Raw genomic sequence first — 57671 nt, 5'->3', positions numbered from 1 at the left:
TTCCTCCCTTTTAAATAAGAATAGCAAGATATTGATTTAAAATCAAAGTAGTCCTTGGAAAACGTATCTAGACCAATTATTATAGAAACGATTTGTTAAAAGCTCTAAAAAAACTGGACTCCAATTGTTGGTAATATCCAACAAAGGGAGTCCAGTTGTGTACAAACTTTATGCTTCTTGTTTAACGTGGTCTTCTTCAGCTATAACATCTAATCTGCGTTGAATCTCTTCTTGAGTTAAGTTATGCTCTTTTACATATAGGTTTCGTGGGCTTACACGGCAATCGTGTGTACATCCACGCATATATTTATGCTCATTTTCTTCTGAGCAGAGAATTTGTTTATTACATTCAGGATTTGCACAATTTACATAGCGTTCACATGGTTGACCGTCGAAGTAGTCTTTTCCAACAACGACATGTTCTTTTTGGTTGACTGGAACAGAAAGACGCTCGTCAAACACGTAGCATTGTCCATCCCATAGTTCGCCTTGAACCTCAGGATCTTTACCATATGTCACAATACCGCCGTGAAGCTGTGCAACATCTTCAAAACCTTCTTTTATCATCCACCCAGTGAATTTTTCACAACGGATTCCACCAGTACAATACATAAGAACTTTTTTACCTTCAATTAAATGTTTATTTTCACGAACCCAATCGGGTAAATCACGAAACGTTTTGATATCAGGATTAATTGCACCACGGAAATGGCCTAATTCATATTCGTAATCGTTACGAGTATCAATAACAACCGTATCTTCACGTTGCATTGCTTCATACCATTCTTTTGGATTTAGCTTTTCACCAGTTAGTTCTTGTGGACTCACATCTTCTTCTTCATCCAAACGAAGAGTAACTAATTCTTTGCGAGGACGCACGTGCATTTTCTTGAATGCATGTCCATCATGTTCATCTACTTTGAATACAATACCATCAAAACGAGGATCATTTCTCATCGCTTCCATGTACTTGTTTGTGTTTTCTACTGTACCAGAAACGGTGCCATTGATCCCTTCTTTGGCAACAAGGATTCTTCCTTTTAGTTCCATGTCTTTGCAGAACTTAAGATGTTGATCAGCAAAAGTTTCCGGATCCTCGATGTCTGTGTAATGATAATACAGTAGTACTCTGTAATCTTTCTTTTCCATTTTATTACCACCTATCCATTCATATTTGCAAGATATAAATGTTTGGTAGTCGATATTCATTTTTATAATCTTGCAAGAGTATATTTTATCAAAAAAAACATGGGTTTTCAACATGTCAATAGTGATAACTTATAACTACATAATATTCATAAGAAATTAATTATTTTTTTATAAATTACAAAGTGATTTGCTTGCATTTTTTTTCATAAAAAGGTAAAGTTAAAAGTGCAAAAGGAAATTGAAATTTGTAATACTTTACGATCTCTTTAACAAGTGGTGTAAAAGTATTAATGATTCAATTATACTTTGCACGATATTTGTATAAGGAGGTCATTTTAATGACTGGTAAAGTAAAATGGTTTAACGCAGAAAAAGGTTTCGGTTTCATCGAGCGCGAAGACGGAGACGATGTATTCGTACATTTCTCAGCTATCAATGCAGAAGGTTTCAAAACTCTTGAAGAAGGTCAAGACGTAGAATTTGAAATCGTTGAAGGTAACCGCGGACCACAAGCAGCTAACGTAACTCGTCTATAATTAATAAATAATAAAATCGAAAGGCTTATCTCTTAGGGGGTAAGTCTTTTTTTGGCAGATAGGAGGCATAGACTTTCCTATTCTTTAATAAGTGGAACTAAGGCATTTACCATGATGGCATGGCAAATGCAAAGTTATGTAAGCTATAATAAATAAATCGAATAATGCTTAAGGGGAGATGACATGGCTAAGTTTGATTGGCATAGTGTCGCAAAGGAACAATGGGATCAACAAGCTCAGTTTTGGAATAAGCGCAGCACCAATATGTGGGACAACGGCAGCCGAAAAGATATTATACCGTTTGTTGAAAAGTATAATAAAAGTGGAAGTGACATATTAGATGTTGGGTGTGGAGATGGCTATGGTTCTTTTAAGCTTCAACAATTAGGATACAATGTCACCGGAGTTGATATCTCTTCAGAAATGATTTCAAAGGCAATGCAACGTACAAAAAATATTTCTTTTATACAAAGTGACATGAATGAATTACCTTTTGAATCTGGAAAGTTTGATGGAATTATGTGTATAAATGTATTAGAGTGGACAGAAGTTCCTGCAAACTCCTTGCAAGAGCTAAAACGTGTATTAAAAAATGATGGTTATGTATGTGTTGGTATACTCGGTCCAACTGCAGGTCCAAGGTCAAATGGATATCCGCGATTATATGGTAATGATACGATCAGTAACACTATGATGCCATGGGAGTTTGGTATGTTAGCAAAGGAAAAGGGTTTTACACATATTGATGGCTTTGGTGTATATAAGCAAGGGGTTACCGAAAGAAATTACCAGGATCTACCTGTAGAATTAAAACAAGCATTAACATTTATGTGGGTATTTATGTTACAGAAGGTTGGGGATTAATTTGGATAAAAAAGAGATGGAACAACGAGTAATTGAAAGTTATAAAAGTGATGAGAAAATAATGATTTTAGTTTATGCACAGTGGTGTATTAACAATAATATTGATCCAGTGAAATTATATGAAGAAGCGTATCCATCTCAGATGAAAAATCAAGCATTAGTGGATGCGATGGAATTAACCGTTCCCAAAAAAGAATCTGAAGAAATTCCTGATCAAACGGTATTAAATGTCTTGCAGCTTTTTGGGAACGATGATTTAGCTTTCCTTGTTCAGCATGAAATAGATAAGTGTAATTAATTCTCGAACAGCTTAATTAGTGCTTGAGTTCCGCTATCTTCTTCCCCTTTATCTGCTAATTCCTTATACAGTTCAAGGGAAAGGGATAGTCCAGGTGTAGATAATCCCATTTCTTGCGCTGATTCCAGGGCTATGGTCATGTCCTTAATAAAATGTTTTACATAAAATCCTGGTGTAAAATCACCTTGAATCATACGAGGACCAAGCTTTGATAAAGAGAAACTACCTGCTGCTCCTGTTGTTATACTCTCAAGTACCCGTTCTGGATTAAGTCCAGCTTTTTTTGCATACATAATGGCTTCACAAACGCCAATCATATTGGAGGCAATTGTAATTTGGTTACTTAGTTTTGTATGCTGACCGGCTCCGGCTGACCCTTGTAAAATAATATTTTCACCAAGGACATTAAAAACAGGTAATAAAGTATTAAATGCAGATTGATCCCCGCCTACCATAATAGCTAGCTTACCACTTTTGGCACCGATATCACCACCGGATACAGGAGCATCCAGAGCGAAGATGCCTTTAGATTTAGCTTGTTTGTAAATATCAATAGCCAAGGATGGTTTAGAAGTTGTCATATCAACAACAAATGATCCTTTTTTTGCATGTTCTAATATACCGTTGGCTCCAAAATATATTTCTTCAACATCAGTTGGGTAGCCGACGATTGTAATAATAACATCTGAGTCTTTTGCTACTTCAGCTACTGAGTCTTTCCATATTGTTCCATTCTTTATCAGATCTAATGCTTTAGACTTTGTTCGTGTGTATATATGGACCGTGTATCCAGCTGCCTGTAAGTTTTTAACCATACTCTTACCCATTACGCCAGTCCCGATAAAGCCTATTTTTGATTGTTTTGTTAACATATACGATCCCTCCATGAAAATAAATCACTATAATTTATTTCGACATTCGTTATATAATATCCTTCAAGGGAGTGAGTAAGATGGAATGGAACATAAAAGAATTCAATGAATTACCTAATGATGAATTATATGAACTGCTAAAGGCACGGATAGATGTATTTGTGGTTGAACAGAATTGTCCTTATCCTGAATTAGATAATTATGATCAGCAATCACTTCATTACTACTTAAAGGTGAATAATGAAATTGCAGCTATTGTTCGTTTGTTACCAAAAGGATTGAAATACAAGAATGCTGCTTCCATTGGACGAGTTATGGTAGTTAAAAAATTTCGCGGCAATGGATATGCAAAAGAATTGATGCTCAAAGCAATTGACTATATTTCGAATGAATGGGGAACAGATAAAATTAAAATCCAAGCCCAAGTTTACTTGAGGGAATTTTATGGTTCTTTAGGTTTTGAACAAATTTCAGAGGAATATTTAGAGGATGATATTCCACATATTGACATGCTTCGAATACGAAAATAGAGAATCATAACAGTGCTTTTACACATAGTATAATTAGCAACCTTTTTCAATCATGCATTTACGGTAGTTTGTTTTTAAGGGAGGCTAATTGATATGATTTCAAGGGAACAATTGAGTCAATTTAAACAAGCATTGTTAGCTCGGCAAAATGAATTAATCAATCATGTTCAGGATCATTTTGGATTAGATTTTGAATTGGTGAAGGAATCGATGAGTGAACTGTCCAATTATGATAACCATCCAGCAGATTTAGGTACGGAATTATACGAAAGAGAAAAAGATGTGGCTTTAAATGAACATGCTGAACAAGAACTTGAAGAAATAAACAAAGCACTACATGCGATCGAAGAAGGAACATATGGGATTTGTAGCAAGTGTGGGGCGGATATTCCTGTTGAACGGTTGGAAGCAGTACCTACAGCAGACCGATGTGTAGAGCATGCTAATGATGATACCTTTGAGAGCAATCGACCTGTTGAAGAAGGAGTTTTTAGTCCTAATATTAATCCTGACGAAGTTACGCAAGAGGAACAAGTTGGGTATGATGCAGAAGATGCTTATCAAGAGGTGAGCCAATATGGTACATCAGAAACGGCGGCTGACTTCTATGGTGATCAGGATCAATACAATGAAATGTATCCAAATGCTGATGAGATTGTAAGTAGTGCTGAAAATATTGAAGAATTTTTAGCAGCAGATGAACACGGAAATTTTACTGGTGTTACACCAAATCATAATAAGTATGAAGAAGAATATGATGAAGAGTTTGGTGAAACAGAATAAATTGATAGCAAAAAAGAATCCTTTCCATTCGAAAGGATTCTTTTTCTGTATGATCAAGCAAACAGGGTGAGTTAGAGAGAAGGCTTTTTATTATTAGGTTTGGGAGTACGAAAGAAAATAAATCCAACTAAAAGTTAGAGTACATTCTTCCAAAAAAGCAACAATCAAAAATCTCGTAAAAAAAGAAGGGAGTCCTCCCTTCCTAAATGGATTCTCTTTCTGTTAGCTTTAACTCGATATCATGTTTCTCACCATTTCTGTATATCTCTAATGTGACCGTATCACCAATAGTTGTTTGGGAATACATATATTTTCGTAATTCAAGAATAGAAGTGACTTCTTTATCATTAATTTTCGTAATAACATCAAATTGTTGTAGCCCCGCTTGATCTGCAGGTGAACCAGTCTCTACATCCGCAATAACCATGCCTTCTTCTATTTCTTCAGGTAGAACAATATTATGTCGATATTGTGGTGGTACCTGATTCAATGTAGTAGTACTAATTCCGATAAACGGTCGAGTAACTTCACCATTTGTTTCTAGTTGTTCCATTATTGGTAAAGCAGCATCAATGGGTATTGCAAATCCGATTCCTTCAACCTCATTTCTAGCAACCTTCATGGAATTAATTCCAATGACGTTTCCTTCAGCATCGACTAATGCCCCACCACTATTACCAGGATTGATAGCAGCATCAGTTTGGATAACCTCCGTTATCCAATCTGCAGCACCGTCACCATTAGTATCAACACTAACGGAACGGTCTTTGCCACTAATGATTCCTTTTGTAAGTGAGTTAGCAAACTCCATACCAAGTGGATTTCCGATAGCTAGAACTGTTTCACCAATTTTTATTTCTTCAGAGGAACCTAAATTGGCTACTTTGTTAATTTGGCTACCATCCACCTCTAATATTGCTAAATCAGTTAATTCGTCTGTTCCTAATACCTTTGCAGATAATCGTTCTTCACTCGTTAAAACTACTTCAACTTCTTCAGCTCCATCGACAACATGTTGGTTAGTAACAATATAGGCTTTGCCATCTTGTTTTTTATAGATAATACCGGAGCCTGCTCCAGCTTCTTCATTTGATGTCCAGATACTTTGTCGTCTTAAATTAATTACACCAACTACTGCTTCTGATACCTCTTCAATATTTGAGGAAACAATTTCTTCATTATCAACGGACATGGTTGCTACGATTTCCGGATCATTCTGTTCCTCTAGTGGTAGTGAATTTGGATCATTATCTGCATCGGTTGGAACAATATTATTAGTAAATAGGATAGCCACTGTTACTGCTGAAATAATCCCCCCTACTATACCTGAGAATATATTATTGTATGAAGAAGTCCTTTTCTTCTTTGGTTGACTTGAAGATGTTATTGCCTGACTATGACCTGGGTCATCTGTCTTCTCTTCTATGTGTGTAGGGTCTATTTGATTTTCTTCCATCGGTTTATTTTCATCATGCTCCATGATATTCACCCTTTCATACGTGTTAGTTTTAGTATAACCAGCGATATTGTGATACCTTTGGAAATTTTGTGGAATAAATGTGTAAAACAGCTAAATTATTGTCCAATTATCAATAGTTGTGTAAAAATAAAATTAACATGTTAGTAGAGAGTGAGGTGCAAGTATGAATTATCATATTGGCATTGTGGAAGATGATCCAAATATCCAAAATATCGTTTCTGCTTTTTTAAAAAAGGAAGGTTTTGAAGTAACCATTCTTAACTCGGCAGAAGAAGGCTTACAGCTTTGGTCGGAAAACCCACCAGATATGTGGATATTAGATATTATGCTTCCTGGTATGGATGGATATGAGTTCTGCAAGAAAATTCGTAATGAAAGTAATGTACCAATTATCATCATTTCTGCTAAAGATGAAGAGATTGATAAAATATTAGGTCTTGAATTGGGTGGGGATGATTACTTAACCAAACCTTTCAGTCCAAGGGAATTAGTTGCTCGTGTTAAACGATTATTTAAGCGAACAACACCTTCTATTACACCTCACGAAGATCAAGAAAAAGTAAAGGTTGGTCCATTAGTAATTTACAAAAATGACCGGCGATTATTTTGGGATGGTATGGAACAAGATGTGACAACAAAGGAATTTGATATGATTCTTTTGTTTGCAGAAAATGTAAATCGTGCTTTTTCACGAGAAGAATTATTAGTGAAAGTATGGGGAGAGGACTACTTTGGTAGTGATCGAGCTGTAGATGATTTAGTAAAACGAATTCGAAAAAAATTCGCAGAAATGCCACTTGAAACGGTATGGGGATATGGTTATCGACTGCGATTTAATGAGGAATAATTAGTATGAAACTTCAATATCAGTTAAATGCAGCTTTTACTGCTTTACTAATTGTTATTATGGCAGTAACAGGCTATGTCATTTACTCACTAATTTTAGATTTATTAATTGAGGATGAACGAAGACAACTAGAGCAAAAAGGCGAAATTATTGTAAATGTGCTGAATGAGACGTACAGAACTCAAGAGGATGTTCAACAATTTAATGATTTCTTACAGGATCAGGATCTCCAGTTGTTCTTATATGATCGCAGGCAAAATAAAGTCCTTTTGTCAACAATGTCTAATGAAGTTGTTAATGGTTTTTTTATGAATAATGATTTTTCAGATACTACTGAAGATCTTTGGGAGTATGGGAATGATAAGTTTGTAACATCACGGATTCTTTTCTATCCAGAAACGTTAGGAATGGAACTGATCCTTTTAACCCCATTGCGAGACATTCAAAATGTACAGCAAAATTTTATCCAACGTATGTTAATTGTATTTCTTGTAGGTTCATTAGTTATCGTTTCACTTAGTTATTTCTTAACCAATAAACTAGTCACGCCACTTACTCGTTTGAAGCAACAATTAAAGAAAATTGAAAAACGGAAATTCGAAGAGATTGAACCAATTAAAGCAACAGGTGAAATAAAAGAAGTTGCACAAAGTGTCTATGATATGGCAAATGAATTACAGCGATATATAAATTCGCAACAGACATTTTTTCAAAATGCAAGTCATGAATTAAAAACGCCACTAATGACAATTCAAGGATATGCAGAAGGGATAAAAGATCATATTTTTGATGAAAAGGACGAAGAAAAAGGTTTAGAGGTTATGGTGAAAGAAGTAAACAGATTGAAGAAAATAATAAATGAGATGATATTACTTGCTAAGTTAGAAAGTGAGCAGTCTGTTTACAATCCTACAAAAGTTAGCGCTAAAGTTCTTATTGAGGAAATTATTGATCGAATTTTACCGGTGGCAAATGAAAATGAGTTACAAATTAAACATAATGACGTAGAAGATATAACGTTACTTGTCGATGAGGAAAAAATGTTACAAGCATTATTAAATTTGAGCTTTAATGGAATTCGTCATGCTAAATCACAATTGCATATTACGGTCACTAGTCCATCGAAACAAACAGCCAATATCATAATAGAAGATGATGGTGAAGGGATTGCAGATGATTTAATCCCACATATTTTTCATCGTTTTGTGAAAGGTAAGAATGGAGAAACAGGTTTAGGATTAGCGATTGCTCGAGCAATTGTTGAGCAATCAGGTGGGAAGATTGAAGTTGGTAAGTCTCAGCTTGGTGGAGCGAAGTTTACGATACAATTATATGTATAAAATTGAAATATATAAGACAGTTTTAAAAGTATATGATATAATTGTATGGTTTGAACCATTTCGTGATGAAAGAGGAGCGTACTTTTATGCAATTAAGAGAAGATATTCGTAATATCGCAATAATCGCCCATGTAGACCATGGTAAAACAACCCTTGTTGACCAGTTATTAAAATACTCTGGTACTTTTCGTGAGAATGAACAAGTGGATGAGCGTGCGATGGACTCGGACGATATAGAACGTGAACGTGGTATAACTATTTTAGCTAAAAATACAGCAATTAACTATAATGATACAAGAATCAATATTTTAGATACACCAGGTCACGCCGATTTTGGCGGTGAAGTGGAACGTATCATGAAAATGGTTGATGGTGTTGCACTAGTGGTTGATGCTTATGAAGGAACGATGCCACAAACTCGTTTCGTGTTAAAGAAAGCATTGGAACAAAAATTAACACCAATCGTTATTTTAAATAAAATAGACCGTCCTAATGCTAGACCATCTGAAGTTATTGATGAAGTTTTAGACTTATTTATTGAACTTGGAGCAGATGATGATCAGTTAGAATTCCCTGTAGTTTATGCATCGGCATTAAACGGTACATCTGGACACGAGCCCCAAGAGCAGGAAGAAACGATGGATCCAGTATTTACTACCATTTTAGATCATATCCCTGCACCAGTTGATACAAGTAGTGAGCCATTACAATTCCAAATTACATTACTTGATTACAATGATTATGTAGGTCGAGTTGGTATTGGACGTGTCGTTCGTGGGTCGATTAAAGTTGGCCAACAAGTTGTAGTAATGAAAAAAGACGGATCAACAAAGGCTTTCCGAATTAGTAAATTATTTGGTTTCTTTGGCTTGAAGCGTGTGGAAATTGAAGAAGCGGTATCTGGTGATATTGTTGCTATTTCCGGATTAGATGATATTAATGTTGGAGAAACAATTTGCCCGGTGGAACATCCTGAGGCATTGCCAATTTTAAGAATTGATGAACCTACATTGCAAATGACTTTCTTAGTGAATAATAGTCCTTTTGCTGGAAAAGAAGGTAAATTCATTACTTCTCGTAAAATCGAAGAACGTTTGATGAAACAACTGGAAACAGATGTTAGTTTACGTGTAGATCCAACAGAATCACCAGATGCTTGGGTAGTATCTGGACGTGGAGAACTTCATTTGTCCATCTTAATTGAAAACATGCGTCGTGAAGGATATGAGTTGCAACTATCCAAACCTCAAGTTATTATAAAAGAAATTGATGGTGTTGCATGTGAACCAGTAGAACGAGTACAAGTAGATGTACCAGAAGAGTATACAGGATCAGTCATGGAATCACTTGGTGAACGAAAAGGTGAAATGCTTGATATGGTTAATCACGGAAATGGACAAGTTCGTTTAGAATTTAAAGTTCCATCTCGTGGACTTATTGGGTATTCTACTGAATTCATGTCACAAACACGTGGATATGGTATTATTAATCACACATTTGAAGCATATGAGCCTTTGATAAAAGGGCAAGTTGGTGGCCGTCGTCAAGGTGTGTTGGTAAGCTTAGAAAACGGAAAAGCCTCCACATATGGAATTATGCAGTTGGAGGATCGCGGGGTTATATTTGTGGAGCCTGGCACAGATGTATATGCTGGAATGATCGTAGGAGAGCATAATCGTGATAATGATTTAACAGTTAATATTACGAAAGAAAAGCACTTAACGAATGTTCGTTCAGCAACTAAAGATCAAACCGTTACGATTCGAAAATCAAGAAATATGTCGTTAGAGGAGGCACTTCAATACTTAAACGATGATGAGTATTGTGAAGTAACGCCAGAATCGATTCGTTTACGTAAGAAAATATTAAACAAGAGTGAACGTGAAAAAGCGGCAAAACGTACGAAACTTGGTTAATTAAATATTCTTTCATGAGAGTCAGTCTCCGGAGTAAGAAAGGGGCTGACTCTTTTATTATATTCCACTATGTGTAAATTTCATGTGAAGGTGGTTAGTACTATTCGATATATACTAGTAATTTTATTTAGTATCTTTATCATAGGCTGTTCGGTTCTTGAGGAAGATACTGAAGAAAAGAAGGAACCATCAGAAGAAACAGACTTACCAGTAGAAGATTTTGATGTAATTGCTACAGAACTTCAAGAGCCATGGGAAATTGTATTATATGATGATGTATTTTATATAAGTGAACGTGGTGGAGCGATTGTAACGGTTAAAGATGGTGAACAACATCGTAAAGCAGTCCAATTAGAAAGGGATCTATCCAATCAACCAGAAGCTGGTTTGTTAGGAATAGCTTTTCCAAATGACTTTAATGGTACAGCTTATGCATATTACTCCTATCACGACGGGGATGCATTCTATCAGCGTGTAGTGAAAATTAAGGAGTTAGATAATCAATGGGAAGAAGTGGAAACACTTATCGACCATATTCCTGGTGGTCAATATCACCAAGGTGGAAGAATCGAAATAGGACCTGATCAAAAGCTATATATAACAACAGGAGATGCATCAAATCCTGAATTATCACAAGATCTTACTAGTTTAGCGGGTAAAATCCTTCGTATGAATTTGGATGGTAGCATTCCGCGCGATAATCCATTTGAAGACTCATATGTATTTTCCTATGGACATCGTAACCCGCAAGGACTAGCTTGGATAGATAATGAGTTGTATGCTACAGAACATGGAGATAGCGCACATGATGAAATTAATCGAATTAAAGGTGGAAATAATTATGGCTGGCCTATTATTCAAGGAGATCAAGAACAGGATGGGATGGAAACCCCTGTTGTTCATGCTGGAGAAGATACATGGGCACCATCTGGGCTGGCTTTTTATAAGGGGAAACTTTATTTTGCTTCATTACGGGGAGAAGCATTGCGTAAACTAAACCTTGAAACGATGGAAGTAGATACCGTTATTTCAGATGTTGGTCGCGTGCGGGATGTATTAGCAACAGAAACCGGACTCTATCTGATTACGAATAATACAGATGGTCGGGGAGATCCTACAGAAGATGATGATCGATTACTGTTTATACAAGAAATAGAAAACTAAAATGCTAAGGGCATCTTTACATGCCTTTAGCATTTTTTTGTTATGACTCCTTGTTAACAGGGAAGTATAATACATAATTCAATATCATTAGATAAAATAGTTGCCTAAACTTGTATATACAAGATATACTTTATTAGTTAACTTATATATACAAGTTAAAATGAAATCGCTTTAAGGAGGTAGTCTAATCGTGAGTAACGAGGGAATAAATAATGAAATATTACTATATGCTCCCTTAACGGGTATTACGAAAGGGATAGAAGAAGTTCCAGATCCAACGTTTTCACAAAAAATGATGGGTGATGGGATAGCCATTGAACCAACTGAAGGAAAAGTGGTTTCACCAATAGATGGTGAGGTTCTACAAGTTTTCCCTACCAAACATGCAGTCGGATTAGTAGGTAAGTCTGGTATTGAGGTATTAATTCATATAGGTTTAGAAACAGTTGATTTAAAAGGTGAAGGCTTTGAATCACATGTGAAGCAAGGAGATAAAGTTAAAGCTGGGGATCCATTAATTACCTTTGATTTAGATTATATTAAAGAAAAAGCGAAAAGTCATATTACTCCAATAATTATTACGAACGGTGATCAATTTGAAACATTACAAAAAACAAAAGAGAAAGATGTAATTGCACTAGACTCAGTTCTTCTTGGAACTGCGGTAAAAGGAGATTCAAAATCAGATGAAAGCGGAAAGATGAAAACGAAAACAAGTGTAATGCAATATAGCCAAGAAGCATTAGATATTGTTTCAGCGGTTGGTGGAGTCGAAAATATTAGTGCTGCAACGCATTGTGTTACACGCCTTCGATTTGCGCTTTTAGATGAGGAAAAAGTGGATGAACAAGCTTTAGAGAAAATGAGCTTAGTTAAAGGCTCTTTTTCAGCAAATGGACAATTCCAAATCGTAATTGGACAAGGTACAGTGGATAAAGTCTATCAAGCGATGGTAACAGAAACAGGAATACAAGAAGCTTCAAAAGAAGATGTAAAAGCTGCAGGTGGAAAAAATCAAAATCCAATACAACGGGGGATTAAAGTATTAGCTGATATTTTCATTCCAATATTACCGGCCATTGTTACTGCTGGTTTATTAATGGGTATTAATAATATTTTAGCTAACCCAGGGATTTTTGGTAGAGATGCGCCACCATTAATCGAAACCTATCCACAATGGGCTGGAATTGCTGATATGATTAATATTATTGCAAATACAGCATTTGTTTTCTTACCGGCACTAATTGGTTGGTCAGCTGTTAAAAGGTTTGGTGGACATGAATTATTAGGTGTCGTACTAGGACTAATTTTAGTTCATCCGGATTTGATGAATGCATGGGGCTATGGTTCTGCATTAACGGAGGGTGAGATCCCAACATGGAACTTGTTCGGGTTGGATGTTCAGAAAGTAGGGTATCAAGGCCAAGTATTACCGGTTTTATTTGCATCTTGGGTATTAGCTAAAATTGAGATTTTTCTTCGTAAACGAGTTGTCGATTCCTTGCAACTATTAGTAGTAGCACCTGTTGCTTTGTTAGTTACTGGTTTCTTAGCATTTATTATTATTGGACCAATTACATTTACAATTGGTAATTGGATTACCGAAGGATTAGTAACAATTTTTGATACAGTACCGATTATTGGCGGACTTGTTTATGGTGCAATATACGCACCACTAGTTATTACAGGTATGCATCACACCTTCCTTGCGGTGGATTTGCAATTATTAGGAAGCACAGGAACCACATTCTTATGGCCGATCCTCGCGCTATCTAATATCGCACAAGGTGCAGCTGTATTTGCAATTATGTTAGCTACTAGAGATGAAAATCTAAAAGGGTTAGCTGGAACATCGGGGATTTCTGCCTGGTTAGGTATAACAGAGCCTGCGATGTTTGGTGTGAACTTGCGTTATCGTTATCCTTTCATAGCTGCCATTATTGGTACATCAATTGCAGGTGCATTTATTACACTTCAAGGAGTAAAAGCTAACTCTATTGGGGTAGGCGGTATTCCAGCACCACTATCAATCGTTGCATCGAATTGGATACCGTTCTTAATTGGCATGGCAATCGTAATTGTAGTTCCATTTATCATTACGTATCTAATTGCAAAAGAAAAATTAAAATAACATGTTTAGAACTACTAGGAGTGAAACGTAATAATGAGTGAAGCATGGTGGAAGAAAGCAACAGTATACCAGATATATCCTAAAAGCTTTAACGATACTACAGGCAATGGTATTGGAGATCTACAAGGGATCATACAAAAGCTAGACTATTTAAAAAAACTAGGTGTCGACGTTATTTGGTTGACACCTGTTTATAAATCTCCACAAAAAGATAACGGATATGATATAAGTGATTATTATTCTATTGAGCCAACATACGGTACGATGGATGATTTTCAAGAGTTATTGGATGAGACCCATAAACGTGGGATGAAACTGATTATGGATTTAGTAATTAATCATACATCTACAGAGCATGAGTGGTTTAAGCAAGCTGCTTTATCAAAAACAAACCCATATCGTAATTTTTACATTTGGAAGGACCCAGTTGAAGGTAGAGAACCAACTAATTGGGAATCTAAATTTGGGGGTACTGCATGGAAGTATGACGAGAACACTGGACAGTATTACTTACATTTATTTGATGTAACGCAAGCTGATCTTAACTGGGAGAACAGAGAAGTACGAGAAAACGTAGTAGAGATGATCAAATTTTGGGCTGAAAAAGGTATTGATGGATTTAGATTGGATGTCATCAATTTAATTTCCAAAGATCAGCGTTTTCCCAATGATGATACTGGTGATGGTCGGAAATTTTACACTGATGGTCCACGCGTACATGAGTATTTACATGAGATTAATCAATCTGCTTTCTCACCATATAACATGATGACAGTTGGAGAAATGTCATCAACTACGTTAGAAAATTGTGTTCTATATACAAAGCCGGAACGAAAAGAGTTAGATATGACATTTCAATTCCATCATTTGAAAGTGGATTATCCAAATGGTGATAAGTGGACAAAAGCACCATTTGATTTTGTGGAGTTGAAAAAAATATTATCTCATTGGCAGGTTGGCATGCATGAAGGAGAGGGTTGGAATGCGTTGTTCTGGTGTAATCATGATCAGCCTCGTGTCGTCTCTCGTTTTGGGGATGATTCAACTTACCATAAGAAATCGGCAAAAATGCTTGCAACAACCATCCATATGATGCAAGGAACGCCCTATATTTATCAGGGAGAAGAACTAGGAATGACGAATCCGAACTTTACTTCCATTGATCAATATCGGGATGTGGAGTCAATTAATGCTTTTGAGATGTTGAAACAAAAAGGTAAGTCAGAAGAAGAGATCATAGCAATTTTACAACAGAAATCTCGGGATAATGCTAGAACTCCAATGCAATGGTCAGCTGAAGAGAATGCAGGCTTTACGACAGGAATTCCTTGGATCGAATTAGCAGCAAATTATACTGATATTAATGCTGAAACGGTGTTGCAGGATCCGGATTCTATTTTTGGTCACTATCAAAAGTTAATTGAGCTACGTAAAAAGTATGATATTATTACGTATGGGGACTATAAACTGCTATTTGCAGAAGATCCTCAAATCTTTGCATATACACGTAGTTGGAAAGGTGAAAAATTAGTCGTGGTAAATAACTTCTATGCAACAGAAGCCACAGTAAAGCTGCCTCTTGAGGATAATCAACTTCCCCAACTATTAGTTTCAAACTATACGGATTCACCGGACGGGTTAGGAGAAATCACATTAAGACCGTACGAGTCTGTCGTGTATTATGTTAAATAATGAGGTATAGGTAATGCAGAAGAAATATTTAACCATCTACGATGACTTAGTCAAGAAGATTAAAGGAAAAGAAATACCTGTTAATACGATGTTGCCATCTGAGAACGAGCTCACGGTGCAGTATGAAACATCTCGTGAGACAATTCGGAAAGCATTGAATTTATTATCCCAAAATGGTTATATACAAAAAATCCGTGGAAAAGGATCGATTGTCATAGATGTGCATAAGTTTTCTTTTCCAGTCTCGGGTATTGTAAGCTATAAAGAGTTATCCAAACAGTTACATCTTTCAAGTAAAACAATCGTACAAGAATTGGGATTTATTAAAGAAGATGAGGAAATAGGAAAAGAATTAGATACTACTCTTGAACATGTATGGAAAGTAATCCGCACAAGAGAAATCAGTGGTGAAAAGATTATTTTAGATAAAGATTATTTTAATAATCAACAAGTTCCAATACTTACAAAAGACATATGCGAAAATTCGATTTATGAGTATATAGAAGGCCAACTAGGATTAACGATTGGGTTTGCTCAAAAAGAAATTGTAGTCGAAGAACCTACGGAAGAAGATAGACGATATTTAGATCTAGAAGGATTCTCGAATATTGTAGTTATAAAAAATCATGTGTATTTAGAAGATACAAGTTTATTTCAATACACCGAATCCAGACATAGACCAGATAAATTTCGTTTTATAGATTTTGCAAGAAGGATTCAAGGTTAAATTATTGGGGGAAAAAAGAATGTCTCGATTTGTAATGCGACTTGGATTTTTATTTCAGTTACGAAAATCAATACCATTCTTTAAGGATTTTTTCTTTGCAAAGGAAGTAAGCATTTTCAAGAAAGCTTTGTTCCTCTTTCTTATTATCGGATATATTATTTTTCCGTTAGACCTTATCCCAGACTTTTTACTTGGCTTTGGTGTGGTAGATGATATTACAATCGCAATACTCTTATTACAATTGATGGTGAAAGTTGCTCCGCATTCGTTAAAAGAGAAACATCAGTTATTTAAATGAAAAATCTAGGGAGAAATGATTAATCCCTAGATTTTTCTTTTTCCTTTCTATCTGGAATAAATTTTGTGCAATACGCTGCAAAAACGAGACAAATAAAGGTTAGCCCCCAAGTTACAGCACCTGTCCATTGTAGATCAAGGCGCAATCCGAAAAATAAGATCACTGCACTGACTAATAGAAAGATCAAGGTTAAATAACGCTTCAAGATAAACACCTCAATGGTATACTATACACTTCTGATTTTATTTATACCACAAATGTACCATAGGTTTTAAGTATATATACCTATTACTGACCAGCAACATCTCTTTTTGTAAAGAACACCCATGTTAATGCCATGAAAATAATATAGTAAACAAGTAGGACGGTGATGGAAAATCCCATTGTCATTCCTTCTATCCAAGGTGTATTTCCATCCGCATACTGTTTTAAGTCAGTATTTGCAAATAAAATATATTTGGCCCATTCCCGGTCTCCAAAAAAGCTAACAATTGAATTTCCTGCCATCATTAAGAAAATAGCGATCCCTATCGCAAGTGTGCTATTTCGGAAAACAGATGAAATCATAAATGCAAAGGTTGCCATCATTACTAAGTTCACGAGACTGTAGCCATATCCAGAAAAAATTTCACTAATGACAGATATATAAGCGAACCCTTCATTTTTTTCTGTCACAAAGTGGGGATCTATTCCTTCAAAACCAAAGAAGACTGTTCCAACAATTAGTGAGAATAAAAATACAAATACTAACGTAAAGAAAGCGAATAATAAAACGGAAATATATTTAGATAGCAATACAAGATTACGAGAAATTGGTCGTATAAGTAATAACTTAATGGTACCCCAACGGTATTCACTAGCTACGATACCTGCAGCAATAATAATCGTTAATAAGCTAACAACAGATAGTAATCCTCTGTTATCCATCGTGAACTGCCAAGCCCCATATTGCAATGGTTGAATATCATTTTCTAAGTAATAATTGTTCTTTTCGATGGTATCCATATTAAAACTAATATAGAAATCATCATCTTCTGCACCTGTATCCTCTTGGAACTCTTTATTTTCGTTTAATAATGCCTCGTTTTCATTCTGAAGCTCTTGTCGCCAATTGTCTTCGGTGTATTTGTTTGTGTCTTCAAAGGTGTTTGTTAATGCTGCAAAGCCAATAATAAGTATTGCTAATATGATATACATGGCCCATGTTGATTTTCGAATATATATTTTTAGTTGCTCGTTAATAAGTAGTTTAATAAATTTAACCAATTACATTCTCCCCAATCAAATCAAAGAATTTATCCTCTAGTGTAACTTTCGAAATCTCAACCTGATAAATATCGATTTCTTCTGAAACGAGAAATTGAATTAATTTTGGAATATCTGCTTTATTGTACTCGAATGAAATGGATTGATCGTTTACTTCAGCATCTATTTCATATTTCTCTTTTAGAAGGTTCATAGCATGATTGATTGGTGTAACTTCCAATTGAACTTGGCTAAGACTTTCCTGTTCTAATTCTTCTTGATCTTTGACAGATTGGATGGAAATCATTTCTCCATTTTTTATAATGCCAATACGATCACAAACCTGCTCAATTTCAGCCAATAAGTGGCTAGAGATGATGACTGCTACTTGTTGTTCCTTCGCTATTTTTCGTATGTATTCGCGGATTTCCCTAATTCCTGCGGGGTCTAATCCATTTGTTGGCTCATCTAAAATTAAAATAGATGGGTTATGTAACAATGCTTGCGCAATCCCTAACCGTTGACGCATACCTAATGAATATCGGCCCACTTTTTCTTTAATTACTTTTTCCAGGCCAACTAAGGAAATAACTTCTTTCACTCTTCCCTTTGAGATTCCAGGTATCATGCGTGAATAATGCATTAGGTTTTGCCAACCAGACATAAATGGATACATTTCAGGATTTTCAACGATTGCCCCTACCTCACGTACAGCTTCCTTATAATTAGACTTTATACTGTTCCCTAGGATCTTCACATCTCCATCAGTTAGTTTCATTAATCCAACCATCATACGAATGGTTGTGGTTTTACCAGCACCGTTAGGGCCGATAAAACCAAACACTTCACCTTTTTGAATGGAAAATGATAAACCTTTAATAATTTCCTTTTTACCAATTGATTTTTTTACATTTACTAACTCCATTGCTACATTAGACATTTCTTCATCCCCTAAATGGTAATACTTACTCTTCAATTAATTGCTTTGGCTTACGAACAAGACACATGATTCCAGCTATTAAATACAGGATTCCTGCAAAGATACCTCCGCCAAATGTTATAACTGTAAAAATAACAGAAGTCGCAATGAAAATAATACCTGCAACTTTTGGTTTTTTATTTCCTCGAAGTAGAACCATTGCAACAACCCCTAAAATAATTGCAATAACAGAAGATACTACTAAGAAAACACCGCCACTACCCATCGTAGCTGCTAGCTCGCTTGCAGATATACCAAGGTCTTCAGGACTTTGATCTAGTGCTTCTTGTACCAGATCTGGGTTGTTTTTTAACCAAATCGCTGATCCACCAATAACTGCCAAAAATGCATAAAATGCTGCACCGATAATCCCTAAAATAACTTCTCCTGTTCTTTTCATATAATGCCCTCCAGTTTTTTATTCATATAGTAGTACGATTTTGAAATAATAAAGATTCAAAAATGTACTATTATGTTAAAATAGTAACATTTTTTAATCCTTTAATTAAAATTTTAAACGAGTTATAATGAAGAAAAAGAATTTTCTAAAAACGGGGTGAGTATATGCGTGAAGTTGTTATTGTGGAAGGCTGTCGTACTGCAGTTGGGAGGAGAAAGGGAAGTTTTACAAATTATCGTGCAGATGAATTAGCGGCTATAGTATTAGAAGAATTAGTAACTCGTTCATCTATTAATAAAGAAGCGGTTGAGGATGTTATTCTTGGCTGTGTCACTCAAGTAAATGAGCAAGGCGGTAATATTGCTAGAACAGCAGCACTTATAGCTGGGTTTCCGATCCATGTTCCAGGTGTCACGATCGATCGTCAATGTGGATCTAGTCAGCAAGCGATTCATTTCGCCGCACAGGCGATTGCATCGGGTGATATGGATATCGTCATTGCTGGTGGGGTGGAAAGTATGACTCGATCCCCGATGTTTTCCAATATGGGGACTACGAAGCCAAGCGGGAAGCTTACGGATAAATATGAAATTGTTAATCAAGGAATCTCTGCCGAAAAAATTGCGAATCAATGGGGGTTATCTAGGGAACAGTTGGATGCGTTTTCACTAAGAAGTCATAAGAAAGCATTGGAAGCGATTCGTCGAGGAAAATTTGAAAAAGAGATTGTTCCAGTTGAGGTAGAAGGAGAAGATGGAAAATTACGTATGATGGTTGTGGATGAAGGTCCACGTGAGTCCACTTCTATGGATGCATTGGCACAATTAAAGCCAGTTTTTCAGGAAGAAGGGAGGATTACAGCTGGGAATTCAAGTCAAATGAGTGATGGAGCAAGTGCAGTTCTTCTCATGTCAGGAGATAAGGCAAAAGCTTTAGGGTTAAAACCTTGGGCTCGAATTATTGCTCGGACGGTTGTCGGTTCGGATCCAACATTGATGTTAACAGGTCCAATAGAAGCAACGAATAGAGTTTTAGACAAAGCTGGTTTAACGATTGATGATATGGATCGTTATGAAGTTAATGAGGCATTTGCTTCGGTTCCTTTAGCATGGTTACAGGAAACAAAAGCAGATCCAGAAAAGCTTAATGTAAATGGGGGAGCAATTGCTTTGGGACACCCATTGGGGGCAACTGGAACGAAGTTGATGACAACGTTAATTCATGAATTAGATCGAATAAATGGAAGGTATGGTTTATTAGCTATCTGTGAGGGTATGGGAATGGCTAATGCTACGGTCATTGAAAGGTTATCCCATATATAAAGTGAATGAAGGAAGCAAGCAGTCCCCACTGATTGAATCTGAATTTGTCAATAGGAGGGAAAATGTTGGGAGGATATCGTTTCGAGACGGAGGAGCATGAACTGTTTAGAAAATCACTTCGGAAATATTTAAACAAAGAAGTAGTACCGTTCTATGATCAATGGGAGCAGGAGCGAATAATTCCGAGAGACTTATGGATAAAGCTTGGAAGGATGGGGGTTCTTTGTCCACATGTTGAGGAAGAATATGGGGGACTAGAGCTTGATTTTAGTTTTTCTGTTATCATTTTGGAGGAGCTTGAACGGATTGGTACTAGTTTAATAGGAATCGGACTTCACTCGGATATTGTTGTTCCATATATTTCTTCCTATGGAAGCCGAAAACAAAAAGAAAAGTGGCTTCCAGGATGTGTTAGTGGAGATCTAATCACAGCAATTGCCATGACAGAGCCTGGAGCTGGGTCGGATTTAGCTAATATTAAAACAACAGCAGTTCGGGATGGAGACCATTATATTGTCAATGGCCAAAAAACGTTTATCACAAATGGTATACATGCGGATCTAGTACTAGTTGCTGTGAAAACCGATCCCAAAGCTAAGCATAGCGGGATTAGCTTACTAGTGGTAGAAAAGGGAACATTTGGATTCTCACGGGGAAAAAAGCTAGATAAAGTTGGATTACATGCACAGGATACGGCTGAATTATTTTTTGAAGATTGCCGAGTTCCAATTGAAAATCGAATTGGTGAAGAAGGAAACGGTTTTACATATTTAATGGAGAAACTACAACAAGAACGTTTAGTTGTTGCAATTGGCGCCCAAGTAGCATCAGAAGAAATGGTGCAGATGACGCTTGATTATGTAAAATCACGAAAAGCGTTTGGAACATCGATCAGTACATTTCAAAATACAAAATTTAAACTAGCAGAGATGGCGACACAAGTTGAGTTAGGTCATTCTTTTTTGGAATCATTAATCGAAGAACATATGGCAGGGGAAAATATTGTAACAAAGGTTTCGATGGCGAAATACTGGTTAACAGAAACGGCACGAACGATAGCCTCAGAATGTATGCAATTACATGGTGGCTATGGGTATATGGAAGACTATAAAATTGCTAGAAGGTATCGAGACACTCCAGTAGCAACTATTTATGCAGGGACGAATGAAATTATGAAAAGTATTATTGCAAAAAATATTGGGCTTTAGAATGGAAAGTTTTTGATTAGGTATACTAAAGGTATAATAGCTCAAAAAATAGCTAATCAGCTCATAAAATGTCAGTTTGTGTGTTATGATGTTGACAAGAGTGTAAAGGAGAGGCTATTTATGAAAAAGGTTAAGACTGTATTAATTATGTTTTTGTGCATGTTGTTAGTAGCCTGTTCAGGTAGTTATGCAAATAACCAAGAGCCCAAAACTGTTAGTAATCATAATGGAAAACTAGTAAATAATGATAAAACGAAAGAACCGATTTCTGTAATACAAGAAATTACGTTCTCTGCAATCGGTGATATGTTAATCCATAGCCCTGTTTATAATGATGCAAAAACAGCAGAAGGCTATGATTTTACTCCAATGCTAAAAAAAGTGAAGCCTTATATAGAAGATTCCACCATTTCTTTCGCTAATCAAGAAACGATGATTGGTGGGGAAGGATTAGGCCTATCCTCTTACCCAGCTTTTAATAGTCCTACTGAAGTAGGTGATGCATTAAAATGGGCAGGAGTTAATGTCGTTTCCATTGCGAATAACCATACATTAGATCGTGGAGAAGAGGCCATACAAGAAGCCATTAAGCATTGGGAAAAAATAGATATGATGTATACTGGCGCTTATAAGGATAAAGCAGACCAATCAAATCTAAGAGTTTATGAAACGGACGAAGGTATATCGGTTGCTTTTTTATCCTACACATATGGAACCAATGGAATCCCAGTACCTGATGGAAAGGATTATCTGGTTAATTTAATTGATCGTGAACGAATGGCCATGGAAATAGAGGAAGCAAAAGAACAAGCCGATGTGATTGCTTTAAGTCTCCACTTCGGTAATGAGTATGAACGGATGCCGAATCAGGAGCAAAAGGATCTTGTTCAATATGCTGCTGATCAAGGTGTTCATGTCGTAATTGGACACCACCCACATGTCCTACAACCGTTAGAATGGGTAACAGGGGAAAGTGGCAACAAAACGCTTGTTGCGTATTCATTAGGTAATTTTTTATCAGGTCAGGATGAATTTTACCGGCAAATTGGTGGAATCCTGAAATTTTCAATTACCAAATCTCTGAAAGGAAATGAAAAAGACATCGAGATTCATACCCCACAGTTTGTTCCGACCTATGTAAAATATGAAAATTGGGGAGATTATGAAGTCATTCCTATGTATCAGTTGACAGAAAATGATCTTAAAGATGCACATAGGCATTACGAGGAAATAAAGGCACATGTTTCTCAGTGGATGCCAGAATTAAAGTTTATAGAGGGGTAAAATAATGAGGTGCTCATTCCCAGAATGAACACCTCTTCTTACTTTGTGATGTGAACTTTTTTGTTTACTATGAATGTTCCAATGTACAGGGCTCCACCAATTAAACCGATACTAAGTATAGGGACGGTTATGGTTGTTCCAAGTGTAGGAATTATTTTAGGCGTAACATAATATAAACCAAAGTATAGGGTGCAAAAAATCCATAGTTGAAGAAATTCTAGCCATTTCTTTCTCTTTTTAAATATACTATTCTGAATCCACTTCATAACCACTTTGATAAACAGATATAGTAGTAGTAGATAAATAGCAATGATGATTATTCCGGAAATAAGCGAAAATGTAAAGCCACCTGAACCTATTTCGAAAAAGTAATGTAAACCAAAACCTATAAATCCTGTGACAAAACTAATGATCGCTATATACTGGAGGGCGAGAAAGACACCAAAACCTATCTTCTTTTTTTGTTTTTCTCCTGGGATTTCTTGAATAATTTCATCACAATACGCTTTTATATTAGCTCCGAAGATCTCTATTGCAGATTTCCCCTCATTTTGGGCATGTATTAGATGTTCTAGCAATTCTAGCAATACTTCTTCGGTTTGTTGTTCAGACTTATTTGAACTAGCCCTAATGTAAACAACCATATCCTCATAAATACGCTTATTTTCATCTGTTAATTCTTCTCGTTTTTTATTGTTCCATTCGATAATCTCATTCACTTTCATCAATCATTCCCCCTTTTTCAATTATTTTTTCTACCGGTGGTTTGATGGAGTTCCAATGTTGAATAAATTCCTGTAGTGCTTTTTGTCCTTCATTTGTTAAATGATAGTACTTTCGCTTTGGTCCAGCTTCGGATTTAATTAATGTCCCTGATATTAATTGTTCTTTTTGTAGGCGAAGTAAGATTGGATAAATCGAACCTTCACTAACATCTGTTAATCCAAAGCCTTGAAGCTTTACAGAAAGCTCATATCCATACGTTGGTTGTTGTTTAATAATTGCAAGGATACAACCTTCTAATATACCTTTTAACAATTGACTGCGTAATGACATAATTCTAACCTACCTTGTATTACAAGATACTAGCTTTAATGTTAGCTACCTTGCATAACAAAGTAGCATATTTTTATTATAAATATTTTTCTATAAAATGCAAGTCTTTTTTGATAAGATATAAAGTATTAGTGGATTGAAAAAGGAGACCGATTGGATGGAATGGAAGAATATTTATCGAGGAATGATGATGGGAGCTAGTGATGTTATTCCAGGTGTAAGCGGTGGTACAATTGCAGTTTTACTTGGAATATATGATCGGTTAATTGCAGCTATCAATGGATTAATGAGTAAAGAATGGAAAAAACATTTAGGTTTTTTAATTCCTTTAGGATTAGGAATCGTTACAGCTATTTTTTCATTAGCAAAATTAATTGAGTGGTTGTTTGAACATTATCCGGGACCAATGCAGTTTTTCTTCCTTGGATTAATTATAGGTATTTTGCCAAATCTATTGCAAAAAGCAGATGCGAAGAAGACATTTAAGCTAAAACATATTGTACTCTTACTTATTGGAGCTGTGTTAGTTGGATCGATGGGATTTATGCAGGAAGCTGAGGAAGCGGTAATCGAAAATTTAACAATTTCTACATATGTTTTGTTATTCTTTTCCGGATTCATTGCTAGTGCTGCTATGGTTTTACCTGGTATTAGCGGATCATTTATATTAATGGTTATTGGTGTATATTATACAATCATCAGTGCAATTAGTAATTTACAGCTTGATGTAATTGCTGTGGTGGGGATTGGAATTGTAATTGGGATCGTAACCATGAGTAAAATTGTCAACTATTTCTTAACGAATTTTCATACAGCCACATTTGCATTGATAATAGGACTAGTTATTGGCTCTATTGTTGTCGTTTTTCCAGGTTGGCCAACAACAGGTGGACTAGTAGGAATTAGTATAGTAACTTTTGCTACAGGTCTTTTTGTAGCCTATATTCTAGGGAGAGTAGAATACAAAGAATAAGCAAACTATAAGACAAACTTTTATAAAAACCTTACAATAGGCTATAGTAAGCAAAAGGGGTGACGATGATGGAACATATTCAAACAGAAGAGAAATTTAATGAAATAATTGAAAGTGAAGAACCGGTGATTGTGAAATTCTATGCAGATTGGTGTCCAGATTGTAAGCGAATGGACATGTTCATCGATGGAATTTTAGAAGAATTTAATAACTACAAATGGTACGAAGTAAACAGCGATGAAATAGAAGGAATCGCTCAGAAATATGAAGTAATGGGAATTCCTAGTATCTTAATTTTCCAAAATGGAGAGAAAAAAGCACATCAGCATAGTGCATATACCAAAACTCCAGAATCAGTAACTGAATTTCTACATCAGCAATTAGGATAGATTTAATAATGATCACTCTTCTGTATAGAAGGGTGATTTTTTTAATGGTGGATTGATTTGAACTGGTTGAAGGAGGAGAGTCATCGGACGGATGAGCAGGAGTATCGGACACGAGAGAGGAAACATCGGACGCAGGAGGGGAAACATCGGACACGAGAGGGGAAACATCGGACACGAGAGCGGGAACATCGGACACGAGAGGGGAAACATCGGACACGTGAGGGGGAGTATCGGACACAGGAGGGGAAATATCGGACACGAGAGCGGAAACATCGGACACGAGAGCGGAAACATCGGACACGAGAGCGGGAACATCGGACACAGGAGGGGGAACATCGGACACGAGAGCGGAAACATCGGACGGATGAGTAGGAGTATCGGACACAGAAGGGGGAACATCGGACACAGGAGGGGGAGTATCGGACACGAGAGCGGGAACATCGGACACAGGAGCGGGAACATCGGACACGAGAGCGGAAACATCGGACACGAGAGGGGAAACATCGGACACGAGAGGGGAAACATCGGACACAGGAGGGGAAATATCGGACACGAGAGCGGAAACAACGGACACAGGAGCAGGAGTATCGGACACGAGAGCGGGAACATCGGACACAGAAGCAGAATCACGCATCCTACAATCCTACATCAAACAGATTAAAAAGGAGGATGCGACCCTGTCACATCCTCTTTTAACACTATGCTAAATCAAAGCTAAGCTTTCTTTCATCACTAAAAAGGATCTTTGCATTTTGTAGTGTGAATTGATTTTTTAATAATCGTTTTGGTTTAAGTTGATAAATCTGTTCAAAACGCTCTTTATCAATTCCCCCAAAATAAATATTCAAAATTGCTTGTGGGTTAGATAAGCTTTTAATAGAAGGGCCACCAGAGTCTGAACCCCATTCAATCAAGAAAGGGAGCATTTCTTTTGTATGGTCATATGCTGGAAATAGCATTCTCCAGGTTAAATTAGAGCCATCTGGTCTTTTTCGTTGTCCGAAAAAAGGACCGTGATATGGAATGTTATTATCTTTAAAGTGTTCAACGTAATGATCCATATTATTGGTTCGAAGAGCGAATTGAAATGGAGCTAGTACATGATTATCTATTTCGTACACTAGATGTTGAATTAGTGGATTAGCACTATTTTTTGCTTTTTCTATATCTTGAATACCTAACCATTCAAGATAGCTTTCATTGGAAAAATAGGCTAAGTAATTATAAGTCCCCCATTCATCATGTTCGCCGCCTTTAATTGCTTTAATTGCAAACTTTCGTCCATAATTAGTACTATCTTCTTCAATGTTTTTACCAGCAAGGACAATATGATCCAATGCTAACATTTCATTCACTCCCTCAAGTTTCTTCCGTCCATGTTACTATTATCTACTTTTTTTCATCTTATTTGCAAAATGTTTGATTATGATTTTATTTTTGATTACATTTCTTACGAGTTTTGTTATATTACAACAAAGAGGTGGGGAAAAAATGAGTCAATTGTCCATTCTAATTGTTGAGGATGAAAAGAAACTTAGTCGAGTATTAGAGCTAGAGCTACAATATGAAAATTATCATACACAAGTTGCATCTAATGGAAAAGAAGCATTGCAATTAATTGAAGATCGTAAATGGGACTTAGTTCTTCTTGATATCATGCTTCCTGAGTTAAGCGGTATGGAGGTATTACGTCGCGTTCGAAAAACCGATAAGATAACACCGATCATTTTACTAACCGCTAGAGATCAGGTACATGATAAGGTTAGTGGTCTTGATTTGGGAGCTAATGATTATATTACGAAACCATTTCAGTTAGAAGAATTACTTGCGCGAATCCGTGTGCATTTACGAAAACCAACTCAAGAAAATCCAATTAGAGAGCAACTTTCAGTCGGAGATTTACATGTGGACTTAGATGGGCGGGAAGTAAGAAGAGGTGATCAGGTCATTGAACTTACTCCGAGAGAATATGACTTACTCGTTTGCTTGTTAAAAAATAAAAATATCGTACTCACTAGAGAAAAGTTAATTGAAAATGTATGGGGTTATGATTATTTTGGTGAAACAAATGTGGTAGATGTGTATGTAAGATACCTCAGGCAAAAAGTAGATAAAGGATATGATGATGCTTATATTCAAACCGTTCGTGGGGTTGGATATACCATAAAGGACAGGGAGCAATGAAGTTAAAAACGAAAATACAACTTTTTTCTAGTTTATTTATGCTCGTATTGATCCTAATCATAAATACATCTATTTATTTTTTATTTTATAAACTGTCTGCAGATAATGAATTAGAGGAATTAGCTTCCCACACAAATACGATCATTACCTCATTAAATTCTAATCCAGAAATAGCAAAGAATGACTTGTTAAAAGCATTCTTACCAATGGATGGAATGATTCGAGTCATTCCAAAAGAAGGTGAACCATTAGCCCATACGAAAGACAGAGATTATTTTAATTTGCCGGGGGAATATTCCGTAGCAGAGTCACAGACTATCATTAACCAGCAAGGGGAATGGTTTGCAGTCATCTCTAAGCCAATAATCTGGGGTGATGGAGAAATTCTCACGTTACAAGTTTCCAAGCATCTTATCAATCTTACCGAAACGATGAAGGTTTTGTTATATGTGTTAGTTGTGGCATCTATAATCATATTAATTCCAACGGTGATTGCTGGTAATGTATTGAGCCGATTCCTGTTAAGTCCAATTAAAGCATTTATACAAACAATGAACGCAAATGCGAAGCATGCAGAATGGGAAAAGATTGATAGAAATAGCAAATCAAAGGATGAGCTATACGAAATGACAAAGGCGTATAATGATATGATCGATAAACTAAAAGAAGCCTATGAGAAACAAGAAATTTTTGTTTCTGATGCTTCTCATGAATTAAAAACTCCAATATCGATTGTTAAAAGTTATGCTCAATTGATGGAAAAGCGTGGACTTGCGAATCCAGAGCTATTCAAAGAATCTGTGGAAGCGATTAATTCCGAGGCAGATCGAATGCAAAAGTTGGTAGAGCAGATGCTAGCCCTTGCTAAAAATAAAGGAGAACATCACAACGAACAAGTAGATATAGTGTCCAAATGTAAAGAGGCAGTTGCATCATTTATAGGTGCATATAACAGGGAAATTGACTTAGATTACACGGATGATGCAGTATACGTAAAGGGAAATGCTGATCAGCTTCAACAGATTATGTATATATTAATTGATAATGCCTTGAAATATAGCGAAGATAAGGTCCATGTGCGAATAAGAAAAGAGGAAGGGAATACAATTCTTTCCGTTACCGATTATGGACAGGGGATTCCTGTTCATGAACAATCTCGTATCTTTGACAGATTTTATCGTGTAGATAAGGCGAGAAGTCGTGATACTGGTGGAACAGGTCTTGGACTATCTATAGCCAGGACGATTGCATTATCTCATAAAGGAACTTTAACTCTGAAAAGCAAGGTAGGGGAAGGATCAACATTCACTTTAAAACTTCCATTATGAAAGAATACTAATTCGATTCTCATCAAATTTTAATCTTTCTCACATTGTTCTTTCATTCTTCGTGTGTATGCTGTAAGTAACAAATAGCTAAGGAGGTTTCACAATATGAAGAGGAAAGTCGCAATTACCGTTGGTGCAATAGCATTAACAACAGTATTAGGCTTAGGAATTTATCATTCAGACGCAGCAAATGCTGAACCAGCACTTTCTGAAGCGGATATTCGTGTAATGGTTGAGTCTCAATACCCGGGTGAAATTACAGAAATCGAGCTAGAAAAGGATAGAAATAAAGCAGTTTATGAAGTTGAAGTTGAAGGTAATGGGAAAAAGTATGAAATAAAATTTGACGGAGACACTGGGGAAGTTCTTAAGCTGGAAGAAAAAACTTATACTGCTAAAGGAGAAGTGGATGTAGAAAGTGATGATGATACAGAGGGTTCTAGCAGTTTAACGGTTACCGAAAAAGATGATGACAATAACTCTAATAAAACGGATCAAACGGACGATAAAAATGAATCTTCTGATCAGAATGATGATTCAACGAAGGAAAATGAGCGTTCAGATGACCGAGATGACAAAAATGACCAAAATGAATCTAAACAGAAAGACGGCAATAATAAGTCATCCAAGAAAGCAACCATTGACATTGAAGCAGCAAAAAAGATAGCACTAAAAGAATTTCCTGGAACAGTTACAGAATTAGAACTAGATGAAGATGATGGCCGTTTAATTTATGAAATTGAAATTGAAACAGCAACTGGAGAAGCGGAATTTGAAATTGATGCATATACTGGTGAAATCCTAGTTATCTCTATTGACTCTGATTTTGATGATGATGAAGATGATGATTAATATTTCATAGTAAACGAAGAAAACGGAAGCTACCCTTGTAGCTTCCGTTTATTCCGTATATAACAAACAGTCTGGCCCCACTTCCACCTACGAGGTGATCTCAAGGAGGTTAAGTGAGAGGCTGCTGTTCATAACACTTTATCCTGTTACTTGGTAATTTTCTATTACATTAGGCTCTATCGTTTTGTATTTCTCAAAATGAGCATGGATGAGCTCAACAGCATCCTTTTGTATTTCTTTTACCACTGGTTTATGTTTAAACATGTCATAATTACCGCCCCCACTTGCGCGATAATTATTTAGTACAACGTGGTAGGTTTGATTATGCTGAAGGGCCTCTCCTTTGTAGCTTACATTTTCAATTCGTGATCCAAATGGATTGGAAACATTAATTGTGTACTCGATTCCTTCCCACATGTCGTAATTATAATGTTGAGGTTTCGGTTCAATATAAGTTGGATTTACTGCTATTTCACCATTGTTGTTCATGACAAAGTATTCCGCGCTCTTTTCTAAGGCAGCAATAATATCGGAACCAGTTAATTCAAGAACAACAAGTGTATTTGGATACATATAATTTGAAACAATATCTCTCATTGTCACAGTAGAATCAAAGCCTCGAGAATCGTTATTTAAAAGAGAAGTAACAGATATATCTACACCACTGGCTTCCATTTGAACATTTTGAATCAGTTGGATAAATGGATGTTTATGGATTCTAGCCTGCAATGGATCAGTTATAATCATATCACCTTTTATTTGACCTATAGGTTGGTCTAACCATTTTTGCGTAGATTCTTCAATATTTTCCATATACTGCATGATAGTAGGATTGGGTTTTTCTCCTTCCACGCTCTTAATCTCTGCATGTTTATCTACAATTACCCAATTTTCTTCTTTTTTCAGTATAATGTCTATTTCTCCGTACATTTTTCCATTGTTACCTGGTTGTGTAACGAGTACATTATTAATTTTTCCTGTTAATGTTCTATGCTGATGGCCAGTTAATAAAACATCAATTCCATCGATCTGTTCACACATTTCATAGCCCTGGTTTTCTCCCGTTAATTCTTCGGTCGGTTCACCCGTTTCTAGATCTCTCTCTAAACCGCCATGATAAGAAGCTATTAGAATATCTGGATGATCGTTATTATGAATATATTCGACCCATGATTTTAGAGTTGCAAAAGCATCTTTAAACTCTAATCCTTTAATATGCTCAGGGGATTCCCAATTTGGGATGTAGTGCGTAGTCACCCCAACTATAGCCACTTTGATGCCGTTCTCTAAAGTTTTTATCAAGTACGGAGGGCCAAAGAAAGGTTCACCGGTAGTTTTATCAATAATATTTGCGGATAACCATGGGTATTCGGATTGTTCCACAGCATCAGATAAGATTTGCTTACCAAAATTAAATTCGTGATTACCGATTACGCCTGCATCAATATTTATTTTATTCATAACCCCAACCATAGGGTTTTGTTTTTCCATATGTTCTTTAACATAATGTGTCATCATAGGAGTCCCTTGAATTAAGTCACCATTATCAATGACAATGATGTGTTTATGTGTCTTTCGTGCTTCGTTTATAACCGTTGCGTATTTCGCAAGTCCTAACTCAGCTTCTTCATTTGTCCCATACAATATAGGGATGGCGTTTCCATGTACATCACTCGTATAATATATTTTCACTGTTGTCCTATCCAATTGTTCGTACATCCTTTCATCTTTATGTAAGAAAGAAACGAAATTAAAGATATATACTTTAATTTCGTTTCATATGGTTTTATTATACAATTTTACGTCTAATTCTTGCAGAAGCAAAGTCAATAACGGTTACGACAATAATAATCGCGAGTAAAATCATTCCCATTTCATTCCAGTTACGGTTACTTGATGCGAATACGATCATCGTACCAATACCGCCTGCACCTACAATACCTAGGATAGAAGATGCACGAATATCTACTTCAAAACGATAGATTGCATAAGATAGAAATTCTGGTGTAATTTGCGGGATAACACCATAGAACAATATCTGAATCTTATTAGCACCATTTGCTTCCATTGCTTGTACAACATCCATATCAATAGATTCAATGATTTCCGAGAACATTTTTCCGAGCATACCAGTTGATCCAATTGCGATGGCTAAAACCCCAGCAAAGGCATTCGGTCCCACGGCAACTACGAATAGAATTGCTAAAATAAGATCTGGAAATGCTCGGATTGCGGATAGAATCCACTTTCCAATCGTAGAAACTACTTTACCACCCATCATATTTTGTGCAGCTAAGAAAGAAAGTGGAACAGCTAAAACTGCTGCCATTAGAGATCCAGCAAATGCAATAAATACGGTTTCTAGCATTGCTAGACCAACATCACCCGCTGCAGCCCAATCGGGACTGAATAATTTAGGAACAACACGGTGGAAATTGCTAATAGATCGTTCAATAGCTCTTCCCCAATCGATATCTATACCAACAAAGGTCCAAACGTACATCGCGATAACTAGTAGCGTGATAAAAATTGCTCTAATCTTCTTGAATAATGACTTTTCAGGTTTTGGAGGTAATTGAAGGTTTTCCATTAGATCAATGCCTCCCTTATTTTATTACTAATATATTCTATAATTAGTACCACAGCGAAAATAACTAGGATAACCGTCATTGCATTCGGATAGTTATAGAATTTTAACTGTTGATTCAATACTAGTCCAATACCACCTGCTCCAACTAACCCTAATACAACAGAAGCACGGATATTAATCTCGAATACATATAGTACTAATGATGTAAATTGCGGAAGAACTTGGGGTACTAAAGCGTACCAGATAACTTGAAAAACGTTTCCACCAGAAGCTCGCATTGCTTCTAATGGATTCATATCAACAGATTCAATTGTTTCACTGATTAATTTTGCTAATATTCCTAGTGAGAAAATCGTCAGTGCTAAAATACCAGGAAATACACCGACACCAAATAGTCCTACAAAGATTACTGCTAATACTAGATCTGGAATAGTACGTAATAAGTTTAAAAAAGTCCTAGTTAAGACATACAACGGTTTAAAGGTTGTAATATTTTGTGCGGATAATACCGCTAAAGGGACGGTTAAGATAGCAGCTACTGTTGTAGCGATGATCGCCATTTGTATGGTTTGCATCATTGCGTTCCAGATAGCTGGTAATATGGAAAGGTTCGGTGGGAAAAACTTTTCAATAACAACATACATGTTTCCTAGTGCTCCACCAAATCCATTTACCATTTCTTTTTGTGTCCAGAACATACTAAAGGCATAGATTCCAAGGACTACAAAGAAAATTATTGTAACTTGCATTTTAGTCTTCGCCGGGTAAAGAGGCACCGACTTTTGAACTAATGATTGGTTTTCATTTGTCACGATTCATCTGCCCCCCCACGCAAGTCATCCTCACGAATGGAACGGCCATAGATTTCTTCGAATGTTTTTTCAGTTACTTCAGAAGCAGGACCATCAAATACTACTTCACCTGCTCGCATTCCGATAATACGGTCAGCATATTCCATTGCCATATCAATAAAGTGTAAATTTACGATCGTTGTAATCTTATCTTCTTTATTAATCTTTTTTAAATAGGTCATTACTTGATGTGATGTTGGAGGATCAAGTGATGCCACAGGCTCGTCTGCTAAAATATACTTCGGTTTTTGAGTTAAAACGCGGGCAATACTAACACGTTGCTGCTGACCACCACTTAATTCATCAGCACGATTATAAAGTTTTTCTGCAATATTTACACGGTTTAAACTTTCATAAGCAAGTGATTTATCCTCTTTTGAATAAAGGTTTAAAATGGAGCGCAATGTACCTGTATGCCCTAAACGACCGGCCAACACATTTTTAAATACATTGGAACGTTTTACTAGATTATAATTTTGGAAAATCATCCCGACTTTCGTGCGGAGTTTACGAAGGTTACCGCTGTGATAGTTTAATATATCTTCACCATCTACTAGAAGGGAACCAGAAGTAGGGGTTACTAATCGATTGATACTACGGATGAAAGTTGATTTACCTGCACCTGAGAGTCCGACAATAACAACAAACTCACCTTCATTAATTTTAACGTTAATATTTTTTAAACCTTCTGTACCATTAGGATAGACAAGGCCTACATCTTTAAATTCTATCATTTTAAATCCTCCATTATAGGCATTTAGTTTTCTATATTGTAACATGAAAACTAGTAATTATTACATAATAAAAGGGAAGTTAAGTACCCTTCCCTTTTGTATATTATCAATTTTCAGAAATAACTCGTTTGAAATATTTAATTAGTCAAGACCAACAGTATCTTTGAATTTATTATAAGTGTCTTTAACTACTTGATATTCTTCGTCAGATGCGTCATCAATGGCATCCCAGTTATAAACGTCATTCATAATTTGAATCATTTCATCGTCATCATTAAATGCTAAGAAAGTATCTTTAATTTTTTGGACGAATTCTTTATCAAGTTCTTTTGTTACAGAGATTGTATCGTTTGGAATTTCTTCTGTATAATCTAATACAGTTAGTACTTCCATAACATCAGGGTATTCTTCTTCAAGTTCAGTACGAACATCATCAAAAGTAGTTGCTACATCAGCATCTCCTTCATAAACCATGATAGCTGAATTATCGTGTCCACCTGATTGACGTGTACCACTGAAGAATTCTGTTTCTAATTCAGCAGCACTTTCTAGTCCGAATTCTTCCATTAATTGGTTAGCAGGGAATAAGTATCCAGAAGTTGAACCTTGGTCACCGTATGCCCAAACTTTACCTTCTAAATCTGCAAGACTTTCAATACCGGAATCAGCGCGTACAACGTATTGTGCTTTGTATGTACCTGATCCGTAACGGATAGATTTTAAGATTACTTCTACATCGTATTGCTCATTTGCTAAAACATATCCAAATGCAGGAATGAATCCAACATGTACTTGGTTTGCTCCCATTGCTTCTACTAAAGCGTTATAGTCAGTCATAACTTGACTTTTAACTTCAATATCTAGCTCTTCACCTAAACGATCTGCTAATGGTGCAACAGTATCAGCGATTGTGTCTGAATCTTGTGAAGGTACAAAACCGATTACTAGAGTATCTGGGATCATTCCTTCGCTTTCTTCTGCGTTTCCTTCTCCGTCTCCATTGTTTGAATCAGAGTCACTATCAGATCCTCCACATGCTGCAAGTACAAGCGCTAATGCTAACATTAGCAATAAACCGTATAATTTCTTCATCTTGACCCTCCTAAGAATATAAAGAATTAATAATCTTTCTATCTTATTAAATAACATTTTTGTAAAAAATGCTAGACTAATTTACAAATTTTACGGTTTTTTTACAAAAAATATTATCGAAAACGATTGCAATCGTATATTACGTTCGGATTTTAGGTTATTATTGTAATTAAATGTAATTTATAAGTGTTTCTTAATGATGTTTACTAAGAGGTTAGGATTTTATAGTATAATAGTTTTATCGATCAATTAATCTCTGGTTGAAGTAGAATTGAGATGATCGAAAGCTCTAGTTTAAAAAACTGGGAACTGTAAAAGCCGAACATTGAAATATTTTAATTACTTACTAGATGGGTTTTATACCAGTAATTAATATGAGAGGTAATATATTTCTTTATTTATAAGGGGGATATGATGTGACATATGTCACTGCTATATGGAGATATAGATGTTAATCTAAAGAAGAGATATGGGATGTCTCTGCTTTCACGATAAAAGTGTTATACTTGTTTGTCGGTATACTAGTATAACGCCCCAGACTTAGAAAAGAGTAACTGAAAAAAAGTTACTCTTTTCTTTTTGGTTGATAAGAAATCTTTCCCCCTTCCAGTTTAATGTATGACGACATCAAACCAAGGAACACCGTAAAAATTTCTAAGTGTAATAGAAAACAGTTTGTAAATAACTCATACAGGGTAACTGTTAAATGGGACAAATTGAGGAGGATTCATTCATGGATTTACAGATAACAGTTTATATAAGTGACAATTGTAAATATTGTCAGCGAGTACTGGATATGTTGAACGAATCGAATGTCCGGTATGAAGTGAAAAATGTTACGCAAGAAAAAAATTTTATGAAAGAATTACAGGGACAAGGAATATTTGGAACACCAGCAACCTATATTCATCGAAATGATCATTTTATCTTAGGTCTACAAACAGAAAAGTTAAAGAAGGTGCTAAATATAAAATAAGGACACTCACATCAAATGGATGCCTGCATAAATTATTAGTAATAAAGTAGTTTAAAGGATGTGGTGTTATGAATCAAAGGCCATTTTATCATCATCCTCCATCCTATCGACAAAGCTATACGAATAATCCATATCCATCAAACCAGCAACCGTACAGTCCGTATTATCAACAAAATGAGCCACTTCAAACACAAACTCCATTTGAATATTTTTCCAAGCCGAAGCAACCTCCAAACTGGTATCAGTATACACAACAACAAAACCCTAATTCCTTTGAGCAACAGTATGCTCCAGCACCTAAAGGGATACTATCGCAATTTCAGGATGAAAATGGACAAATAAACCTTGATAAGATGTTATCTACCGTTGGACAAATGGCGAACACATATCATCAAGTCCAACCGATTATTAAGCAATTTGGAGATTTGATTAAAACGTTTCGATAAATTATGGTTAAAGTGAGATACTATAGAAGTTATAGAGCTGAATTTAGTACATTTTCAGCTCTTTTGTCAGTGGGGATATGGAGCGAAGTATGATTTCGTGTGAAGTAGGGCAAAAGAAGGAGAGAACTTTTGTAAGGAGAATGAACGATGATAGGTTGTTTAATTATACACGGATTTACTGGTGGTCCATATGAGTTAGAACCACTAACTAACTACCTGAAAGAGAATACAAATTGGGATATTTTAGTACCAACCTTACCAGGACATGGCAAGCAACTAGCGCTAGAAAATGTTACACATAAAAATTGGATAAACACTGCTGAAAAATCACTACTGCAACTAAAGGAAAAATATGAGGAAATTTATGTTATCGGTTTTTCGATGGGAGGAATGATTGCGGCATATTTAGCTGCAAAATACAAGGTGGATAAACTTGTGTTGCTGGCAACTGCAAGAAAATATTTATCCGTAAAACAAATGGGGGTAGACCTTGGTGATGTGATCAAGGATAGTTTCCAAGGGAATTTAAGTCAAAATAAATTGTATCTAAATTACAAAAGGAAATTAGGTACTGTACCATTAAAGGCAAACATTGAATTTCTAAAACTTGTTCGATTTACAAGAAAATACCTAAAAAATATAAAATCACCTGTCCTCATTGCACAAGGGCAAATGGACAGCATGGTCCCGTATAAAACTGCGTATTACCTAGACAAAGAGATTCCTTCATCCAAAAAAGAAGTTGTTTTTTTTGAACGGTCTAGACATTTAATTTGTTTAGGTGATGATAAAGATACGTTAAATCGAATGGTTTATCAATTTTTGGATAAGAAGAAGGAAGATAAAAAAGAAACGGTTTCTTTAACTGACTCTACAATATAGGAAGAGGTCGGCAACTAATTGCCGATCTCTTCTTTATCCTGCTTTAGTTTTCTAATCCTTAAAGAAGGAAATAACTAATGCACCTTGTCCACCATATGTTGAGATTAACGGACCTGTTTCCGTTAAAAACGAATCCTTAAATGGATAGTTATCTGTCATATCTTTAAGAACCTTCATTGCACGATCTTCTGCATTGCAATGTGTCATCATAATCACTTTATCTTCTACGTTCTTGGTATATTCTCCAATTTGCTCGACAAATCGGCGGATCGACTTTTTATCTCCACGTACCTTTTCGGATACTTCAATTGTTCCTTCATCACTAGCTTTCATTAGTAATTTAATGTTTAAGGTTTTTGCTAATGTGCCTTTTACTCTATCTAGACGACCACCAAGTACTAAGTTTTCGAGTGTTTTTAAAACGAAAAGTGTTGTTGTTTGTTCTGTTCTCTCGTTTAAGTGGATTACGAGTTCTTCAAAAGAAAGACCTTCTTTTATTTTTTGAGTTGCTTCATGTAATAATAAAGCTTGCCCACAGGAAGCAGTTTTCGTATTAATAACTTCAATTTTACGCTCGGGCTCTTCTTCTAATAACATGTTTTTACCGGTTACGGCATTTTCATATGTACTGCTTAATCCTTTTGATAAGCTGAGCATTATAATTGGTCTTCTTGGGTCAACTTGTTTATATGCCTCATAGAAATCATTCGGACTTGGAGCTGAGGAACGAGGTAATTCCTTTGTTTCCTCAATCTTCTTATAATAAGTGGGAATATCAATAGTTACTCCAGTTTGATATTGTTCATCCTTAAAATGTAAATAAAGTGGAACAACAATGATGTCAACAGTTTCTGTTAAACGTTTTGGAATATCTGCACCACCATCGGTCATTAATTGAAAGTCCATTCCTTCACCTACTTCTATTTAATTAATGTTAGTATACCAGTTTATAGCTAGAGTTTATATAGCTTTGTTGAAAATCAGCTTTTATGTGAAATGGTTACGTTTGCTTTACGAGTTGTACTTAAAACAAATAAGAATAAACCAAATACAACAATGGTGCCTCCGAGCCATTGTGACCAGGTAATTTTCTCACCTAATATGAAATAGGCTAAAATAGAGGCACCTATGGGTTCTAATATAACTCCCATAGATATTGTAGAGGTACTTAACCATTTTAATGCCCAGTTAAATAAAGTATGTCCCAAAAATGTCGGAATAATTGCTAGTGCTAAGAATAGTAACCAATGGTTACTTGAGTATCCGGTAAATGGATTTTGTAGCACAATATTATAAAAAATCAGAGTCAAACTACTAATCCCATAAACCACAAACGTATATGTCATTAAAGATAGACGCTTTCGAACAGATTGTCCCATAAGAAAGTAAGCAGTAACCATAATAGCTCCTAAAAGAGCTAAAATATCACCGAAAAGTGCAACCCCACTTATTTGAAAGTCGCCCCAACTTATAATGAAACTGCCTAGTAAAGCAATAATCATACTAATAATTGCTCCAGGTGAAAACCGCTCCTTAAAAAACAGATAGGTCCCTAGAAACGCGAAAATTGGTTGTAGGCTAACTAGAACCACAGAACTTGCGACAGATGTATAATTTAATGATTCAAACCAGAAAATAAAATGAAATGCTAAGAAGATACCAGCAAATGTAGAAAGGATCCAGTCCCTTTTTTGGATCATCCGAAATTCATGCCGGTATTTCAACAGGATTACTGGTGTCATTAGTAATACGGCAAAAAGTAAGCGGTAATTAGCAATGATTGCAGCGGGTGCATTTTCAGCTAATTTTACGAAGATAGCTGATGTAGAAATAGATATTACACCAATAACTACAGCAAAATATGGATTAACGGGAGGTAGCCTCATTATAAATTCTCCTTTTGGTTTGCAGTAGTGAAATGTTCCTTTTTTACGGGAAGAAATTCATTCACTAACGGAAGGCTAGTTTTATACTACATTTTATCATGCAAGGTATGAAAAATCATATTGTAACTAGTGGCTATTGTAATATGGATTGTGTTATGATGAAATAACGATTAGTATGCCACGGTGCTAAATACCCGAAAAAATCCACTTTATAAAAGAATATAAATAACGGATTCGGTATAAAAATAACGGAAAAGCAACATTTTTATTAACCTCCATTTAAAGGGGACGAAAGAAATTAGGGAGCTTCTTTCCATAATTGATTGAGCTTTTTTAATGTAGTCTTGGAAGTAAATATTAGTTTATTCCTACGTTTTTTAAATTGAGCATATATAGCTAAACGATTTTAGCATCACGGCAAGATGAAGCGCTAAGGCGAATAATTATACACAAAGGAGTAGTAAAAGCGTGACAACATTTAGCGAATTAGGAATTTCAGATCCTATTATGAAATCATTGGAAAAAATGGGTTTTGAAGAAGCAACGCCTATACAGGCGGAAACCATTCCACTAGCAATTAAGGGGAATGATGTTATTGGACAGGCTCAAACGGGTACAGGTAAGACTGCTGCGTTTGGGATCCCTATGATCCAGAAAATTGATCCAAAGCAACGAAAAGTTCAAGGGCTAGTCGTTGCCCCGACTAGAGAACTTGCGATTCAAGTAGCGGAAGAATTAAATCGTCTCGGTAGAATTAAAGGGGTACGTGCATTACCAGTTTATGGTGGACAACATATGGATCGCCAAATTCGTTCTCTAAAGGATGGGCCACAAATTGTGGTGGCTACACCTGGTCGTTTACTTGACCATTTCAGAAGAAGAACGATTCGAACAGATTTAGTTCAAACTGCAGTTTTAGATGAAGCGGATGAAATGCTAAACATGGGATTCATTGATGATATTCGTGAAATTCTAAAAGGTATTCCCGAGGAAAGACAGACGTTACTCTTCTCAGCAACAATGCCTAAAGAAATTCGTGATATTGCAACGAACCTTATGAAAGAACCTAAAGAGGTTAAAGTAAAAGCTAAAGAAATGACTGTTGAAAATATTGAACAGCATTTTGTAGAGATTCCAGAAAAATTTAAGTTCGATACATTAACCAACCATTTAGATATTAACAATCCAGAATTAGCGATTGTGTTTAGTAGAACAAAAAAACGTGTAGATGAAATAACGGAAGGTTTACAAGCTAGAGGGTTCCGTGCGGAAGGTATTCATGGGGATTTAACTCAAGGAAAGCGCATGTCTGTATTAAATAAATTTAAACACGGACGTGTTGATGTTCTAGTTGCTACTGATGTTGCGGCACGTGGATTAGATATTTCTGGGGTTACACATGTATATAACTTTGATATTCCTCAGGATCCAGAAAGCTATGTACACCGTATTGGGCGTACAGGTAGAGCTGGGAGAACAGGAGAAGCAATATCCTTTGTTACTCCAAGAGAGATTGCTCATCTACGTCTAATTGAGAAGGTTACGAAAAGTAAAATGAAACGTATGGTTCCACCTTCTAATAAGGAAGCTCGACGTGGTCAACAACAAATAACAGTAGAAAGAATTTTAAAAACGATTGATAATAAAGATCTTGAATCTTATCATGAAACGGCAAATGAGCTTTTACAAGAGCATGACTCTATTACGGTAGTTGCTGCGGCACTGAAAATGTTAACAAAAGAAAGAAGAGATGTACCAGTACAAATATCTTCTGTAGCACCAATCAGTGTTAAGAAAGCACAAAATATGAAAAAAGATAATAATCGTCGCTCTAATAACAAAAGATTCTTCGGAAAACGCGGTCAAGGTGGTCGCAACCAAGGTGGCCGAAATCAAGGTGGCGGACGTAACCGCAAAGGAAATTTCCAAAAACGGAGAAATCGTGACTAAGATCATACAAACATGAACAAAAGCTCCTACATAAAAAGGGGCTTTTTTCTATTAGTTTCATGAATCTTAATTATATACTTATACGTAAATAGTATTGGATTGGAGGTTATTAATGATGAGACAGCCACCTAGTAATACAATAGCAAAGGATGCAATAAAAGCGTGGAGGATCACCGCTTTACTAGGAGAAGGAATTGTATGGTTGGTTACAATATCGCTAGGAGTACTATATTTTGTTTTTGATTGGTCCGTATGGATTGTGTTGATTGCATTCATTGTAAGTGTTTTAAGTACCGTGTTTTTTGTGGTGATTTTGCCAAAACTCAGGTGGAGAAGATGGCGATATGAGGTTTTTGAACAGGAAATTTATATTCAACATGGTATTCTTATTGTTTCGAGAACACTCGTCCCGATGATTCGTGTTCAGCATGTAGATACTAAACAAGGGCCGATCTTAAAAAGATATAATTTGGCTAGTGTTACCATTTCAACAGCTGCTACAACACATGAGATACCAGCATTATTAGAAGAGGATGCTTCCGAACTTAGGGATAGGATTTCTGCTTTGGCAAGGGTGGATGAAGATGATGTCTAAACCGCATAGATTACATCCAGCTACCATTTTATTTAATTTTATTCGAACAATTAGAGAGTCGATTTTTCTAATCATATTAGGTTTTATTACGTTTAAAGGAGAATCATTTTTATATTTTAGCTTAGTTTTATCTGCTTTAGTCGTTTTGTTTATCACGATAAGTGTTTTATCATGGTATCGCTTTACATATAGAATTGTTGAGGATGAGCTTCGAATTGAGTATGGAATTTTTATTCGAAAGAAAAGGTTTATATCGAAAAATCGTATTCAATCGATTGATTTAACAGCTGGAGTTATTCACCGGTTATTTAAGCTAGTGAAGGTTCAAATTGAAACTGCCGGAAGTGGAATGAATGCAGAGGCTTCTTTGAAGGCGGTAACTTTACAGGATGGTGAACAGATCCGTCGGGAATTAAAATCTGTACGTTCAACTTCTATAGAAGAATCAGAAATAGAAGAGTATCCATCACAGAAGATATCAAAGAAGCGTTTATTTATAGCAGGTTCTACCTCAGGGAGTATTGGGGTAATGTTAGCTATAGCAGCATTTGGTTTTTCAGAGCTGGAGCAATTTATACCTGATGATTTCTATAACAATACATATGAATGGGTAATAGGGCTTGGTTTAGCTATTATCGTATTTTTAGTAATGGTTATACTCCTCATGCTGTGGCTGTTAGGAATAGCTGGAACAATGATTAAATATGGAAATTTTACAATCACTAAACATGAAGATGAATTATTTATTACTCGTGGTTTATTAGAAAAAAAGCAAATTACAATTCCATTAAAACGAATTCAAGCGGTTGGAATGCAAGAAAGTGTAATTAGACAACCATTAGGGTTTGTTACAGTCTATGCGGAGGTTGCTGGAGGTTCATTAGATCAAGGTGAGGAATTTTCAACAGTACTTTTCCCAATTTTAAAGGCGAATGAAGTAGAGGGGTTTTTAGAGAAGTTCTTGCCAACACATAAGCCGACTAATAAACAACTACAACCATTACCGAAGCGAGCGCGAAAGTTCTATGTGCTTCGGTCAATTGTACCGTTTGTTATATTAGCTGGAGTAGCCATTTACTTTTATCCCCAATTTAGTTGGGTTCCTATTGTTTTATTAGTAGGGAGCTTATATTTAGGTTTGTTACGATATAAGGATGGTGGAATATTAACAGAGGATAAACGGTTAACGGTACGGTTCCGGGTTCTTAATAAAAATACCGTTATCATCTTTCATAAACGTATTCAAGCCTTTGAGAAGAAACAACATAAAATACAGAAGTTCAACCGATTGGCAACCATTAGTTTATCAATCGTTGGAAAATTAGGTGTTGGAAAGCACTATAAACTGAAGGATCTTGATGAATCAAATACAGATGTATTAGCTGATTGGTATTCCTATCGAAAATAAGCGGATGAGAGAATAGTATTTTAGTTAAGGAAAAGCCGGACTATGATTCAATACGAATTAGATCGGCTTTTTCATTTGAGCTGTTTTTTATACTTTGTTGCCAATTTTGTATAAACTGCGAAGTAACTTTCGTATGGATTTACTTTCTCCCGCTTCTTTGAAACGACTGCTATAACATCGCTACGGCAGAATACTTCGCTTTCACTTCCAGTACAAGGGCGACATCTGTTCAATCTCCTTGCAGTCACTTTCACAGTGTCTACTTTGCATCGGGCACGGCCCAAGCTTCCTCTGAAGAAAAATCACCTTCCTGCGGGATCTTCGGACACGGGAGGTGAGATCCCGCAGTGCGAAAGCACGAGGAAGCTCACCAGCCGCCCGCGGAAAGCGAAATCTATTTTCGGAGCGATGTCGAGACCAGTACATTACTTCTTAAATTTATCCTAGTTTCATACCATTAGTTACTGCGCTTTTTTACATCAACTACGAACTAAGATCTAGCTGAAAAAATAACATTCTATGCTTACTGCCCCTGCAACATTCGCTTTGAAATGGGGTGATCTTGTTTTGTAACAGTCTCTTTAATCTAATAAAAAATACCTAACCGACTTAGTAGTCCTAGTAGAACAAGAACGGCTATTATAATCCACAGGAAGTTCTTCTTGAATTTTTTAGGAAATCTTTTTTTATTCCACCGGTTTGGATCGAATTGAATCTCACTATCATCACGAAAGCGTTGGTTTCTCCATGGAGAATAGGGTTTTGCATTAATTAGAACAACAGATGCCAGTATAAAGCCCCCAATGAACCCAAAAATATGACCATAAATATTAATGTTAGGCTGGATAAATGTCATAACTAGCCCAATGATAAAGATAGTGGTAATGATTTGCGAGTTTCCAGTATCAATTAAATGCTTTCGAAAAGCTACCATAAAAATATAAATTCCAAAGATTCCATAGATAGCCCCAGATGCACCAACATGTGTATAAAACTCCGGTCCAAATAGGTATGAACCTAGATTTCCGATTATACCTGCTCCTAGATAAGCGAAAATAAATTTAAATTTCCCTAGCATTTGTTCTAATGCAGGACCGAATAATACGAGTGCAAAGGAGTTAAAAAGAGTGTGCATCAAATCGACGTGAAGAAAGATTGGTGTGATGAGGCGCCAATATTCTCCCATCGTGATAAAGAAATTGTTTCCAGCACCCCATTGATATAGTTGGATTCCAAAAGGTAACTGCAAAAAATGAATGAGAATCCATAAAGCAAGGTGAATAATCACCAGTGTGGAAACAATAGGATAAAATTGCATAAATTCTTTTAAACTTCGTTCGGTTCTAATAAACATAAATGTCCCCCTCTCGTGAAAAATATATTTTTAAAAGGAATTCGATTGTTTGTACAATAGATTTTGTAGGTTATGATAAGAATAGTATTACCACTCTAAGATTACTAAAATACAGTGGTTAAATACAAATATATGCTTTTATAAGAAGTAAAATGATAGGAGTATACATATGATTAAAGGAATCGGAATTGATATTATTGAACTAATAAGGATTAAGGAAAGTATTCAGAAAAACAATCGATTTGCAGATCGGATTCTTACAAATAGAGAAAAAGAATATTTTATGACTTTAAATAGTGAATCGAGAAAAGTAGAATTTCTAGCTGGAAGATTTGCTGGAAAAGAAGCATTTGCGAAGGCAACTGGAACCGGGATAGGTAGGTTAAGTTTTGCGGATATTGAAATTCTTCCAAATGAACAAGGTGCCCCAACAATTACAGTGAGTGGATATGACGCTGAACAAATTTTTATATCCATTAGCCATAGTAAAGAGTATGTTGTTGCACAAGTAATAATAGAAGATTAATCTAATAGGTTCTGCATAATTAAAAGGGTTGTCTCATATATTTTAGTGCGGGTAGGAGGGAACAAAGTGTTTATTGTCACCGCAAAAGAAATGTACGATATTGACCATTACACCATTAGTGAGATCGGTTTAGAAGGAAAGTTATTAATGGAGAATGCCGGAAGGGCTATTTATGAGAAAGTAGTTCGTAAAGTAGGTGAAAAAGATCGAATAAAAGTAATTGTTGGTTCGGGGAATAATGGGGGAGACGGTTTTGTTATTGCTAGAACGCTACAAAATAATCAGTATCACGTTTCCGTAGTACAAGTCGTACCTGATGAAAAGATTAAAGGGGATGCACTCGTCCACAAACAAATCTATATAAAGTTTGGTGGAAAAGTTAATACGGTAAGTAACCATGCGGATCTATCTAAACATTTGGCGGATACAGATGTAATTATTGATGCTATGTTTGGTATCGGAATAACAGGAAAACTACGTGAACCTTTTGCAACAATGGTTTCCATGATTAACAACATAGAAGCATACGTTATTTCTGTTGATATCCCGTCTGGGCTTCCAGCAGATGAGGGATTAAAAGACTTTGTTTCGGTACAAGCCGATTATACGGTTGTTATCGAAGCTCCAAAAATAAGTGCTTTTCTACAGCATACTTCTAGTTACTATGGTGAGTGGGAGGTCGTAACGATCGGTATTCCATTACAGGCATTTCAGACAAATGTCCGTAGAGTTTTATCCACGGAGAGAGCATTTGTGGAATCCTTGCCTAAGAGAAAACCGTTTGCCCATAAAGGAAACCATGGTAGAGGATTAGTAGTAGGTGGAAACAGTGAAATGCCTGGAGCGGTCGGAATGTCTGCTAAGGCTGCATTAAGAGCTGGTGCAGGTCTTATATCCATTGGTACTTCCAAGGATGTGGCAAGCATTATCGCATCTCAATGCTTTGAAGCAACCTTTCAATTTTTGGCTGAAACAAATGGCTTTTTAACGGATGAAACAGAAATCCCTTTCCACAATTTTGATGCCATTGCAATCGGAGTAGGATTAGGACGAGAGCCTCAAACGAGAAAGCTTGTAAAGCGAATTGTACATGATGCGCAATGCCCGTTAATTATTGACGCAGATGGATTGTATCATATTAAAAATGAACTTTCCGTACTAAAACAAAGAACAAAACCTACGATCTTAACGCCTCATCCAGGCGAAATGGCAAGACTACTTGATATTACGGTATCTGATCTATTAGTAAATCCTTTCCGATATTCTCTTGAGTTTGCAAGAGAGTACAATGTATTTTTGGTGTTAAAAGGGAAATATACCATTATTACAGCACCAACTAAAGAGCAAGCGGTAAATATAACTGGTAACCCAGGTCTTGCAAAAGGCGGGAGTGGGGATGTGCTTACTGGAATCAGTTTAGCAATGGTCATGCAAGGACAGCCAGTTTTTCGTGCTATATGTAATGCTTGTTATCTTCATGGAAGGTCAGCTGACTTACAAGTGAATGATTCTAATTCAGAGCGTGATTTAATGGCTACCGATGTAATCGATGGGATTTCCAAGGTGTATCGTACGTATACATTTCGATAATGGTGATAATCGTTCCGTTCCCTTTGTTAAAAGGAATCTATTTGTAGGTAGGTTTCACTTGTATGTAACCTAGAACAAGGGAGATATGTCCATGACTAAAAAATCAAGTATTTGGATAAGCATTTTCTTAGGCTTAGTATTAATCCTTTCAGCTTGTGGTGAGAAATCACAAGAAGATGTAGTAGATGAATTGCAAAAAAATATGGAAGAATTAAGCGGTTATAAAACAAATGCCCAAATGAAGATGAACACAGGGCAAGAGGAACAGTCTTTTGATATTGAAGTATGGCATAAGAAGGAAGACTTTTATCGAGTAACACTATCAAATGATGAATCAGACAAAGAAAGCCAAATCATTTTAAAAAATGAAGATGGTGTTTTTGTTCTCACACCGGAGTTAAATAAGAGCTTTAAGTTTCAGTCGGAATGGCCAGAAAATAGTAGTCAACCATATTTATATCAATCTTTAGTAAGTGATATCATATCGGATGATGAAGTGGAATTTGAAGCAACAGAAAACGAATATATTTTCCATGCTAAAACGAACTATCAAAGCAATAATAACTTGCCGTTCCAAGAAATATATATTGACAAAAAAAGCTATACGCCAGTTTTAGTGAAAATATTAGATAAAGATAAGAATGCTTTAGTAGAGGTAAGTTTCTCTAATTTCGAATTAAATCCAACATTTGAAGAGACTGATTTTGAAATTGATGCAATTATGGAAACTGCCGCTGCTTCTGAGGATGTTCCTGTATCAGGGGATGTAAGCGATGAAACGTTTGCTGTGGTAGTACCAAATAATACTGTAGGAGCAGAGTTAACAGACCGAATCGAAGAAGATATCGAAGATGGAAAACGTGTTATTTCAACGTATACTGGAGAAAAGAACTTCACGCTTGTGCAAGAGAAGCGGAATACTGTACCAACGCTCTCCTCTCCACAAGAAGTTAATGGAGACATCGTTAATTTAGGACATGCGGTCGGTGCCCTTTCAGAAAATGCAGTTGAATGGGATTATCAAGGAATGAACTTCTATTTAGCAAGTGACCAATTAACGAGAGAGGAATTAATTGAAGTTGCGCAATCTGTTGTAGGAACAGAAGTGAAGTAAGATGAGATGGAATAGAGCAGACTCAAAGTGGAGGGGGTCTGCTTTTTATTTTTCCTTTAACACATGTATAATAGATAAAAAGGTTACGAAAGGGGCAACTTGTTGTGGTAGAACAGATGATTTACAGACCAACATGGGCTGAAATTGATTTAAATGCAGTACAATATAATATAGAACAAATAAGAAATAAGCTGCCACAGCAAAGTGATATTATTGCCGTTGTAAAAGCGGATGCTTACGGACATGGGAGTGTAGAGGTTGCTAGAAAAGCTTTAGAATCAGGTGTAAAAGTGCTGGCAGTTGCTCTTTTGGAAGAAGGAATAAAATTACGAGAAGGAGGAATAAAAGCTCCTATACTCGTGCTAGGATGGGTTTCTCCTTCATTTGTAAGTATTGCAGTAGAGTATGATATTACACTCACATTTTTTCAGCAAGATTGGTTAGAAGAGGTTATGCAAATCCCGTTAGACAATACGTTAAAACTCCATATGAAGTGGGATACTGGAATGGGAAGAGTAGGGATTCGATCTCACCAAGAGTTAAGGAATATTTTACAGCTATTAAAAAAGAATAAAAACATCGAATTAGAAGGAGTGTACACTCACTTTGCTACTGCAGATGAAGAAGATTTGCAGTATTTTTATCACCAACAAAAACGTTTTAATAAATTATTAAATATGTTTAATGAATTGTGGTCTAAGCCGGTATCCATTCACATTGGAAATAGTGCTGCATCCATTCGTTTTCCAAAACAGATGCATAATTATATTCGTTTTGGCATATCCATGTATGGGTTATATCCTTCAAAAACTGTTAAGTCAGAACAAAGGATTAAGTTAAAACCGGTATTTTCTTTACATAGTAGGTTAATACATGTGAAGAGAATCCCAAAGGATGAAGGTGTCAGCTATGGGAAAACGTATATAACTCAAGGTGACGAGTGGATTGGTACCATTCCAATAGGATATGGTGATGGTTGGAATAGAAAGCTTCAGGGTTCGTTTGTATTGGTTGATGGAAAAAGAATGCCAGTTGTTGGAAGAGTTTGCATGGATCAAATGATGATTCGGCTAGACCAAGAATATAAGGTAGGAACAAAGGTAACCCTTATAGGAGAACAGCAGAATAATCAAATAGAAATAGATGAAATAGCGGACTATTTAGATACCATTAACTATGAAGTGCCTTGTATGATTAATAGCCGTGTACCAAGAGTTTATATTAGTTAACTTAGAAGGTTTTGTAGGAGAAAATAGTAATAATGTAGAAAATTGCTGGATCTTGTAGATGATATGAAGGCAATAACCTATATTTTTTATAAAAAAGTATGATAAACCTTTGCATTACAGTCTATACAATGATATTATTAGAATGAATTTTAATATGGTCGTTCAACAGTTGGCGGAGGTGCATGGTTTTGTCAGAGAGTTTACAAGAGATTATGGTGCGGCTACCAAAAAACCTGTTAAATGAGGTGGATGGAATAATGAAATACGAAAATAGTGATCTAAGTGATTTTATTTGTCAAGCAACACGGAACTATCTAGAAACCAAGAAAGAACAACACATTAAAAACTTTTATGAATCCATGCAAAAAGGCTATGAAGAAATGGCTAGAATAAATCTTACAATTGCTTCGGAGGCTTTTCAAGCTGAAGAGGAGGCGGAAATCACTTTAGAGCGCACTGTGATCGGGGTGTAGCATTTTGATCGTACAAAGAGGCGAAGTCTACTTCGCTGACTTATCCCCTGTGGTTGGATCAGAGCAGGGGGGCATTCGTCCGGTATTGATCCTTCAAAATGATATTGGTAACCGATTTAGCCCTACTGTTATTGTAGCTGCTATTACTGCACAAATTCAAAAGGCGAAATTACCTACTCATGTAGAGATTGATGCCAAACGGTATGGGTTTGACCGTAATTCTGTTATACTTCTTGAACAGATAAGAACGCTCGATAAACAGCGGTTAACGGATAAAATTACGAAATTAGATGATGAAATGATGAAAAAAATTAATCATGCTTTAGAGATAAGTCTTGGATTAAAAGAATTATATGGTCAATGATATAACCCTAGTTTAAATGAAAACTACGGGTTTTTATTATGTAGCAGATTAAATCAACATCCAACTAAAACAGTCTGAATATTTTAAAATTCTTATTTTCATTATGTTTGCACAAAAAATAAATACATGTGACAATATTTATAATTATTTTTGATGTTAGGGGAATAAAAATGGATAGGAACTTAAAACGAATTGCATTAGATAATAGCGATTCCATTGTTAAAATGTGGATGAGTGAAATTAATACAATTAAAGATGGAAACTATACGGCTACTATTTCAGATGATTTATTTGAAAGCACGAACCGAGAATTTGTAAACGTTATATTTACAAGCATTAAAGACCAAGGATCTTCAAAAGCTGTAGAAGATTTTTCAGAAAAAATTATTAATTTGGGTTGGCCGTTAAGTTATATTACTGATGGTTTACAAATTTTTCGTCGTGTTACTATTGAGTATATATTAACGAAGACAGAAAAAGTAGACTCTAATTATTTTTCCCAAGTGCTAGAAAGTGTTGATTTATGGGTTGAACCTATTATACGGAAATTAGTAAATGAATACTCGGGTAGTTGGGAGCATATTGTTTCCCTGCAGCGTGTAGCTTTACAAGAGTTATCCGCACCACTGATTCCTGTTTTAGAAGGAATTACGATTATGCCGTTGATTGGTACAGTAGATACGGATCGCGCAAAATTAATTATGGAAAATCTATTAGAAGGAGTTATGCAGCATAATTCTGAAGTTGTGTTAATTGATATTACAGGTGTTCCAGTTGTAGATACCATGGTTGCTCATCATATTATTCAAGCTGCGGAAGCTGTTAGATTAATAGGTGCAACATGTATCCTGGTAGGAATACGTCCAGAAATTGCTCAAACCATAGTGAATCTAGGAATAGACTTAGGCAAATTCCCAACAAAAAGTTCGTTGAAAAAAGGTTTTACTACTGCCCTAGAATTAATGAATAAAAAAATAATAGATTTAGAGTCGAAGGAAGAGAATATCAGTAAAATGCTAGATTCTATTAAAGGGGAGTGAACCTAGTGCGAATTCCTATTTTAAAATTGTATAATTACTTACTTATTTCAATACAAACTGAGATCGATGATCAAACAGCTATACAATTTCAAGAGGATCTATTAAATGAAATTCATAAAACTGGTTCACAAGGTGTAGTCATTGACTTAACCTCTGTTGAAGTAATTGATTCATTTATCGCAAAGGTTCTTGGAGATGTAGTTACGATGTCAGATCTTATGGGGGCGAAAGTAGTTCTAACTGGAATTCAGCCGGCAGTTGCTATGACATTAATTGAACTGGGAATTCATATGCGGAATGTTCCGACTGCATTAGACTTAGAGCAAGGTTTGTTGAAACTCCATCAGGAATTGGGGGAATGACGATGACAACCCAATCCTGTGTTATGATTCAAAAAGAGTGGGACATTGTTGCCGCTCGTCAATTAGGCCGAGAAATTGCCAAGAAAATCGGTGTGGGTACGGTAGATCAAGCAAGAATTGCGACGGCAGTATCCGAAATTGCTCGTAATATTTACTTATATGCTGGAAAAGGGAAGGTCTGTTTTGATGTTATAGAAACAATAGATCAAAAAGGAATTTTAATTACTGCTGAAGATTCAGGACCAGGAATAGATGATCTAAGTATGGCAATGGAAGATGGATTTTCCACGTCAGGCGGTCTAGGTGCAGGGCTTCCTGGAGTAAAACGATTAATGGATGAATTTGATATTAAATCAGAAGTCGGTCAAGGTACTCAAATAAAAGTGATTAAATGGGTTAGATAAAAGTATAATCTAACATTTGAATTATTAAATAGCAGCACAGAGAAGGGTTATGCAAATACTGTATATCCCTGTTTGTTTTTATAGGAAGATAGGAGAGAACATTCGTGGAAACGATAAAATTAGACTTGAAACATTATAAGGAACTATTAAAGAGTTATATTGAGACTCAGGATGAGAAATCGTTATATGGAGCAGAACAAATCTCAAAATCATTTATTAAAAATAATATCTTACCTGAAGAAATTGTTAATTTACATATACAATCGATTATTGAACTATATCCCGATTTAAATAAAGAAATTCGGCATGCTATGAATTTTCTCCTTGAAACAATGATTTCCTATGGATTAGCACATCAGGAATATCAAACATTGCGAGAGAAGCAATTAGAATTAAAATCAGAAATATCAATTGCTGCAAATATGCAAGAAACCTTATTAGCTACAACGATACCTAATGTAGAAGATTTGGATATTGGAGTAATTAGTGTTCCTGCCCATCAAATGAATGGAGATTATCATCATTTGGTGAAAAGTAATGATGGTTTAATTGGGATAGCTGTTGCGGATGTCATTGGGAAGGGAATTCCTGCTGCTCTGTGCATGTCAATGATTAAATATTCTATGGAGAGCTTTCCAGATCAATCTATGAAACCAAAAGCGATATTAGAAAGTCTTAATCGTGTCGTGGAAAGAAATGTTGAAGCAGGCATGTTTATAACGATGTTTTATGCTTTATATAATCCCACTGATAGTAAATTACAATACGCTTCTGCAGGCCATGAACCAGGATTTTATTACTATGCAGAACAAGATACATATAATGAAATAGATGCAAAAGGGCTTGTATTAGGTGTTTCCCCAGATACCAACTATAATCAATATGAACTTCAACTTCATCAAGGTGATATGGTTATCCTACTTACAGATGGCGTAACAGAATGTCGTAATAATGGTAAATTTATTGAGAGAGAAGAAGTTATTGAAGTTATTAAGAAATATGCTCATTTGCCTGCACAAGAAACTGTAAATCAAGTCTACAAACACTTTGAAAGGCTGCAGAATTTTCAATTAAAAGATGATTTTACTTTAATTATTTTGAGAAAGAATGTTTAGTTGTAGTGAGGTTAGGGAAATTACCATCTAAAGGGCTTTTCATAGTAGCTAATTCAATTCTCATCGCCTGTGATGGGTGATATGTTCTACATGGGGATTCACTTTATCCTTATACTTTTGCTTTATGAAATAATTTTAGTAGTAACTTGTTTCAACGATTTATATAGTCTAAAAATTACTCGTTTTTTTAAGGAGGATTTTTATGAATTTAGATATTAACGTGACGGAAAATAGTGAGAAATACCTGGTTCATCTATCTGGTGAAATAGATGCATATACGTCTCAAAAACTTAAAGATACCCTTTTACCATTAACAAAGAAAAAGGGGTACACCCTTGTGGTAGATTTAGAGCAAGTTAATTATATGGATAGTACTGGTTTAGGAGTGTTTATTAGTGTTTTAAAAGCGACTAAGGAAGCGGAAAGTAGTATGACATTGATTAATTTGAAAGAACGCGTTCGAAAACTTTTTAAAATAACAGGATTAGATCAAATTATTAATATAAACTTGGACGAACGAGGTGTAAATGACTAATGGAGGCTTTTGATTTTATTGAGATGAAAGTTCCAGCAAAAGAGGAGTATGTTGGTGTTGTTCGTTTAAGCATATCGGGTATTGCGAATCGAATGGGATTCACATATGAAGATATAGAGGATTTAAAGGTGGCGATCTCGGAAGCAGTGACTAATGCAGTAACCCATGCTTACGAAGCAAATGAAGAGGGAGAAGTGACAATTGGTTTTGGGATATATGAAAGCCGGTTGGAAGTAATGGTTGCTGATCATGGGGGAAGCTTTAATCTAAGTGAGGTTAAAAATGGTATCGGTCCATATGAAAATAATGAGTCTATTGAGAATCTTCGCGAGGGTGGATTTGGTTTATTCTTAATGCAAGCTTTAATGGATAAGGTTGAAATTAAGAATGACTCTGGAGTAATAGTGCTAATGACCAAGTATATAGATGAAATTGGGGTGGGATTTGATGACGACCACGTCTCAACCACCAAATAAAGGAAGAGATGAGGTTTACCAATGGATTAAAAAATTGCAAGAAAATCCTACAGATGAACATATTCAACAAAAAATTGTCCTTGCATACCAAGATCTCGTAGAATCAATTTCTCGAAAATACTCAAAAAACAGTAGTATTCATGAAGACTTAGTCCAAGTAGGGATGATAGGTCTTCTTCAAGCTGTTCGTCGATTTGATGTATCTTATGGTAAAACATTTGAATCCTTTGCCATTCCAACTATTGTTGGTGAGATAAAACGATTTATTCGTGATAAGACATGGAGCGTTCATGTTCCACGAAGAATCAAAGAACTGGGTCCTAAAATTAAAAAAGCAGTAGATGAATTAACCACTTTAAATCAAAAGGCTCCTACAGTTGCTGAAATTGCAAAACATCTGGAAGTGTCTGAGGAAGATATTCTAGAAACGATGGAAATGGGGCGGAGTTATAACGCGTTATCCGTTGATCGGAAAGTAGATGTTAGTTCTGAAGGAAAAGCTGTTGCGATCCTTGATTTAATTGGGAATGAAGAGAACGGATATAATCAAGCAGATTTGAAGATGTTGATTGATAAAATTCTTCCCATACTTTCAGAAAGAGAGCAAGAAATATTAAAATATACTTATTTTGATAATATGAGCCAAAAGGAAATTGGAGAGCTGTTAGGAATTTCACAGATGCATGTTTCGAGGCTGATGCGCCGTTCATTACGTAAACTTCGTGAGGCTATCCAATCTGACAGTACGGAGGTATTAGATTGAGTAGCGAAAAGAAAGTACATGTTTCGGTCTATCAAAAAGCTAAAAAGGGAAATGCTTGCAGCGGTGACAGCTATTATTATATTGAAACAGAAAATGAATTTGTCTGTGCGTTAGCCGATGGATTAGGGAGTGGGGAGTATGCCAAGGAGTCATCTGGGGTAGTAATTGATATAATCAAAGAAAATATTCATGCCAATGTAGAACAGCTTGTTCAAAAGTGTAATGAGCAATTGTTTGATAAACGTGGTGTGGTTTTAGGGATTTTTAAAATTGATTTTCTTGGGAAAAGATATTCCTTCTCTTCTATTGGTAATATAGGAGTTGTCACAGTTACGAAAGATAAAAAGAAGAAAAGAAATATCCCTAGTGCTGGATATTTATCGGGATATAAGCGGCCATTTAAAGTTGTTGAGGAAAAATTACAGGATGAGATGAATTTCATTATGTTTACGGATGGGGTCAAAAATACCGAGCTTTCTTCTAATTTTTATATACATACATCTGTTGAAGATATTACTAGATCTTTTGCCCTTCAGAGTGATCATGAAAGGGACGACGATACTACGTTAATAGCTATGAGATACGAACAATAACGAGGCTGACATATGGGGTCAGTCTTTTTGTTTGTATAGACAATATGCCTCTTTGAATAGGAAATTAATTTGTTATTTGTTAAAATAAGCATGTACGAAAAGGAGGAACCAAGTGTGTCAGATGAACTGAAACAAGATTTAAGTAAATGGGTAGCTAATGAAGCTAAGGTTAAACCGTCTATAGTAAATAAAGTGATTGCATTAATGGATGAGGGAAATACGGTTCCATTTATTGCTCGTTATCGTAAAGAGGTAACAGGCGGATTAGATGAGGTACAAATTAAGTTAATTCAGGATAAATGGCAATATGCGACTCATTTAGCTGAACGAAAATCAGAAGTAATTCGATTAATAGATGAACAAGGCAAATTAACAGAGGAACTAGAAAATGATATTAACGAAGCAACTCAATTACAACGCGTAGAGGATTTATATCGTCCCTATAAGCAAAAACGTAGAACGAAAGCAACGATTGCTAAAGAAAAAGGTCTTGAACCATTAGCGAAACTAGTTTGGCAACAAGAGACTGTAAAAGTAGTGGAGGAAGCTAAAAAGTATCTATCAGAGGAACATGAATTACATAACGTAGAAGAGGTTCTTACTGGAGTAAATGATATTATAGCTGAATGGATTTCTGATGTGCCGACCTATCGTGAATATATTCGTGAGGAAACCTTTAAAAGAGGCACAATCCATGCTGATGTTAAAAATGCTGAGAAGGATGAAAAAGGCGTTTACGAAATGTATTATCAATATAATGAGGCTGTGCGTTCAATCGTGTCACATCGTATACTAGCATTGAATCGTGGAGAAAAAGAAGAGGTACTTAAAGTATCAATTGAACCACCATTTGAGCGGATAACAGAATACCTACAAAAACAAGTGATCGATAAGAATCCGAACGATGAGGTAAGGGGAATATTGCTAGGGGCGATAGATGATAGTTATAAACGCTTAATTCAACCTTCTATTGATCGTGAAATCCGTAATTCCTTAACGGAAAAAGCGGAAGAACAAGCGATTGATATCTTCTCTACAAATTTAAAAAATCTATTGCTACAACCACCATTGAAAGGGAAAAACGTACTAGGTGTAGACCCCGCCTATCGAACAGGGTGTAAATTAGCAGTTGTCGACGAAACAGGAAAAGTTCATGAGGTTAGTGTTATGTACCCAACTGCACCAAAGAATGATATCGTAGGTGCGGAAAAAATAGTTATGAATTTCATCACAAAATATAATGTTGAATTGATTGCAATTGGAAACGGGACAGCTTCTCGTGAAACAGAGCAGTTTATTTCGGATGTTATTACAAAACATAATTTAGATATACCATATATCATTGTGAATGAAGCGGGAGCTAGTGTATACTCTGCATCGAAATTAGCACGTGAAGAATTTCCAGACTTACAAGTAGAAGAGAGAAGTGCTGCTTCTATTGCCCGTCGTGTTCAGGATCCGTTAGCTGAACTAGTAAAAATTGACCCTAAATCTATTGGAGTAGGGCAATATCAACATGATGTAAGTCAAAAGGCATTAAATGAATCGCTTACTTTTGTTGTTGAAACTGCAGTTAACCAAGTTGGTGTAAATGTAAACACTGCATCTAGTTCGTTATTGCAATATGTTTCTGGCCTTAGTAAAACAGTTGCCAATAATATTGTGACTCAACGAAATGAAAATGGGAAGTTTACTAATAGAAAACAATTAAAGAAAATCCCAAGACTTGGTGCTAAAACATATGAACAAGCCATTGGTTTCCTACGTATTATTGATGGAGAGCATCCACTTGACCGTACACCGATACATCCTGAAACATATACCCATACGGAAGAGTTATTGAAAATGATAGGTTGTAAGGTTGAGGATATCGGTTCACAAATCTTAAAAGAAAAGTTAAACCAATTAGAATTAAAAGAAACAGCAGCTAAGCTTGATATTGGAGAGCTAACCTTAGCTGATATCATGTCCGCCTTAAGTAGACCAGAGAGAGACCCACGGGATGATTTACCCAAGCCATTGTTGAAGAAAAATGTGTTAACTTTAGAAGATTTAAAACCAGGGATGGAATTGCAAGGTACAGTACGAAATGTAGTAGACTTTGGAGTCTTTGTAGATATTGGTGTGAAACAAGATGGTTTAGTTCACATATCCAAAATGGCTAATAAGTTTGTTAAGCATCCGATGGACATTGCTTCAGTTGGTGATGTAGTAACAGTTTGGGTGGAGCAAATAGATGTAGATAAAGGAAGAATTGCTTTATCGATGATTGGAAATGAAAACTAAAAAAACAGAACTTGCTTATACGCAAGTTCTCAGGCTGTCGAAAAACCCTCGACAGCCTGTTTTTATTTAGAATACTTTAACAATTCACCGCGTTAATTTGTTATAATATAAGTAACAATACAAGGCGGTGGTAACTGTGTTTCATACTAGAAATAATACTCAAAATGAAGTGGAATTTGTAAGTATAGAA

61 protein-coding genes are annotated in these 57671 nt (G+C 35.9%); 43 read left to right on the top strand and 18 right to left on the bottom strand.

Going from position 1 to position 57671, the window contains the following annotated elements:
• Positions 1–168: 168 nt before the first annotated feature.
• Positions 169–1149 carry an oxygen-dependent tRNA uridine(34) hydroxylase TrhO gene (trhO, locus tag GMD78_RS15560; protein ID WP_155669911.1) on the bottom strand — a complete coding sequence of 327 codons (981 nt, stop codon included), beginning with the start codon at positions 1147–1149 and terminating at the stop codon, positions 169–171.
• A gap of 338 nt (positions 1150–1487) precedes the next feature.
• Here trhO and GMD78_RS15555 point away from each other — a divergent pair, with 338 nt between their 5' ends.
• The 3 genes from GMD78_RS15555 to GMD78_RS15545 all read left to right on the top strand — a co-directional run bounded on the left by GMD78_RS15555 (position 1488) and on the right by GMD78_RS15545 (position 2847).
• Positions 1488–1685 (top strand): cold shock domain-containing protein, encoded by a 198-nt coding sequence (locus tag GMD78_RS15555; protein ID WP_090867773.1) that lies wholly within the window; start codon positions 1488–1490, stop codon positions 1683–1685.
• 183 nt (positions 1686–1868) lie between these two features.
• Positions 1869–2549, top strand: a complete 681-nt coding sequence (locus tag GMD78_RS15550) for a class I SAM-dependent methyltransferase (protein ID WP_155669909.1) — start codon at positions 1869–1871, stop codon at positions 2547–2549.
• Position 2550: 1 nt separating this feature from the next.
• Positions 2551–2847 carry a hypothetical protein gene (locus tag GMD78_RS15545; protein WP_155669907.1) on the top strand — a complete coding sequence of 99 codons (297 nt, stop codon included), beginning with the start codon at positions 2551–2553 and terminating at the stop codon, positions 2845–2847.
• On the opposite strand, the gene GMD78_RS15540 is transcribed toward GMD78_RS15545, so the two are convergent.
• Positions 2844–3719, bottom strand: coding sequence for an NAD(P)-dependent oxidoreductase (locus tag GMD78_RS15540; RefSeq protein WP_155669905.1), 876 nt, complete (start codon positions 3717–3719; stop codon positions 2844–2846). The genes GMD78_RS15545 and GMD78_RS15540 overlap by 4 nt on opposite strands.
• A gap of 80 nt (positions 3720–3799) precedes the next feature.
• Between GMD78_RS15540 and GMD78_RS15535 the strand changes: the two genes are divergently transcribed.
• On the top strand, positions 3800–4249 hold the full coding sequence (locus GMD78_RS15535; RefSeq protein WP_155669903.1) for a GNAT family N-acetyltransferase: 450 nt from the start codon (positions 3800–3802) through the stop codon (positions 4247–4249).
• A 93-nt stretch (positions 4250–4342) separates the two neighbouring features.
• On the top strand, positions 4343–5032 hold the full coding sequence (locus GMD78_RS15530; protein ID WP_155669901.1) for a TraR/DksA C4-type zinc finger protein: 690 nt from the start codon (positions 4343–4345) through the stop codon (positions 5030–5032).
• A gap of 202 nt (positions 5033–5234) precedes the next feature.
• Here GMD78_RS15530 and GMD78_RS15525 read toward each other — a convergent pair whose 3' ends face one another.
• Positions 5235–6512: a S1C family serine protease gene (locus tag GMD78_RS15525; RefSeq protein ID WP_155669899.1), complete on the bottom strand. Its 1278-nt coding sequence runs from the start codon at positions 6510–6512 to the stop codon at positions 5235–5237.
• Positions 6513–6675: 163 nt separating this feature from the next.
• Between GMD78_RS15525 and GMD78_RS15520 the strand changes: the two genes are divergently transcribed.
• From GMD78_RS15520 to GMD78_RS15485, 8 genes are all read left to right on the top strand, one after another.
• Complete coding sequence (locus GMD78_RS15520; protein WP_155669897.1) at positions 6676–7359, top strand: response regulator transcription factor; 684 nt, start codon at positions 6676–6678, stop codon at positions 7357–7359.
• A gap of 5 nt (positions 7360–7364) precedes the next feature.
• A complete protein-coding gene (locus GMD78_RS15515) occupies positions 7365–8699 on the top strand; it encodes a sensor histidine kinase (RefSeq protein WP_155669895.1) in 1335 nt (444 codons plus the stop codon).
• An 86-nt stretch (positions 8700–8785) separates the two neighbouring features.
• Positions 8786–10615: a translational GTPase TypA gene (gene typA / locus GMD78_RS15510; protein WP_155669893.1), complete on the top strand. Its 1830-nt coding sequence runs from the start codon at positions 8786–8788 to the stop codon at positions 10613–10615.
• Positions 10616–10699: 84 nt separating this feature from the next.
• A complete protein-coding gene (locus tag GMD78_RS15505) occupies positions 10700–11779 on the top strand; it encodes a PQQ-dependent sugar dehydrogenase (RefSeq protein WP_343042372.1) in 1080 nt (359 codons plus the stop codon).
• Between the two features lie 190 nt (positions 11780–11969).
• Positions 11970–13910 (top strand): PTS system trehalose-specific EIIBC component, encoded by a 1941-nt coding sequence (gene treP, locus GMD78_RS15500; RefSeq protein ID WP_343042371.1) that lies wholly within the window; start codon positions 11970–11972, stop codon positions 13908–13910.
• A 33-nt stretch (positions 13911–13943) separates the two neighbouring features.
• Entirely contained in the window at positions 13944–15602 is a 1659-nt protein-coding gene (gene treC / locus GMD78_RS15495) for an alpha,alpha-phosphotrehalase (RefSeq protein ID WP_155669889.1), read from the top strand.
• Positions 15603–15615: 13 nt separating this feature from the next.
• Positions 15616–16329, top strand: a complete 714-nt coding sequence (gene treR / locus GMD78_RS15490; protein ID WP_155669887.1) for a trehalose operon repressor — start codon at positions 15616–15618, stop codon at positions 16327–16329.
• A gap of 19 nt (positions 16330–16348) precedes the next feature.
• Positions 16349–16627 carry a YkvA family protein gene (locus GMD78_RS15485; protein WP_155669885.1) on the top strand — a complete coding sequence of 93 codons (279 nt, stop codon included), beginning with the start codon at positions 16349–16351 and terminating at the stop codon, positions 16625–16627.
• 19 nt (positions 16628–16646) lie between these two features.
• Here GMD78_RS15485 and GMD78_RS15480 read toward each other — a convergent pair whose 3' ends face one another.
• From GMD78_RS15480 to GMD78_RS15465, 4 genes are all read right to left on the bottom strand, one after another.
• Positions 16647–16832: a hypothetical protein gene (locus GMD78_RS15480; RefSeq protein WP_155669883.1), complete on the bottom strand. Its 186-nt coding sequence runs from the start codon at positions 16830–16832 to the stop codon at positions 16647–16649.
• An 83-nt stretch (positions 16833–16915) separates the two neighbouring features.
• The gene (locus GMD78_RS15475; RefSeq protein WP_155669881.1) at positions 16916–17893 is read right to left on the bottom strand and encodes an ABC transporter permease; all 978 of its coding nucleotides are present in this window, start codon (positions 17891–17893) and stop codon (positions 16916–16918) included.
• Positions 17886–18812, bottom strand: coding sequence for an ABC transporter ATP-binding protein (locus GMD78_RS15470; protein WP_155669879.1), 927 nt, complete (start codon positions 18810–18812; stop codon positions 17886–17888). The genes GMD78_RS15475 and GMD78_RS15470 overlap by 8 nt, the downstream gene beginning before the upstream one ends.
• A gap of 25 nt (positions 18813–18837) precedes the next feature.
• Positions 18838–19251 (bottom strand): DUF4064 domain-containing protein, encoded by a 414-nt coding sequence (locus GMD78_RS15465; RefSeq protein ID WP_155669877.1) that lies wholly within the window; start codon positions 19249–19251, stop codon positions 18838–18840.
• Between the two features lie 164 nt (positions 19252–19415).
• Here GMD78_RS15465 and GMD78_RS15460 point away from each other — a divergent pair, with 164 nt between their 5' ends.
• The 3 genes from GMD78_RS15460 to GMD78_RS15450 all read left to right on the top strand — a co-directional run bounded on the left by GMD78_RS15460 (position 19416) and on the right by GMD78_RS15450 (position 23065).
• Positions 19416–20573, top strand: a complete 1158-nt coding sequence (locus GMD78_RS15460; protein WP_155669875.1) for a thiolase family protein — start codon at positions 19416–19418, stop codon at positions 20571–20573.
• Between the two features lie 65 nt (positions 20574–20638).
• Positions 20639–21781, top strand: a complete 1143-nt coding sequence (locus tag GMD78_RS15455; RefSeq protein WP_155669873.1) for an acyl-CoA dehydrogenase family protein — start codon at positions 20639–20641, stop codon at positions 21779–21781.
• Between the two features lie 120 nt (positions 21782–21901).
• Positions 21902–23065 (top strand): CapA family protein, encoded by a 1164-nt coding sequence (locus tag GMD78_RS15450; protein ID WP_155669871.1) that lies wholly within the window; start codon positions 21902–21904, stop codon positions 23063–23065.
• 38 nt (positions 23066–23103) lie between these two features.
• Here the strand turns inward: GMD78_RS15450 and GMD78_RS15445 are convergent, their stop codons facing one another.
• Entirely contained in the window at positions 23104–23790 is a 687-nt protein-coding gene (locus tag GMD78_RS15445; RefSeq protein ID WP_155669869.1) for a DUF1129 family protein, read from the bottom strand.
• Positions 23777–24121: a PadR family transcriptional regulator gene (locus GMD78_RS15440; RefSeq protein WP_155669867.1), complete on the bottom strand. Its 345-nt coding sequence runs from the start codon at positions 24119–24121 to the stop codon at positions 23777–23779. Before GMD78_RS15440 ends, GMD78_RS15445 begins: the two co-directional genes overlap by 14 nt.
• Positions 24122–24278: 157 nt before the next feature.
• On the opposite strand from GMD78_RS15440, the gene GMD78_RS15435 reads away from it, so the two are divergent.
• The 3 genes from GMD78_RS15435 (at position 24279) to GMD78_RS15425 (ending at position 26144) form a co-directional block, all read left to right on the top strand.
• Positions 24279–25094, top strand: a complete 816-nt coding sequence (locus tag GMD78_RS15435) for a DUF368 domain-containing protein (protein WP_155669865.1) — start codon at positions 24279–24281, stop codon at positions 25092–25094.
• 68 nt (positions 25095–25162) lie between these two features.
• Positions 25163–25483 carry a thioredoxin family protein gene (locus tag GMD78_RS15430; protein ID WP_155669863.1) on the top strand — a complete coding sequence of 107 codons (321 nt, stop codon included), beginning with the start codon at positions 25163–25165 and terminating at the stop codon, positions 25481–25483.
• A gap of 91 nt (positions 25484–25574) precedes the next feature.
• Positions 25575–26144 (top strand): hypothetical protein, encoded by a 570-nt coding sequence (locus GMD78_RS15425; protein WP_155669862.1) that lies wholly within the window; start codon positions 25575–25577, stop codon positions 26142–26144.
• Between the two features lie 37 nt (positions 26145–26181).
• On the opposite strand, the gene GMD78_RS15420 is transcribed toward GMD78_RS15425, so the two are convergent.
• Positions 26182–26829 carry a VOC family protein gene (locus tag GMD78_RS15420; RefSeq protein ID WP_155669861.1) on the bottom strand — a complete coding sequence of 216 codons (648 nt, stop codon included), beginning with the start codon at positions 26827–26829 and terminating at the stop codon, positions 26182–26184.
• 145 nt (positions 26830–26974) lie between these two features.
• Here GMD78_RS15420 and GMD78_RS15415 point away from each other — a divergent pair, with 145 nt between their 5' ends.
• The 3 genes from GMD78_RS15415 (at position 26975) to GMD78_RS21425 (ending at position 29847) form a co-directional block, all read left to right on the top strand.
• Positions 26975–27667, top strand: a complete 693-nt coding sequence (locus GMD78_RS15415) for a response regulator transcription factor (RefSeq protein ID WP_155669860.1) — start codon at positions 26975–26977, stop codon at positions 27665–27667.
• Positions 27664–28995 (top strand): HAMP domain-containing sensor histidine kinase, encoded by a 1332-nt coding sequence (locus GMD78_RS15410; RefSeq protein WP_155669859.1) that lies wholly within the window; start codon positions 27664–27666, stop codon positions 28993–28995. Before GMD78_RS15415 ends, GMD78_RS15410 begins: the two co-directional genes overlap by 4 nt.
• A 105-nt stretch (positions 28996–29100) precedes the next feature.
• Positions 29101–29847 (top strand): PepSY domain-containing protein, encoded by a 747-nt coding sequence (locus GMD78_RS21425; RefSeq protein WP_196493842.1) that lies wholly within the window; start codon positions 29101–29103, stop codon positions 29845–29847.
• A gap of 138 nt (positions 29848–29985) precedes the next feature.
• On the opposite strand, the gene GMD78_RS15400 is transcribed toward GMD78_RS21425, so the two are convergent.
• The 5 genes from GMD78_RS15400 to GMD78_RS15380 all read right to left on the bottom strand — a co-directional run bounded on the left by GMD78_RS15400 (position 29986) and on the right by GMD78_RS15380 (position 35114).
• Positions 29986–31566 (bottom strand): bifunctional metallophosphatase/5'-nucleotidase, encoded by a 1581-nt coding sequence (locus GMD78_RS15400; protein ID WP_155669858.1) that lies wholly within the window; start codon positions 31564–31566, stop codon positions 29986–29988.
• Between the two features lie 70 nt (positions 31567–31636).
• Positions 31637–32437 carry a phosphonate ABC transporter, permease protein PhnE gene (gene phnE, locus GMD78_RS15395; RefSeq protein ID WP_155669857.1) on the bottom strand — a complete coding sequence of 267 codons (801 nt, stop codon included), beginning with the start codon at positions 32435–32437 and terminating at the stop codon, positions 31637–31639.
• The gene (phnE, locus tag GMD78_RS15390; protein ID WP_343042367.1) at positions 32437–33249 is read right to left on the bottom strand and encodes a phosphonate ABC transporter, permease protein PhnE; all 813 of its coding nucleotides are present in this window, start codon (positions 33247–33249) and stop codon (positions 32437–32439) included. The genes phnE (GMD78_RS15395) and phnE (GMD78_RS15390) overlap by 1 nt, the downstream gene beginning before the upstream one ends.
• Entirely contained in the window at positions 33246–34022 is a 777-nt protein-coding gene (gene phnC / locus GMD78_RS15385) for a phosphonate ABC transporter ATP-binding protein (RefSeq protein ID WP_155669856.1), read from the bottom strand. Before phnC ends, phnE (GMD78_RS15390) begins: the two co-directional genes overlap by 4 nt.
• Positions 34023–34163: 141 nt before the next feature.
• Positions 34164–35114 (bottom strand): phosphate/phosphite/phosphonate ABC transporter substrate-binding protein, encoded by a 951-nt coding sequence (locus GMD78_RS15380; protein ID WP_155669854.1) that lies wholly within the window; start codon positions 35112–35114, stop codon positions 34164–34166.
• 733 nt (positions 35115–35847) lie between these two features.
• Between GMD78_RS15380 and GMD78_RS15375 the strand changes: the two genes are divergently transcribed.
• The 3 genes from GMD78_RS15375 to GMD78_RS15365 all read left to right on the top strand — a co-directional run bounded on the left by GMD78_RS15375 (position 35848) and on the right by GMD78_RS15365 (position 37418).
• Positions 35848–36090, top strand: a complete 243-nt coding sequence (locus GMD78_RS15375) for a glutaredoxin family protein (RefSeq protein ID WP_196493841.1) — start codon at positions 35848–35850, stop codon at positions 36088–36090.
• A 68-nt stretch (positions 36091–36158) separates the two neighbouring features.
• Positions 36159–36536, top strand: a complete 378-nt coding sequence (locus GMD78_RS15370) for a YppG family protein (RefSeq protein ID WP_155669850.1) — start codon at positions 36159–36161, stop codon at positions 36534–36536.
• 147 nt (positions 36537–36683) lie between these two features.
• Entirely contained in the window at positions 36684–37418 is a 735-nt protein-coding gene (locus GMD78_RS15365; protein ID WP_155669848.1) for an alpha/beta hydrolase, read from the top strand.
• A gap of 51 nt (positions 37419–37469) precedes the next feature.
• On the opposite strand, the gene GMD78_RS15360 is transcribed toward GMD78_RS15365, so the two are convergent.
• Positions 37470–38324 (bottom strand): DegV family protein, encoded by an 855-nt coding sequence (locus tag GMD78_RS15360; protein ID WP_155669845.1) that lies wholly within the window; start codon positions 38322–38324, stop codon positions 37470–37472.
• Positions 38325–38398: 74 nt separating this feature from the next.
• Positions 38399–39304 carry a DMT family transporter gene (locus GMD78_RS15355; RefSeq protein ID WP_155669843.1) on the bottom strand — a complete coding sequence of 302 codons (906 nt, stop codon included), beginning with the start codon at positions 39302–39304 and terminating at the stop codon, positions 38399–38401.
• A 468-nt stretch (positions 39305–39772) separates the two neighbouring features.
• On the opposite strand from GMD78_RS15355, the gene cshA reads away from it, so the two are divergent.
• The 3 genes from cshA to GMD78_RS15340 all read left to right on the top strand — a co-directional run bounded on the left by cshA (position 39773) and on the right by GMD78_RS15340 (position 43257).
• On the top strand, positions 39773–41254 hold the full coding sequence (cshA, locus tag GMD78_RS15350) for a degradosome RNA helicase CshA (protein ID WP_343042364.1): 1482 nt from the start codon (positions 39773–39775) through the stop codon (positions 41252–41254).
• Between the two features lie 115 nt (positions 41255–41369).
• On the top strand, positions 41370–41849 hold the full coding sequence (locus tag GMD78_RS15345) for a PH domain-containing protein (RefSeq protein ID WP_155670046.1): 480 nt from the start codon (positions 41370–41372) through the stop codon (positions 41847–41849).
• A complete protein-coding gene (locus GMD78_RS15340; RefSeq protein WP_246187674.1) occupies positions 41839–43257 on the top strand; it encodes a PH domain-containing protein in 1419 nt (472 codons plus the stop codon). Before GMD78_RS15345 ends, GMD78_RS15340 begins: the two co-directional genes overlap by 11 nt.
• A gap of 586 nt (positions 43258–43843) precedes the next feature.
• Here GMD78_RS15340 and GMD78_RS15335 read toward each other — a convergent pair.
• Positions 43844–44611 carry a rhomboid family intramembrane serine protease gene (locus tag GMD78_RS15335; RefSeq protein ID WP_155669841.1) on the bottom strand — a complete coding sequence of 256 codons (768 nt, stop codon included), beginning with the start codon at positions 44609–44611 and terminating at the stop codon, positions 43844–43846.
• Between the two features lie 169 nt (positions 44612–44780).
• Here GMD78_RS15335 and acpS point away from each other — a divergent pair, with 169 nt between their 5' ends.
• From acpS to GMD78_RS15260, 15 genes are all read left to right on the top strand, one after another.
• Positions 44781–45137 carry a holo-ACP synthase gene (acpS, locus tag GMD78_RS15330; RefSeq protein WP_155669839.1) on the top strand — a complete coding sequence of 119 codons (357 nt, stop codon included), beginning with the start codon at positions 44781–44783 and terminating at the stop codon, positions 45135–45137.
• Positions 45138–45203: 66 nt separating this feature from the next.
• Complete coding sequence (locus tag GMD78_RS15325; RefSeq protein ID WP_343042363.1) at positions 45204–46727, top strand: NAD(P)H-hydrate dehydratase; 1524 nt, start codon at positions 45204–45206, stop codon at positions 46725–46727.
• A gap of 91 nt (positions 46728–46818) precedes the next feature.
• A complete protein-coding gene (locus GMD78_RS15320; RefSeq protein ID WP_155669836.1) occupies positions 46819–47841 on the top strand; it encodes a LolA family protein in 1023 nt (340 codons plus the stop codon).
• Between the two features lie 104 nt (positions 47842–47945).
• Positions 47946–49070, top strand: coding sequence for an alanine racemase (alr, locus tag GMD78_RS15315; RefSeq protein WP_343042362.1), 1125 nt, complete (start codon positions 47946–47948; stop codon positions 49068–49070).
• Positions 49071–49258: 188 nt separating this feature from the next.
• Positions 49259–49543: a CopG family ribbon-helix-helix protein gene (locus tag GMD78_RS15310; protein WP_155669834.1), complete on the top strand. Its 285-nt coding sequence runs from the start codon at positions 49259–49261 to the stop codon at positions 49541–49543.
• Between the two features lie 4 nt (positions 49544–49547).
• Complete coding sequence (locus GMD78_RS15305) at positions 49548–49907, top strand: type II toxin-antitoxin system PemK/MazF family toxin (protein ID WP_155669832.1); 360 nt, start codon at positions 49548–49550, stop codon at positions 49905–49907.
• A gap of 170 nt (positions 49908–50077) precedes the next feature.
• Complete coding sequence (locus tag GMD78_RS15300; RefSeq protein ID WP_155669830.1) at positions 50078–50947, top strand: RsbT co-antagonist protein RsbRA; 870 nt, start codon at positions 50078–50080, stop codon at positions 50945–50947.
• A 5-nt stretch (positions 50948–50952) separates the two neighbouring features.
• Positions 50953–51309, top strand: coding sequence for an STAS domain-containing protein (locus tag GMD78_RS15295; RefSeq protein ID WP_343042361.1), 357 nt, complete (start codon positions 50953–50955; stop codon positions 51307–51309).
• A 2-nt stretch (positions 51310–51311) separates the two neighbouring features.
• A complete protein-coding gene (locus GMD78_RS15290; protein ID WP_155669828.1) occupies positions 51312–51713 on the top strand; it encodes an anti-sigma regulatory factor in 402 nt (133 codons plus the stop codon).
• Positions 51714–51817: 104 nt separating this feature from the next.
• Positions 51818–52828 carry a PP2C family protein-serine/threonine phosphatase gene (locus tag GMD78_RS15285; RefSeq protein ID WP_343042360.1) on the top strand — a complete coding sequence of 337 codons (1011 nt, stop codon included), beginning with the start codon at positions 51818–51820 and terminating at the stop codon, positions 52826–52828.
• Between the two features lie 202 nt (positions 52829–53030).
• Complete coding sequence (locus GMD78_RS15280; RefSeq protein ID WP_155669826.1) at positions 53031–53363, top strand: STAS domain-containing protein; 333 nt, start codon at positions 53031–53033, stop codon at positions 53361–53363.
• Positions 53363–53839: an anti-sigma B factor RsbW gene (gene rsbW, locus GMD78_RS15275; protein WP_155669824.1), complete on the top strand. Its 477-nt coding sequence runs from the start codon at positions 53363–53365 to the stop codon at positions 53837–53839. Before GMD78_RS15280 ends, rsbW begins: the two co-directional genes overlap by 1 nt.
• Positions 53811–54602 (top strand): RNA polymerase sigma factor SigB, encoded by a 792-nt coding sequence (gene sigB / locus GMD78_RS15270; protein WP_155669822.1) that lies wholly within the window; start codon positions 53811–53813, stop codon positions 54600–54602. Before rsbW ends, sigB begins: the two co-directional genes overlap by 29 nt.
• Complete coding sequence (locus GMD78_RS15265; protein ID WP_155669820.1) at positions 54599–55195, top strand: SpoIIE family protein phosphatase; 597 nt, start codon at positions 54599–54601, stop codon at positions 55193–55195. Before sigB ends, GMD78_RS15265 begins: the two co-directional genes overlap by 4 nt.
• A 90-nt stretch (positions 55196–55285) precedes the next feature.
• Positions 55286–57481 (top strand): Tex family protein, encoded by a 2196-nt coding sequence (locus tag GMD78_RS15260; protein ID WP_155669818.1) that lies wholly within the window; start codon positions 55286–55288, stop codon positions 57479–57481.
• The last annotated feature ends 190 nt before the right edge of the window (positions 57482–57671 follow it).

Origin of the sequence: Ornithinibacillus caprae, from assembly GCF_009728145.1 — a bacterium.
Classification (GTDB): Bacteria; Bacillota; Bacilli; order Bacillales; family Amphibacillaceae; genus Ornithinibacillus; species Ornithinibacillus caprae.
The sequence above is the reverse complement of the archived record's forward strand: the minus strand, read 5'-3'. Positions and strand labels throughout refer to the sequence as shown.

What these genes read in the sequence shown, in the direction of transcription:
- trhO (WP_155669911.1), bottom strand. Translation starts at nt 1,149, where the DNA reads ATGGAAAAGAAAGATTACAGAGTACTACTGTATTATCATTACACAGAC.
- GMD78_RS15555 (WP_090867773.1), top strand. Translation starts at nt 1,488, where the DNA reads ATGACTGGTAAAGTAAAATGGTTTAACGCAGAAAAAGGTTTCGGTTTC.
- GMD78_RS15550 (WP_155669909.1), top strand. Translation starts at nt 1,869, where the DNA reads ATGGCTAAGTTTGATTGGCATAGTGTCGCAAAGGAACAATGGGATCAA.
- GMD78_RS15540 (WP_155669905.1), bottom strand. Translation starts at nt 3,719, where the DNA reads ATGTTAACAAAACAATCAAAAATAGGCTTTATCGGGACTGGCGTAATG.
- GMD78_RS15535 (WP_155669903.1), top strand. Translation starts at nt 3,800, where the DNA reads ATGGAATGGAACATAAAAGAATTCAATGAATTACCTAATGATGAATTA.
- GMD78_RS15530 (WP_155669901.1), top strand. Translation starts at nt 4,343, where the DNA reads ATGATTTCAAGGGAACAATTGAGTCAATTTAAACAAGCATTGTTAGCT.
- GMD78_RS15525 (WP_155669899.1), bottom strand. Translation starts at nt 6,512, where the DNA reads ATGGAGCATGATGAAAATAAACCGATGGAAGAAAATCAAATAGACCCT.
- GMD78_RS15520 (WP_155669897.1), top strand. Translation starts at nt 6,676, where the DNA reads ATGAATTATCATATTGGCATTGTGGAAGATGATCCAAATATCCAAAAT.
- GMD78_RS15515 (WP_155669895.1), top strand. Translation starts at nt 7,365, where the DNA reads ATGAAACTTCAATATCAGTTAAATGCAGCTTTTACTGCTTTACTAATT.
- typA (WP_155669893.1), top strand. Translation starts at nt 8,786, where the DNA reads ATGCAATTAAGAGAAGATATTCGTAATATCGCAATAATCGCCCATGTA.
- treC (WP_155669889.1), top strand. Translation starts at nt 13,944, where the DNA reads ATGAGTGAAGCATGGTGGAAGAAAGCAACAGTATACCAGATATATCCT.
- treR (WP_155669887.1), top strand. Translation starts at nt 15,616, where the DNA reads ATGCAGAAGAAATATTTAACCATCTACGATGACTTAGTCAAGAAGATT.
- GMD78_RS15485 (WP_155669885.1), top strand. Translation starts at nt 16,349, where the DNA reads ATGTCTCGATTTGTAATGCGACTTGGATTTTTATTTCAGTTACGAAAA.
- GMD78_RS15470 (WP_155669879.1), bottom strand. Translation starts at nt 18,812, where the DNA reads ATGTCTAATGTAGCAATGGAGTTAGTAAATGTAAAAAAATCAATTGGT.
- GMD78_RS15465 (WP_155669877.1), bottom strand. Translation starts at nt 19,251, where the DNA reads ATGAAAAGAACAGGAGAAGTTATTTTAGGGATTATCGGTGCAGCATTT.
- GMD78_RS15460 (WP_155669875.1), top strand. Translation starts at nt 19,416, where the DNA reads ATGCGTGAAGTTGTTATTGTGGAAGGCTGTCGTACTGCAGTTGGGAGG.
- GMD78_RS15450 (WP_155669871.1), top strand. Translation starts at nt 21,902, where the DNA reads ATGAAAAAGGTTAAGACTGTATTAATTATGTTTTTGTGCATGTTGTTA.
- GMD78_RS15445 (WP_155669869.1), bottom strand. Translation starts at nt 23,790, where the DNA reads ATGAAAGTGAATGAGATTATCGAATGGAACAATAAAAAACGAGAAGAA.
- GMD78_RS15440 (WP_155669867.1), bottom strand. Translation starts at nt 24,121, where the DNA reads ATGTCATTACGCAGTCAATTGTTAAAAGGTATATTAGAAGGTTGTATC.
- GMD78_RS15435 (WP_155669865.1), top strand. Translation starts at nt 24,279, where the DNA reads ATGGAATGGAAGAATATTTATCGAGGAATGATGATGGGAGCTAGTGAT.
- GMD78_RS15430 (WP_155669863.1), top strand. Translation starts at nt 25,163, where the DNA reads ATGGAACATATTCAAACAGAAGAGAAATTTAATGAAATAATTGAAAGT.
- GMD78_RS15425 (WP_155669862.1), top strand. Translation starts at nt 25,575, where the DNA reads ATGAGCAGGAGTATCGGACACGAGAGAGGAAACATCGGACGCAGGAGG.
- GMD78_RS15420 (WP_155669861.1), bottom strand. Translation starts at nt 26,829, where the DNA reads ATGTTAGCATTGGATCATATTGTCCTTGCTGGTAAAAACATTGAAGAA.
- GMD78_RS15415 (WP_155669860.1), top strand. Translation starts at nt 26,975, where the DNA reads ATGAGTCAATTGTCCATTCTAATTGTTGAGGATGAAAAGAAACTTAGT.
- GMD78_RS15410 (WP_155669859.1), top strand. Translation starts at nt 27,664, where the DNA reads ATGAAGTTAAAAACGAAAATACAACTTTTTTCTAGTTTATTTATGCTC.
- GMD78_RS21425 (WP_196493842.1), top strand. Translation starts at nt 29,101, where the DNA reads ATGAAGAGGAAAGTCGCAATTACCGTTGGTGCAATAGCATTAACAACA.
- GMD78_RS15400 (WP_155669858.1), bottom strand. Translation starts at nt 31,566, where the DNA reads ATGTACGAACAATTGGATAGGACAACAGTGAAAATATATTATACGAGT.
- phnE (WP_155669857.1), bottom strand. Translation starts at nt 32,437, where the DNA reads ATGGAAAACCTTCAATTACCTCCAAAACCTGAAAAGTCATTATTCAAG.
- phnC (WP_155669856.1), bottom strand. Translation starts at nt 34,022, where the DNA reads ATGATAGAATTTAAAGATGTAGGCCTTGTCTATCCTAATGGTACAGAA.
- GMD78_RS15380 (WP_155669854.1), bottom strand. Translation starts at nt 35,114, where the DNA reads ATGAAGAAATTATACGGTTTATTGCTAATGTTAGCATTAGCGCTTGTA.
- GMD78_RS15375 (WP_196493841.1), top strand. Translation starts at nt 35,848, where the DNA reads ATGGATTTACAGATAACAGTTTATATAAGTGACAATTGTAAATATTGT.
- GMD78_RS15370 (WP_155669850.1), top strand. Translation starts at nt 36,159, where the DNA reads ATGAATCAAAGGCCATTTTATCATCATCCTCCATCCTATCGACAAAGC.
- GMD78_RS15365 (WP_155669848.1), top strand. Translation starts at nt 36,684, where the DNA reads ATGATAGGTTGTTTAATTATACACGGATTTACTGGTGGTCCATATGAG.
- GMD78_RS15360 (WP_155669845.1), bottom strand. Translation starts at nt 38,324, where the DNA reads ATGGACTTTCAATTAATGACCGATGGTGGTGCAGATATTCCAAAACGT.
- GMD78_RS15355 (WP_155669843.1), bottom strand. Translation starts at nt 39,304, where the DNA reads ATGAGGCTACCTCCCGTTAATCCATATTTTGCTGTAGTTATTGGTGTA.
- GMD78_RS15345 (WP_155670046.1), top strand. Translation starts at nt 41,370, where the DNA reads ATGAGACAGCCACCTAGTAATACAATAGCAAAGGATGCAATAAAAGCG.
- GMD78_RS15340 (WP_246187674.1), top strand. Translation starts at nt 41,839, where the DNA reads ATGATGTCTAAACCGCATAGATTACATCCAGCTACCATTTTATTTAAT.
- GMD78_RS15335 (WP_155669841.1), bottom strand. Translation starts at nt 44,611, where the DNA reads ATGTTTATTAGAACCGAACGAAGTTTAAAAGAATTTATGCAATTTTAT.
- acpS (WP_155669839.1), top strand. Translation starts at nt 44,781, where the DNA reads ATGATTAAAGGAATCGGAATTGATATTATTGAACTAATAAGGATTAAG.
- GMD78_RS15320 (WP_155669836.1), top strand. Translation starts at nt 46,819, where the DNA reads ATGACTAAAAAATCAAGTATTTGGATAAGCATTTTCTTAGGCTTAGTA.
- GMD78_RS15300 (WP_155669830.1), top strand. Translation starts at nt 50,078, where the DNA reads ATGGATAGGAACTTAAAACGAATTGCATTAGATAATAGCGATTCCATT.
- GMD78_RS15290 (WP_155669828.1), top strand. Translation starts at nt 51,312, where the DNA reads ATGACAACCCAATCCTGTGTTATGATTCAAAAAGAGTGGGACATTGTT.
- GMD78_RS15280 (WP_155669826.1), top strand. Translation starts at nt 53,031, where the DNA reads ATGAATTTAGATATTAACGTGACGGAAAATAGTGAGAAATACCTGGTT.
- rsbW (WP_155669824.1), top strand. Translation starts at nt 53,363, where the DNA reads ATGGAGGCTTTTGATTTTATTGAGATGAAAGTTCCAGCAAAAGAGGAG.
- sigB (WP_155669822.1), top strand. Translation starts at nt 53,811, where the DNA reads ATGACGACCACGTCTCAACCACCAAATAAAGGAAGAGATGAGGTTTAC.
- GMD78_RS15260 (WP_155669818.1), top strand. Translation starts at nt 55,286, where the DNA reads ATGTACGAAAAGGAGGAACCAAGTGTGTCAGATGAACTGAAACAAGAT.